Source organism: Staphylococcus sp. 11262D007BW (assembly GCF_053547815.1).
The window spans coordinates 2,018,505-2,076,175 of the sequence record NZ_JBPWPJ010000001.1 but is presented as its reverse complement, the minus strand read 5'-3'; the positions used below and the strand labels follow the sequence as shown (position 1 = coordinate 2,076,175).

The window sequence follows — 57,671 nt, the reverse complement described above, 5'->3', positions numbered from 1 at the left end:
TATTAGTGATTTTCACTCTTTTTTTGTATATTGTATTGTTTTCTGAACCTCACCTAAAATCAATCGCTTCTCGCTTCTATTTCTTATAGTATGAGTTGTAAATCAATGAATGGAGAGAAAAATATGAAAATCATATTCGTTATAGTGATTGGCATTGTTTTTGGACTAATCGATACATTTGTGAAATGGTTGGATGGTAAATACTTTCAGAAAAAAACTGGCAAAAGTGCTAGAGCGCTTAAAAATGATAAAAAACATCTTATTATCTCTTTTTGTTTATTTACGATACTTGGTTTAATAGTAGGATGGTTTAGTGTCTATTAAAGAGCCTGAATGAGTCTGTCGAAGTGATAACGAATGTGAGTATAATGGCACATATAAGACTAACGATGCGTCGAACCCACCAAAGTGTCAAAGAGATATCCTCAAAAAACGTAGTTGTCTTTTTGGTATTAAAAAATCGAACCTATGAGATGACATAAGTTCGATTAAGGCGTGCTTTGTATTTTCTAAGTTATACAATGCTTAGCATACGCTCTAAGCTTTGTTTGGCGTAGTATGTCGTTTCTTCATCTGAATGATATTATCATGTTGACCCTCTAATATTTTATCTAGACACCATGCTAAATGAGGTAAGTCAATTCGATTCATGGTTAAACAAGAACACATTAAAGGGTTTAAGGATTCAATTTCAATATCCGTGTACGTGTGTTTTAGTCGATTGACTAAATTCATTTCCGTACCAATACGCCACTTTGAACCTTTTGGCGCATTTTGAATGGTATCAATAATATAACGCGTTGAACCAGCATAGTCGGCTGTTTGAACGACTTCAAAAGGACATTCAGGGTGTACGATAATGTTTACATCAGAATTGTGTTGTCGTGCTTGATCGATATGAACTTTATGAAATTTTTCGTGAACAGAACAATGGCCTTTCCATAAGATGATACGTAAATCCGCCAAGTCTCCGTCATATTCCAAGCGTTTATGAATCGGATCCCACACGGCCATTTGTTCAAGAGGTACACCTAATTTGTAAGCTGTATTCCGTCCTAAATGTTGGTCGGGTAAGAATAATATAGTTTTGTGCTGATCTAGTGCCCATTGAACGACTGCAGTGGCATTACCACTCGTTAAACAAGTGCCATCATGCTGGCCAACATATTTTTTAATAGCGGCCGTTGAATTGACATACGTTAATGGAAGCACATCAAATTGATAAGATTCAGTAAGCACCTCGTGACAGTGCAACACTTGGTTGATGTTAGCCATATCTGCCATAGAACATCCTGCTGTTAAATCTGGTAAGTAAATGGATTGATGGTCATCTGTTAAAATATCTGCAGTTTCTGCCATAAAGTGAACCCCGTTAAATACAAAATAGTCCGCTTCACGATTTTCTTTACATAATCTTGCAAGTTCTAATGAATCTCCAGTAATATCTGCAAATTGAACAACTTCATCTTTTTGATAGTGATGTGTTGGCATAAATAGACGTTCGCCTAGTTCGTCTTTAATATTTTGAATATGTGCCTCTAGTGCTTCTGTCGACATATTAAGATAACGTTCCGGAATGGATTGAATTGTCGTTTGTATTGGGTTAAACATTTAAATCACAACCTTTGCAGAAATATCGAGAGCTTGTTGTCTATAAAATAGAGCTCCCATAGAAATAAAATCGACGCCTGTCTTAGCATATGCTTCTATTGTGGCTTCAGTAATATTACCGGATGCTTCAGTTTGAATATGTTCTGGTACAAGATGAATGTGGTCTTGAATCCACTCTGGCGTTTGATTATCGAACATAATAAGATCGACTTGTTTTTCAATGGCTACTTTCAATATCTCTTCGTTTTCAATTTCAACTTCCAGTTTATCCATAGGCCCTAATAGCGCTCGTGCGTTATCAATGGCTGCTTTCATAGATTGACTGTAAGCGATGTGATTGTCTTTAAGCATCAGCCCATCATTAAGCGAGCGACGATGGTTACGACCTCCACCGACTCTTACCGCATATTTTTCAAATAACGCAAGCCCAGGTGTCGTTTTACGAGTGTCTACGAGATGGGTGTGAGTGTCTTGAATCATCGACGTTAAACGATGGGTAGTACTAGCGATACCGGACATACGTTGAATCAAGTTTAAGACGATGCGTTCCATTGTTAATAATACATAAACGGGACCTGTGACCGTCCCAATAACGGTACCTGGCTGCACACTCTCTCCTTCTTTCACCTGCATTGAAATCGACATCGTAGCATCTAATAAACGAAACCCTTTTTCAATTACTGTTGTACCGCAAAAAATACCATTGTCTTTTGATAATAAGGTGAGTGTCCCTTGCTGTGAATGATCAAAAATACTTGTAGCAAGGTCGCCTTGTTGATTATCTTCTATGTAAAATTGTTGAAGTTTCTCTTTGACGAGTAAGCGATTTAACATGATTATCCCCTCCGTTAGTTATTTCTGTAATTGTTGCATGCCCCTGTTGTGTTGGTGTCGGTGCATCTTTACGAAAATGAACACCACATGATTCAGGGCGTTCTAAAGCGGCTGTGGCTACAATTTGTAAGAGTTTGACCGTACTATAATTTTGCCAAGCTTGTGATGTGATATGAGTGGTTACTTGCGCTGTGGTTAAAACTTGAGTCAATTGCTCAAGGTAACGCGTCATCTGTTGTCCATCTCTTTCAACACCTAACACATCAAAGCTTTGTTGTTGTAAAGCTTGAGCGATATCTGTGCCTACTTGTGGAATAGCAAGTTGTTCAGTCGATGAAGGTTGAGTTAAAGGTGTTAAGTGATTTTGAATATAGTTGGCACATTCTACGCCCATCACCAATCCTTCAAGTAAGGAGTTACTCGCTAAACGGTTAGCCCCATGAAAGTGTGTACAAGCCGCTTCTCCAATAGCCAAAAAGCGCGATAATCGTGTTTGTCCGTTGATACTTGCTTCAATCCCGCCGATAGTGTAGTGCGCACCAGGTGTTACCGGAATATAGTGTGTATGTAATAAGTTAGAATCATAATGGTTAATCGCCTTTGTAATGGTAGGGAAGCGCTGTTTAAAATGTTCAATCGGACGGATGTCTAAATAACATTGATGACCTAATTGTTGTTGATGAAAAATAGCGCGACTTGTAATATCCCTTGGTGCTAAGCTTTTTAGAGGGTGAATCGTATCCATAAATGCTTCATGTTGTTCATTAATTAAGACTGCCCCAGCCCCACGGACGGCTTCTGATATTAAGCTACTTGCCTGCTTAGGTGTGCCAAGTAGAGTGGGATGAAATTGAATCATCTCCATATTATGAAGCGGTACACCATGATGAAAGGCAAGGAGTGCACCAGTAGATAGTGAAGGTGCTTGGTTTGAACTAGGATTAAATAAATTGCTAATACCTCCTGTGTCACATACCACAGCATCCGCTTCAATAAGGTGTGTAGCACCTTGTTGATCAACGAGACGGACCCCCGTCACTTCATGTTGATAATTTTTTAACAGGTCAAATACTTCCATATTTTCAAGTGAAGTGACGTTACGTTGATTAAGATGTTGTGCTAAATGTTTAGAAATCAGCTGTCCTGTTTGATCGCCACCTGCATGCAGAATCCTTGCTTGACTATGGGCTCCTTCTACACCATATGACAACGCGCCAGTGGATGTTCGATCAAATGGTGCCCCTTCATCAATCAGTTCTTGAATGACCGCGTGGCTACGTGTAATCAATCTTTCAATGATAGAATAATCGCCCATTTTTGCACCTGCTTGATAGGTATCCTTGATATGACTCTGGCCGCCATCTCGCTCATATTTAGAAAAGCAAATGCCACCCTGAGCAGCGTAACTATTATTTTGATGATGTTGATTATGCGTAATACATGTGATTTGAATGTCTGAATCAAGTTGTCTAATGAGCGATAAAGCAGCAATACCACTTCCAATAACAATGACATGCATTGTTTACACCTCTATTTACATTAATTTTTACAATTGTGTTAACATTAATAATACACAATGATTTTGACACATATATTTAGTAAAAGCAAGGGGATAAGAGGAATATGATTTATTTAGATAATGCAGCGACAACACAGCCTACAAAGGCAGTATTAGAGGTTTATCAACAAGCACAGCAACAGTTATTTTTTAATAGCGAAAGTTTACATATTGGCGGCGAACAAGTGAGAGCTGCCTTAGATCATTCACGTTCATACCTTCAACGCTATTTTCAAACGAATAAAGAAGTGTTATTTAGTACCAGTGGGTCTCATGCGAATGCGATAGCGATTAATTTGTATTTAAGTCACTTTACATCTGGGACAGTATGGGTGTCACCATATGAACATCCTTCCATCCATGCTGCGTTAGATCCATATAAAGCGCAGTTTGATATTAAACGTTTGCCATTAACAGTAAATGGAGAGATTGATGTGACGCAGTTTGAGGCAGCAATGACAACAGACGTCGTGCTAATTATCATGCAACATGTTAATTCTGAAACGGGCTACATTTTACCGATTCAAGCGATTGGGCGTATTGCGAAGAATTGGGAAGTGCCTTTACATGTTGACGGGGTACAAGCGGTGCATAAAATGCCTCACTACACCATCGAAGGATGTACTTCTTACAGTTGTGCTGGACATAAATTTCATGGTGTAAAAGGGACGGGGATGTTATTTGTCGATTATGCATGGGTTCATCCGTATAATGACCATTATTTTCATGAAGAAGGCGTTAGAAATGGCACGCTTGATGTACCAGGGATTCTTGCAAGTGTGCAAGCCCTAACAGCCACACCGCCACATACAGAGTTGCAGGAGTGTCATCAACATGCAGTACGTCGGGCTAAAGCTTTAGATTTTGATCTTTTACTTTATGATCATCAAGCACCTCATATTCTTGGTCTACTCACACCTAAATATGAGGGACAGTATTTAATGCAAACATTATCAAATCGTAATATTTGTATCTCTACAGGGACAGCCTGTGGTCATGGTATACTAGTGAGTGATGGTGCTAAACAAAAAATTGAGTCGTTAAATGGAGAAGTTTACCAATATATGCGACTATCTTTTTCTGCATTGACGACAATTGAAGAGATTGACCGTTGCTTTGATACGCTCGCAACAGTCTTAAAGGAAGGAGGAAACCAATGAACTCAGCCGATACACGTAGAATGAAAATTGTTGAACGTCTTGAAACGACAGAGCAACCGATCAAAGGATATGAACTTAGCGAACAATTTGGAGTATCGAGGCAAGTGATTGTCAAAGATATTTCTTATTTAAAAACGCAAAATTATGATATTTTGTCCTCGAGTAAAGGCTATTATATGAATATTAAACCTCAAGGAAAACCTTATAAACGGGTTATTATGTGCCAACATGAAAGAGATGAGATTGAAGCGGAGTTAACACTCATCATTGAAAATGGCGCAATGATTGATGATGTGTCGATAGAACATCCTGTCTATGGAACCTTGCGTGCGGAGTTGATGATTGAGACGATGGCACATGTTCATACGTTTGTTGAAAATATGACTAAATATCAAGGCACAATGCTCGCAAAATTAACGGATATGATTCATTTACATACAATCTCAGCAGATTCAGAAAAGATATTAGATAATGCAGTAAAAGACCTTGAAGCACAAGGATTTTTAGTCGATATCGAAGACTCAAAAAGCCGTTAAAATAATTTATTTTTAACCTTAAAAGTTATGTATATATACTTTTATAGTGTAATAGTTAAATGATAGAATTTCTTCAAATTTAATGATACATTATAGGGTATAGGAATATGCCAATTTGGCAACGTAATTTGTATTTTTAGAAATGAGGTCATAATCAATGGCAAGAAAAATTGTTGTAGTTGATGATGAAAAACCAATTGCAGATATATTAGAATTTAATTTGAAAAAAGAAGGCTACGAAGTGTTTGTAGCCTATGATGGTAACGATGCGGTGGAATTAATTTATGAAAAAGAACCAGACATCGTATTATTAGATATTATGTTACCAGGCCAAGACGGTATGGAAGTCTGCCGAGAGGTGCGTAAAAAATACGACATGCCGATTATTATGTTAACTGCTAAAGATTCTGAGATTGATAAAGTATTGGGCCTTGAGTTAGGTGCAGACGATTATGTGACTAAGCCGTTTAGTACACGTGAGCTGATTGCACGTGTGAAAGCTAACTTACGTCGTCATTATGCACAACCGGTACAAGAACAATCCACAGAATCCAATGAGATTAAAATTAAGGATATTGTGATCTATCCAGATGCGTATTCAATTAAAAAACGTGGTGAGGATATCGACTTAACACATCGTGAGTTTGAGTTATTCCATTATTTATCACGTCATATGGGTCAAGTGATGACACGTGAACATTTGTTACAAACTGTTTGGGGCTATGATTATTTTGGAGACGTTCGAACAGTTGATGTGACGATTCGTCGTTTACGCGAAAAAATAGAAGACGATCCATCACATCCGGATTATATTGTTACTCGCCGTGGTGTGGGTTACTTTCTTCAACAGCATGATTAGAGGTAGTATGACATGAAGTGGTTAAAACAGTTTCAATCATTACACACGAAACTTGTCATCGTTTATGTGCTGCTCATTATTATTGGCATGCAAATCATTGGTTTGTATTTTACAAACAGCCTCGAAAAAGAAATGACAAATACGTTCAAAACGAACATTTCTCAAAATGCTAAACAAATTGAACTCGGTATCGAAAAAATTTATTTAGAAGATAATGATTCGGTTAATGCGACGAAAGATGTGCAAAATTTATTAAATGAATATGCCAATCGTAACGAAATGATAGAAATTCGTTTTATCGATGCAGATCAAATCATTTTAGCCACATCAAAACAATCCAATCGCCACCTTATTAATCAAAAAGCAAATGAAAGTTCAATTCAAAAAGCATTATCGCTTCAACAAGAAAATTCGGATACCGTACTAAAAGATTATGGTAATGGTAAACAACGTGTGTGGATTAAAAATATGCCAGTGTCAACGAATGAAGGGCTCATTGGGAATATTTATATTGAATCCGATATTAATCAAGTTTACGATCAATTAAATGATATTAACCAAATCTTCATCGTAGGTACAGCCATTTCTTTATTTATTACTGTTATTCTCGGTTTCTTCATCGCTCGAACAATTACCAAACCGATTACAGATATGCGTAATCAAACAGTAGAGATGTCAAAAGGGAACTATAATCAACGTGTTAAAATTTACGGTAATGACGAAATTGGTGAACTTGCGCTAGCATTCAACAATTTATCCAAACGTGTTCAAGAGGCGCAAGCGAATACAGAAAGTGAAAAACGTCGATTAGACTCTGTGATCACCCATATGAGTGATGGCGTTATAGCGACTGACCGACGTGGTCGAGTGCGTATTATTAACGACATGGCTTTAAAAATGCTAGGTCGAGCGAAAGAAGACGTTATCGGTCAACACATTTTTGAAATTGTCGATATGCATGAAGAATTTACGCTTGAAGAGCTCAACGAAAATAATGATAGCTTCTTACTCGATATTAATGAAGAAGAGGGCATCATTGCGCGTGTTAACTTTAGTACGATTGTACAAAATACAGGTTTTGTAACAGGGTATATTGCTGTGTTACATGACGTTACAGAACAACAACAAATCGAACGAGAACGTAGAGAATTCGTCGCAAATGTATCACATGAGTTACGGACGCCATTAACGTCTATGAATAGTTACATCGAAGCTCTGGAAGAAGGAGCTTGGCGTGATGAATCTATAGCACCACAATTTTTATCTGTCACACGAGAAGAGACAGAACGTATGATTCGCCTAGTTAATGATTTATTACATCTATCTAAAATGGATAATGAATCAGAACAAATTACGAAAGAGATTGTCGATTTTAATATGTTTATTCATAAAATCATTAATCGACATGAAATGGCTACAAAAGATACGACATTCGTACGTGATATTCCACAACAATCTATTTTCACAGAGATTGATCCTGATAAAATGACACAAGTGTTTGATAATGTCATTACGAATGCGATTAAGTACTCAAGAGGGGACAAACAAGTGGAGTTCCACGTGAAACAGAATACAGTGCATAACCGCATGACGATTCGTATTAAAGATAATGGGATTGGTATCCCAATTAATAAAGTCGACAAAATCTTTGATCGTTTCTTCCGTGTGGATAAAGCACGTACACGTAAAATGGGCGGTACAGGTCTAGGACTTGCGATTTCAAAAGAAATTGTGGAAGCGCATAATGGTCGTATTTGGGCAAATAGTGTAGAAGGCCAAGGCACGTCAGTCTACATTACATTGCCATGTGAAGTCATTGATGAAGGTGATTGGGATGAGGACTAAAGACATTATTAAATCCATCATTCTCGCGTGTCTCGTATTGTCGAGTATTATACTGACGGTGATGATATGGAATTTTTCGCCAGATTTAACGGATGCGGATAATACGCAGCAGAGTCGTTCTACTACGACCATCGGGACACAAAATAATCATCCTATTGACGAAACGATTACGCCACTGCAATTAGTTCATATTAGTGGTTCTGATGTAGAAGGATCTCCCGCGACAGATCAAGTACAACAATTACTCGAACTATTGAGGGATGATCGTATTCAAAAAGTGGAAGATATTCAAAATGAAGAAGCGGTATTACTGCAAGATATAAGTGACGATATCGTCGTTTTAGACTACCCTACAGACATCCCGCTGTCTGTTTATTTGAGTGATGCGTTTGATTTATCAGCTAAAGTGCCAGAACAATTTCAATTCGACCGCCTTGTATTGGATTTACATGATGGTAAGAATGTAAAAGTGTATGCGTTACAACATGATCGACAACGCGCGATTAAATTGACCACTTCTTTAACGGCTGATAAGGTTCAATCCTCACTCAAACAGATGGATAATCAAATGGAGGCATACTCAAATATCAGCACAGATCGTACCACAATTAATAAAGCAACCTTTATGTATGTCCAAAAAGAACCGAAAGAAATGCGCTCTTATCGTACGATTTTTAATCAAATTAACGTCGAAGATTTAAATGCTATTTTATTTGATAATACACCGATTGTTAGAACGGGTAATCGTGGTAATATGACTTATAACAATAATACCGGTGTGGTCAATTACGACAGTGAAAAGCAAACGTATGCTTATACAAACTTATCAGAAGATGATATGCGTACACGTGATATGACGGTAAGTATCCCAAGAACAATCGATTATATTAATAAACATGGTGGGTTTACGGATGATTTTCGTTTATTTGATGTAAATGATCAAAATGGGGAGATTACTTACCAAATGTTCCAAGATGGGCGCCCGATTTTTTATCCAAATCAACTGAATCAAATAAGAATGATTTGGGGAGAGCGTGGCATTTTTGAATATAGTCGCGGATTATTAAAAACAAATGTGTCTGTGGATAACGGTGAAAAACCAAAAGATATGGAAGATGCAGATACTGTACGCACTAAGTTAGCAAGTAATAGTGCCATCGATTTCTCAAGTGTAGAACAAATGATTGTTGGTTATCATATGGACACAGAATCCAGTCCGGAAAGTGCTGAAGATGTACAAAACAGTAGCCAGTTTATACCAACATGGTTTATAAAATATGACGGCAATTGGTATGAATATGATGACGGGGAGTTGAATGAAACATGAACTGGAAACGTGCAATTACGTTATTTATCATCGTCTTTCTCCTCGTCAACATTTGCTTAGTATTTGTATATATTGATAAAATAAATAAATCTAAAGTAGATGACGCTGAAAATGATAATGCGGTTAATTTTGAACAAGAAAATATCAAATTACCGAAAAATATTCCCACTACGGACGGCATCCAAATGCAACTCATTACAGCGCGCTCAAAATCCTTTGAAGAAGAGGCCAATGAGGAAGATGCGACACGTAACGAAAGTGGTCAAATTTTAACGAAAAACATTGAACAGTCCGTTAATGTTCGACAAGATCCTATTACGGAACTGAAACCTTATATTGATGATAATGTGTATAAAGGAACGTCTTATCAATATCATGAAACAGACGGTAACCAAATTCGTTATGAACAAACGTATAAAGGTTTTCCAATTATGAACAATAATCGCGCAGAGTTAAAGTTTGATATAGAAGATGATCAAGCTAAAAGCTATACACAGTCTGCAATGGAAGACATCCGACCGTCTAAAGGGGCGAATAACCAGCCAAAAGATGTCATTTCGGCACGTGATGCGATTGAAGCTTTATATTATAATCAATACTTACAGGCAAATGATGAAGTAACAAGTTTGCGTTTGGGTTATTACACAGTCGTTAAAGAAACGAACGTGCAAGTGCTCCAAGCAAACTGGGAAGTTAAAGTTAAAGATGGTGATGACACGAAAACGTATTACGTTGAAGCAGTGTCATCGAACCCACAAATTATAGAATCTTAGAAAGGGTGGTCTCTTGATACGAATGAGTGTACTCGCAAGTGGCAGTACTGGTAATGCAACCTATGTTGAAAACGAAAATGGTAGCTTACTCGTCGATGTTGGACTCACAGGTAAAAAGATGGAAACACTTTTCGATCAAATCGACCGAAAAATTTCAGATTTAAACGGTATCCTCGTCACACATGAACATATCGACCATATTAAAGGATTAGGTGTACTCGCTCGAAAATATAACCTTCCTATTTATGCGAACGAAAAGACATGGTCATGTATTGAGAAGAAGGATTCCAAAATTCCAATGGATCAGAAATTCATTTTCAATCCATATGAGACAAAATCAATCGCAGGCTTTGATATAGAGTCGTTTAATGTGTCACATGATGCGATAGATCCACAGTTTTATATCTTTCACAATGATTATAAAAAATTGACGATGATTACGGATACGGGTTATGTATCAGATCGTATGAAAGGTATGATTCATGGTAGCGATGCCTTTGTTTTTGAAAGCAATCACGATGTGGATATGTTACGTATGTGTCGTTATCCATGGAAAACAAAGCAACGTATTTTAAGCGATATGGGCCATGTGTCTAATGAAGATGCAGCTCATGCGATGGCAGACGTCATCACGGGTCATACGAAACGTATTTATTTATCACATTTATCTCAAGATAATAATATGAAAGAGCTCGCACGCATGAGTGTCGGCCAAGTATTACAAGAACATGATATCGATCCAGTGAATGAAGTGAAGCTGTGCGATACAGATAAAGCACAAGCAACACCCATTTATACATTATAAAAAGAAGTAGGATGAAGGTGCACATGCGCCTTTGTCCTATTTTTTTATTTCAACAGTAAAATATATACATAACTGACAATTCTGACGCCCGGTAATAATAGATTATGATAAAATGGGATGTATAAAAGTGCAAAATCGGCAAAAGTTATCCCCATTTATGTGCACAAAAATTAACGTTTGCTCACAATCCACATGTTAATAACGATATTACACACAGAGTTATCCACATATCAACAGACTTATTCACATATTTTTGTGTTAAACCGTGTATAAGTCATTATTTTGAAAATGTATATTCATAATAAATGGGGATATATCTGTGTATAAGTGAATAACTTGTGGATAAGTAGCAGTTTATACACACTATGGAGGTTTAAATGAAAATAACAGTCATTGCAGTCGGAAAATTAAAAGAGAAATACTGGAAACAAGCCATTGCAGAATATGAAAAACGTTTAGGTGCTTATACGAAAATAGACATTGTGGAAGTAGCAGACGAAAAAGCACCAGAAAATATGAGTGAGAAAGAAGTTGAACAAGTTAAGGCTAAAGAAGGCGAACGCATCCTCGCAAAAATCAAACCACAATCCACAGTCATTACTTTAGAAATACAAGGTAAAATGCTGTCTTCAGAAGGTTTGGCGAAAGAACTTGATCAACGTATGGTTCAAGGCACTAGTGATTTTACATTTATCATTGGTGGTTCAAATGGATTGCATGAAGACGTCCTAAAACGCAGCAATCTTGCGTTATCCTTCAGTAAGATGACGTTTCCACATCAAATGATGCGCGTGGTGTTATTAGAACAAATCTATCGTGCATTTAAAATTAATAGAGGAGAAGCGTATCACAAATAAAACTAAAAAATAGGTGTTGAACGATAATATTTATTATAAATTTTTTGAATATTCGAAGGAGTAACCAAATTGATTAAATTTAAAAAAGTAGTTCTATTTTTAAAACCATGGCTTTTTGCAGTTATATTTGTTGTTTTTATACTTTTTCAGGTAGCAGGATATACAGGTTTTAGTGAAGATTTTTTTGGATTATTTCATATTGGAATTGGACAATTAGGTTTACTTTTACGATACAGCTTGGCATTTTTATTGTCTGGTCTTGTTACCTTTATTTACTTGCACTATTATAAAAAATTGATGGGAAAAAATAAGAATGATTATATAAAGAAAGTGAAGTCTGTTGTTATATTTGTAACATTTTTTATAGGAGGATTTATTTTATATAAAGATATATACCTATCAGACATAATGCAAAATGCTTTTTTATGGCAAAAGTTTGAATATATGAGTTTATTAGCTTCTACATTTTTAATATATTGGTGTGAAAAATTAACTGATAAATAGTAGTATTATACAAAAGGAGTTTTGCTATAATGACAATAATAATTCACCCGCTACAACATATTGAATCTGCAAACATGAATGATTTGCATGATCAGCTCCCGTTTAATTATTCTGTATTAGAAAATTTATTCTTTGATTTTGATAAAACTGATTCATTTTTTGATTTAACAAAAAGTCAAGAAATTGAGTATTGGCAAAGTATGTTATTTAATCGCATGAATCTTCTAATTCGAAATTATACATACACGATGTTCTACTATAATCAAGGTATACCTGATGAAGTTTGGTATAAGTCACCTGGTTCAAAAGAACAATCAGTTGAATTTTTTCCTGATTTTAAAGAAGAAGACTACACTAAACAATTTAATTTTAATTATTTTTCTGAATATTATTTCTTACAAGGTTTTAGCATTTTTGAGTTACTGGGACATATTATAGTAAATATTTATGACATACAATTAAAAAAGAATAAAATAAGTTTTCATAAAGCAATAAATAAACTTAAAGAAAAAGATTTAATGAAATTTTATGCACTGGATAAAGTCCGTAATTCCAATGAATTTGAAAATGCAGCTAAGCATAGACATGACATTACTCATAACCAACATCCACAATATATATCTTCAGGTATAACTAACTATGAAAACGGTATGGTTACTGCTAGTATTGGTGATTTCACTACATCTCAAAAAGTTAAGGAAATAATGGATGGTATGCTAAAGTGTTTAGAACAGTCGATAGAAATTTTAAATGGAAAGTAAATATTAATTTTTCTTGTTTAAAGATAAATAATATTAGTAAGGCGTTTAATATAAACAAAGTAAAAGGAAAGATGAGATTATGACGAAAAATACTTTTAGAGAAAGAATTCAAAAAACATATACAAAAAAAGATCTTGAGAAAGCTTTAGGTCTTAAAAATAAAGCTCAATTACAGAAAAGAATTGATAAATTAGTTGATATTTATAAGGTTGATATGAAGAAATTCCAAAAAAATTCTGGCGAGAGCGAAAGAGCTGCATATAGTTTCAACGGTGTTGCTTTTGATATATTATGTGTCTTATTAAATAATATGACAGATGATAATATACCGAAAGCAATTACGGATGAAGATGTAAGGTTGAGAAAAGAAGCGATAGGGCATATTGATATTAACCAATATGCAAATTTTATTAAAAACATTAAGAAAGATATAGATAAAATTGAATTTAAACCATTAAGGTTACATATACATGCACAAAAAGCATATCAAGATGTAAAAAAGGTGTTTGATTCAGGCAGTAAAATAAACGATAAGTTACAATTAGCTTCTGAAGTAATGAGTCAATTACCAATAGATAAACAAGTGGAATTAAGTGATAAAATTGCTTTTGCTATACATGAAGTTGTATACTCAACATTTTCAGAAAGTAAATATAATGAACGAATTGATGAACATAATCAAACGAGTGAAAAGTCAAGTCAAAATGACTTTAGATATAATTATTTTGTAAATCAATTAATAGATAATGTAATAACAGAAGATATAGATGAAGAGAAAGCATTTATATATGATAGAAATGAACAATTAGATTGGTTATTAGTTAAGATACTAAATAAAGTTCAAAGAGCTGCGGATGGATGGGGAATGAGAAATGCTAAACCTCATCATAGAACACAAACATTTAGAGATATGGAGCATTATTTCCTTAGAGATGTATCGAAAATGATAGATAAAGAGCTTAACAAAAAGGAAAACTTAAATAAACAATCTAAAAAATATGACTTCGATAATAAGATAAAGGTCATTAATGACAATATTGAGTTTTTTAATGAGGATGAACAAATTAGAAAGCATTTACTAGAGTTACGTAAACGATTAGACTTTCATTCTGCAGCAGTATTAAATCAGAAAAATCATTCACACATAGGCAATGAAATGTTCCAATATTTTATGGATGATATGCAGCAAGTTGTAACATTGATAGACCGATACATTAATAAGACTGAACATTATAATGATATGAAAAATGGCTATATTAATGAATATAAATCATTTTATAATGCTTATAATAATGAAATTGAAGTGACTAAGACGCACGAAAATAACATCCCAATGGCAATGTTAATGAAGCAATTTAAGAATCAACTGTTAAAAAGAAGGAATAACCGAAAAAGCTCTAATTGAAGTTAAGTAGAAAATTAATAAATAATTGGTAAGCTCAATCCCTCATATAAAGGGATTGAGCTTATTTGCTTGGTGGGAATTTTTTTGAATTTTTTTGCCACTTCATCAACGACCTCTATTTAGTATTAAGATTGTCTTGTCAAAACGTTTTGAACAAATTTTAAGTTGAAAGTGAGCGCGCCACTTTCAACCATAAAGGAGAAGATTTACATGGAGACAAGAGACAAACTGATGTCGTTGACTCAGAGTAACAAAATACAGCAATGGTTAATGGACAAATCATCTAACCAAGATGACGTTCAACAATTACAACAACAATTCAGTCAGCAGTTAGATCAAAAATATAATGCACTTTTAGCTGGTGAACAAGCTAAATTAGACCAATACGTGGGAGTACATCAAGGGTTGGAAGCATTAAAGGAAGAGATTGAATCAGAACCTATTACGCTTAATATCGATAAATTACCGGATATCAAAGCAACAATGCTTGAAAGAGCCAAGAATGATGAACATTCTGATAAGATCGAAAAGCTATTTGAAAGGTTAGAACAGGCATTAAGTGGTACGAATCGATTATATACGCAATTATCGTTGATTGGTACACGAACACATCGAATTACAACTAAAAATTTTAATCTTCAAGGCTTACCTAAAGCAGTTCAACATACGATTTTACCTTCAAAATTTAAGAAGGTGTATACAATCGATTTCAACTCATTTGAACCTTCGGTTGTTGCGTACATGACTCAAGATTCAAAACTGATTGACTTTTTAAATCAGAAAGACGGACTGTATGACGCATTGCTAAGTGAATTAGGCTTATCAGATGAGCTACTAGTATTTGTTAAACGTGCATTTATTGGTTCGTTTCTATTTGGTGGCAACTTCAATAGTCCTAAATTCAAGCTGAATCAATATGTAAGTGAAGTGCAATGGTTGGATGCAGTCAGCAAATTTACAAAAGTCAATGAACTTAAGAAGCACCTCGAAAAGAGTAACTCCATGCCTATGCCGTATGGTATTGAGCATGATATGAGCGCATTTCAAGGTAGCAGTATCATGGCAATATACGTACAAACGGTAGCGAGTTATGTTTTCAAGCACATTTTGTTGGAAGTGTACAAAGCACAGTGCGAACAAAAAAAGTTCAAGATTATAGTACCGATACACGATGCGATTATGATTGAATGTGAAGATGAAGAAATTGCACAAAATGTGGGTCAGTTAATGAAAGATACGGCTAACCAGTTGTTCAATGGTGAATTTGCACATGTGACAGTGGAAGAAATAGGAGGCGTAGACCATGAATAATGATAGAGGACAAAGCCTACAAATTCCAAGTAGTACACCACTCAAAGAAAATAATATATATGTAGCTACGTTACATTCTGTGAGCCAAACAGATTTCTCAGGTGAAGTAAAACACCAATTCACGTATGAAATTGAAGTGAACAATCAGATTGTATACGTGAATCGTAATATTTCAACACATGCGACAGCTAAACAGGTGTCAATAAATGATTGGCTAAAGAATCATAGCAACTATAGCGTGGGTCATGACACGTATGAACCATACATTGATAGAATGAATTTAATCCATATTGGTCAATATAACGGTAATTATTATGTACACGATGTAGCACCATTAAATGAAACTGGAGGAATATTATAATGAGCAGTATATTCGAAATGTTAACAAAAATAATAAGTGAGGCTAAGGAGGCAATCGACCGTCAAGGTCTGATTGCTATCCTAACTATTCCTGTTAATAATGACAATGAAATAGAAGAAACGGCTCAAGGTGAAACCGTGTATAACGAACTTATCGATCAGTTACGACTTAATATCTCAAAAGATACGGACTATCGACCTAACATCTATAGCTATTTTGGTATTAAGAAGAATCCCAATGACACCGTACTCATGGAAATGATGATAAAGGTTTTTCATATCAAACGTTTTAATTCAGAATTGTTTGTTTTCAAAGATAACGGGTGGCAAAAGATAAATGGAGATGAATTACAAGACTTGATATCTAAAATGATACAAGTATTGCTTGTAGATTATAAGCCTTCACTAAGCACTCTAAGAAATGTCGTAGATGGGTTGCAAAAATCAACAGATGTAGAAGAACTTGTTGAGAATGAGCACTATATTGGTTGTGGTGAAAATATGTTCGATCTTAATACGTTTCAAGTCGTTAAAAATTCAATCGATATTTTCCCAAAAACACGATTGAATTTATCATTAAGTACAAATGATGTAATTACTGATAAGATACCGCCTTATTTTAACCAATATATGTTACAACTTGCGAATTATGACCATGATTTACAATATTTTCTTTTCCAACATACAGCAGTATTACTTACAGCTAATACTAAATACCGTAGGGGTCTCATATTATACGGTGGAGCTAAGAATGGTAAATCTGTATATATTGAACTAGTTAAATCATTTTTCTATAGTAAAGATATTGTGTCTAAGGCACTTAATGAGCTTGAAGGTCGCTTTGACAAAGAAAGTTTAATTGACAAAAGTCTAATGGCAAGTCATGAAATTGGAAAATCTAGGATTCAAGAAAAGACTGTAAATGACTTCAAAAAGTTATTATCTGTAGAATCAATGCATGTTGATCGTAAAGGAAAAACTCAAGTGGAGGTCACTTTGGATTTGAAACTTGTTTTTGGTACAAATGCGGTACTTTATTTTCCTGCTGAACATGCGAAAGCTTTGGAGCGTCGAATTAATGTTATTCCATGTGAATATTATGTTGAAAAAGCGGATACTTCACTAATTGATAAACTCATGAGTGAGAAGAAAGAAATCTTTCTTTACTTGATGTATGTGTATCAAAAAATTGTAGAAGCAGATATCGAATATCTTGAAAATAGTCGTGTCACTGAAATTACTCACGACTGGTTAAATTTTGGATATGAATTTGTTTCTAACAAATCAGTCAGTATTGCAAATCAGAAAGCATGTATTAATTTACTACGAAAACTTATAGCAATTAAACCAGGATCACGTATCAAAGTGTCTAAGCTAAATGAGGTTATTAGAGACGAAATTAAAGTAAGCTCTCAAGTTATTAATGATTTGGTACAAGCTAACTTTAATGTACAAAGTAGACTAAATAATGGTTATAAGTATTGGGTCGATTTAGGATGGAAAGAAACTGATAAAAAAGATGACATGATTTCATTCGATAAAAATGAGAATGTAACAGATGATGAGTTCTTATACGAAGATGATTTGAACATAGGTTGGGAGGACTTTGACGATGAATAATGAACAAATTGAAGCATTTGTAGAAGTGCTTGTACCTATTATAGAAGAACGTGTGAATAAAGGTAAGTAAGACTAATTATGTACTACAGGCAAGTGCCTGTAGTACTCATATTATTAAGTAGTAAAAGTGATAAAAATGAAACGAAGTTATAAATATATATTATCCATATGATGTTACAAGACCGATAGTCTGTAGCAATAATCTAATAAAAGGAGCGGTACGTTATGAGTAAGAAAATTGCACTGTATTCACGTGTAAGTACATCTGAGCAATCTGAACGTGGATATTCAATCCATGAACAAGAACAAGTGCTCATCAAAGAAGTTGTGAAAAATTTCCCGGGTTATGACTATGAGACATATACTGACTCAGGCATTTCAGGTAAAAATATTGAAGGTCGTCCGGCAATGAAACGTCTATTACAAGATGTTAAGGATAATAAAATTGAAATGGTATTAAGTTGGAAATTGAATCGTATTTCTCGCTCAATGAGAGACGTGTTTAATATTATTCATGAATTCAAAGAGCATGACGTAGGTTATAAATCAATTTCTGAGAATATTGATACATCCAATGCTTCTGGAGAAGTACTCGTTACAATGTTTGGGTTGATAGGGTCAATAGAACGTTCAACACTGATCAGTAATGTCAAAATGTCGATGAATGCTAAAGCACGTAGTGGAGAGGCTATTACAGGTAGAGTGCTCGGTTACAAGTTGAAACTCAATCCACTTACACAGAAAAATGATTTGGTTATCGATGAAAATGAAGCTAATATCGTACGTGAAATTTTCGATTTATACTTGAATCATAATAAAGGCCTCAAAGCCATTACATCAGTACTGAATCAAAAGGGGTATCGTACTATTAATCAAAAGCCATTTTCAGTTTGTGGTGTTAAATATATTTTGAATAATCCAGTCTATAAAGGTTATGTCAGATTCAATAACCATCAAAACTGGGCTGTACAGCGCAGAAGTGGCAAAAGTGATAAAAGTGATGTGATATTGGTCAAAGGTAAACATGAAGCCATTATAAGTGAAGAGGTATTTGACCAAGTTCATGAAAAATTAGCTTCTAAAAGTTTTAAACCGGGCAGACCTATTGGTGGAGATTTCTACCTTCGTGGGCTCATTAAATGTCCAGAGTGTGGCAATAATATGGTATGTCGTCGGACTTATTATAAAACGAAAAAGTCGAAAGAACGGACAATCAAACGCTATTACATTTGTTCATTATTCAACCGCTCAGGAAGTTCTGCCTGTCATAGTAATGCGATTAATGCTGAAGTCGTCGAACGCGTAATCAATGTTCATTTGAATCGTATTCTTTCACAACCTGATGTTATTAAGCAGATTGCATCAAATGTGATAGAAGAACTGAAACAAAAGCATAGTAACCAAACAGAAATTAAATATGACATTGATAGTTTAGAAAAACAAAAAGCTAAGCTTAAAACACAACAAGAACGATTGTTAGAATTGTTCTTAGATGATCAAATGGATAGCGAAATGTTAAAAGCAAAACAAAGTCAGATAAATGAACAACTAGAGATGTTAGATAAGCAAATTAAAGAAACGCAACAAGCTAGGGAATCACATGCTGAAGTACCTGATTTTGATAAACTTAAAAGCCGTTTAACCATGATGATTAGCCGATTTAGTATCTACTTGAGAGAAGCTACACCAGAAGCAAAAAATCAACTTATGAAGATGTTGATTGACTCTATTGAAATTACGACAGATAAACAAGTAAAACTTGTAAGGTATAAAATTGACGAAAGTCTTATCCCTCAATCTTTGAAAAAAGATTGGGGGTCTTTTTTTATGCCCAAATTCCAATTCGAGATAGACGGTCGAAAGAATTATTTCATCGACCAAATCACCACTTTTACCACTTAGTTATTAGTGAAAAAAGTGAGAGAAATGAAATAAAAATCAAATATATATTATCTAAATGATGTATCACATGACTACATCAAACCAATACATTAGGAGGTCATAATTATGACACTGGAACAACAACTCAAGCACTATATAACCAACTTATTCAAGCTGCCAAAGGAAGAAAAGTGGGAATGTGAATCCATCGAGGAAGTCGCTGATGATATTCTACCTGATCAATACGTAAGACTTGGCCCACTCAGTAATAAAATACTTCAAACCTATACCTACTACTCTGATACACTTCATGAAAGTAATATCTACCCGTTCATCCTCTACCATCAGAAACAACTCATAGCCATTGGTTATATCGATGAAAATCACGATATGGATTTCTTATACCTACACAACACTATCATGCCCCTTTTGGATCAACGATACTTACTAACAGGAGGACAATAATATGCATAAATACATCAAAATCACACAACTAGTCATTACAGTTCTAAGTGAAATAATAACTTGGATGAAAGAATCAGAAAGAAGGGAAAACGCTTATGAATAGATATATTACACGTGGTATTGCCAATAACTTATCCCCCACCTTACAACATCAAATATGGGACCTCGTCCTACAAAAAGATACCAACCAATCGAACGAACAAGAACCCTTGGACTATTTTCATATCTTTCAGTTTATTATGCATCAACAAAAGCTTTTTATAAGACATACTCAAGAAAATCCCGAATACTTTCAATATACAAAAGCAAATGACAATCATCAGGTAAACATTAGTAAAGTCTACGTCATCCGAGAGGACGATGTAGACTTTTCTTATTATGTAATGTTACTACCCGAAGAATACTAAGGAGATAAAATCAATGGAAAATATCACAAATACACTTGTCACCACTGCAATATTTGACGAAAAGAGAACTCACCGCTACTTACTAACAAAGACATGGAACGATAGTAAGAAGACTGCTACAGTCATCACAATGTATCCAAACTACGATGGTATTATAAACATCGATCTCACTACACAACTCATTATCAATCAACTATCACAACAAGATATTGGTACGGTACACTTTGTTAATCTTTATTCAAATATTACTACTCCTAAAAACCTAAAACACTTAAAAGAGGCTTATGATAAACACAGCGACATTCATATTATGAAAGCTGCTTCTGATAGCGATATCGTAATACTTGCTTGGGGTTCATATGCCAAAAAGCCGAATGTTCAAGCAAGGGTCGGGCAAGTATTTGAATTGCTTAAAGAGCATAAGAAGAAGGTTAAGAAACTTATTAATCCTGAAACAAATGAAATCATGCATCCACTCAATCCTAAAGCACGTCAAAAATGGACATTGAAATAAAAGGAGGATTATCTATGAACCATGATACTACACAATCAGACTGGCGAACAGTTACTAATTGTTTAGCATCACATGATTACGTTTCAATAGTAAAAGGACTAGTACATCATTTCGCAGCAATTGAAGATGAAGAAATATTGGATAATATCTATGATGATTTTATGAATGACGATTTAAATCAACTCGTCCAAAGATATATCGATAAAATGTCATAGTTAGGAATGATTATTCACTAATAAAAACACAGATAAAGACATATTTTGGCAACTTCACATTTCAAAAAAACACCTCTTTTTTAAAAGGCCTCTAAAATAAAGAGAACTCAACCTCAAATAAAACTTTTAAATAATTAACGCTTTCTATAGAGAGTGACATATTTCGACAAACCTATTGTATAAAATGTAATTCAAAGGGGGTGTCATATTGGATCGTGCTTTTCGTATACTTACGATTTACCATCGTTTGTTACAAAATAAAAAAGTGAATAAGAAGTCATTAGCATTAATGTTAAACACGAGTACACGAACGATTCAAAGAGATATCGATGATATAAGAAATTTCTTATATGAATCAGAACACTGGCTGGATACTCAATATGAAGTGAAATATGATTATGATTTTGAAAGTTACACGATAAATCATGATAAAAATGAAAATCTGTATTATATGTATGATATTTTGACAAAATTATACGTCACCATGCCCACTATTAGCTATCCATTCTACCGATATTTAAAGGAGCTCATCAATAAACACCATTCAAACCATCAAAATGAATTATATCAGTATCTTGATAAATTTATAGTTGATAGCGATATACCTTCGGTAAGTAATCTAGCTATAACTACACAGGCAATTAATACAAAAAATTATTTATTGAAAGATAACGAAAACATACTCCCTATTACATTAAACTATAACAACTATGGCTTTTATTTAACCTACTTGATGGAAGGGCATTTACTAAGAACAAATGTTGGTCATTTAAACATTCAAACCTCAAATAAATCCTTTAAAGAAGAAGATATTACTGATGAACGTACGCAAGTTACGTTAGAAATGACTAAAGACATTTGGAAAGATATTCATTTATATTATGAAAACTATATTATTGAGAAGTACTTCAAAAATTTAATAGTAGTTACAATTGAAGATATGTTGCCTTATGAAGCGATCCAACTTTGTTTTAATTATCGGTCTCAAGTTCGTATTATATCTCCACTAGATTTAAGAGAAATAGTGATTGATGAACTGCTACTTCTTCAATCAATATATCTAAAGCAACGTATTCAAAAATAAACAATGATGAAGGGAATAAAAATTATGAATAAAATTATAAAAACTATTGGCAAGGGAATCGGAAAAGGAATAGGAGGCGCTGCATATGTAACACTGACTACCGTTGGTGCGGCAGTTAGTGCAATTTGGGAAACAACAGGAGATAGAGGTATGATGAGAGATATGTTGGAAGATAGTTCTGATCAAGAATTAATAGAATTGTATGAAAAACACAAAGACGATGGAGTTTATGACATCTATGTTGCGACTAAATCCTTATTAGAAGAAAGAAAGTATACTTACAATAACGAAACTAACAAGTGGGAAAAATAATGAGGGGTATAATAAATGGAATTTACTTATTATAAAAATAAAGATTTAAATGCTTTTGAAAATGACTTAAAAGATCTCTCTTTGAATAATAACTATAACTTTAGTAAAGAAGTAGAAGTGCTTGATGAAAATGATATTCTTAAAAATGCCAATAAAACTAAACCTGGATTGCTAAAAAGATTTAATGGTCAAGCAAAAATTATATCTTATTACCTTACAAGTCATAAAGGTAACTATTTAGTCATCATTGAAGAAACAAGTTACCAAGATTATATAGGACTGACCATTATATTTAACAAAAACACATTTAAACTAAGTAATAAGGGATTAATGGGAGTATTAGTAGGTTTGTCTGCGATGAGGGGTGGAAGTCTGTTGCTAAGCCTTCTAGGAATTGAGTTTATGAATTTTAAATATAAACGTTTTATGGCTATTAAAGGTCCTTTAGGGAAAGAGCTAGAAGAAACTATAAAAATGACTTTAGGAGGGCCAGTTATCATAAAGGTGTAACCACCAAAGGACGTTTACTCTTAACTACAATAACTAATAACTTAAGTATAGTTTACTATTATTTAGATTGATTTTTTAACAATAGTGGAATGGTTGAATCACTTATAAATTAAACACACTAAAAAATAATATAAAGGGGTTAAATAAAATTGGAACAAAAAAATGATGAAAGTAAAGCCTTACAAGTTATCGAACAAGCAGTAAAATTACCATTTGTTAAAGTAAAACGAAAGGAATTTTTACTAAAAGCGTTTTCGGATTATAACATTGATATGAATGAATTAATTGAAAACGGACCAGTAAAACTTGTATCAAAAAAAGATTTGGATAAAGTAGCTAATAGAGCTATCAACGATGCATTAATTAAATCTACAAGCGCCTCATTTATGACTGGTTTACCTGGAGGCATTGCTTTAGCTGCAACTATACCTGCAGATATGGTACAGTTTTATGGTTTTGCATTAAAACTAGCGCAAGAACTGTCTTATATTTATGGGCTTGATGATTTGTTTAACGATAGTGGTGAGCTTAGTGAGGAATCTAAAAATATGTTAATTATTTATTTAGGGGTAATGCTAGGTGTAACTGCTGCTGGTTCTACTGTTAGATTATTATCGAAACAAGCTTCTACTCAAGCTCTCAAATCCATTCCTGGAAAAGCATTGACTAAGACAGTATACTACCCGATTTTAAAAAAGGTTCTAAAGACATTTGGTATTAAACTAACAAAGGATACCTTTGCCAAAGGTGTTTCTAAGGCAATTCCAATTGTAGGTGGCGTTGTATCTGGAGGCATGAATTTTGCTTCTCTTAAACCGATGGGTAAAAAATTAAAAAATGAATTGAGCAATTCTATCAACTATTCTACTAAGGAACAAGCTAGGGATATTAAAATTATTGAAGGTGAAGGCGTTGTAATAGATCAACAATTATAATAATTAACATTTAATATTTAATATCTATTTCGAAAGTCTATATCATTCAAAAAATAATGTAGGTCCTTTTTATATAAAATCATAGCATCCCTCACTTTGCGGTGAAGGATGCTATGGTTAATTTATTTTTATTGTTGGCTAGCCATTAGTTCTGCTTGTTCTACAACTTGTTCTACAGCCATTTTTTGAAGATCAGGTGGGTACCCATATTTCTTTAATAGTCGTCTTACTTGGACTCTCATTTTAGCCTTTGCACTCTCACGTTTTGACCAGTCTACACTCATATTATTCTTGACCGTTTTTGTTAATTCATGTGCAATAGCCCTTAATTCTTTATCACCCATGGCTTCTTTTGCAGTTTCATGAGAGGCTAATGCATCATAAAAAGCAATTTCCTCCGTGCTTAGACCTAAGTCTTTTCCTCTTTGTTTTTCTTGATTTATTTCTTTCGCCATTTGAATCAATTCTTCTATGACTTTTGAAGCTTCAATAGAACGGTTATTGTATTTTTGTATTGATTTACTTAGCATCTCAGAAAATCTCTTAGACACTGTAGCATTTGTTTTCATTAATGACTTAACTTGTCCTTTAAGTAATTTGTTTAACAACTCAACTGCAACATTTTTTTGCTGTAGTCCTTCTACATCTTTTAAGAAATCATCTGACAATATTGAGATATCTGGGTTTTCAATTCCGAGTGTCTGATATACATCTACAACTTCTTCAGTCACCACTGATTTTGAAATTAATTGATTTATTTCTGCTTCTATTTCTGCAGGAGTCTTTTTACGCTCACTTCCATTACTAGGTGGTGCTAATAATTTAACAAGTCCAGATTTTACTGCTTTTAAAAATGCAATTTCACTGTTCAGTTCTTGAGCAGCTTCCTCTGTTGCACATAATGCAAATGCCTTAGAAAGCTCTGTCACAGTTTTTATAAATCGCTCTCTTTCTTTCTCACCTAAACCAATGATATAGTCCATCGTATTTGAGATAGCATTATATCGATTTAATTGATCTTCTGACTCAAAATCAGAATAGTCGTGATTATACAGCATATCTTGAATGATATCGTATTTCATTAACATAACTTCAAGTGCTTTTTCTGTATCTATACCTGTTTGTTCTCTATCAGAGTCCGTATATTCTTTTAGCGCTTCCTTCAAACTTTCAGCAATACCTACATAGTCAACAATTAAGCCGCCTGGTTTATCTTTAAATACTCTATTAACACGTGCAATAGCTTGCATTAAATTGTGACCTTTCATCGGTTTATCTATGTACATTGTATGCATTGAAGGTACATCAAATCCTGTTAACCACATGTCTCGTACAATTACGAGTTGCAATTCATCATTAACATCTTTCATGCGATTCTCTAGAAGGTTTCTTCTCTTTTTCGGACCTATATGTTTTTGGAAGTTTTGAGGATCGCTTGATGAACCTGTCATAACCACTTTGATAACACCTTTGTCATCATCGTCTGAATGCCATTCTGGTTTTAGCCTTACAATTTCATCATATAAATCGACTGCAATACGACGACTCATTGTGACAATCATACCTTTACCTTTCATTGCCTTCTGCCTTGTTTCAAAGTGATTAATAATGTCAGTTGCTAAAGCATGTATACGTTGCTCTGCACCAGATAGTGCTTCTATACGTGACCATTTAGATTTCAATCGAGATTTAGTATCTTCTTCTTGGCCAGAGGTAATGACATTATATGCTTCATCAATATCTAAATCGCTTGGTAAATTTAATGGGATAATACGACTTTCATAATAAATTTTAACCGTACTTCCATCTTCAACAGCCTGAGTCATATCATATACATCAATATAATTACCAAATACCATTTGTGTATTTTTATCTGTTGAAGATACAGGTGTTCCAGTAAAGCCAACAAATGAAGCGTTAGGTAAAGCATCTCTTAAATATTTTGCATAACCATATTTAATACCTTCACCTTTTTCATCGTAAGTTGCTTTGAAACCATATTGTGTGCGGTGTGCTTCGTCTGCCATAACAACTACATTTTTACGGTCTGTTAAAGCATCCATTGTCGCTTGTCCTTCTTCAGGTTCGAATTTCTGCATAGTTGTAAATACGATACCACCTGATTCTACTGATAATAGTTCTTTTAATTCTTTTCGTGATTCAGCTTGTTTAGGTGTCTGTCTTAATAATCCTTTACCTGAGCGTCCTTTGGACTTAACAAAAGTACCATACAATTGATTGTCTAAGTCATTACGGTCTGTTACGACCACTAATGTTGGATTATTTAATTTTTGAATTAACTTTCCTGAGAAGAAGACCATTGTCAAACTCTTACCAGAACCTTGTGTGTGCCAAATAACGCCACCCTTGCCGTCTCCATGTTCAGATGTTGCTTCCATAGCACGATCAACAGCTTTATTCACTGCATAGTATTGATGGTATGCAGCTAATATTTTAACTATATGTCCTTTACCGTCATCTTGGAACAAAACAAAATGACGAATTAAATCTAATAGTACTTCCTTATTTAGCATACCATGAATCAATATATCTAAACTGCGAAACGTTGATGAATCTTCAGTTTTTCCATCTTTAGTACGCCAAGTCATAAAACGATCATAATCAGCAGTTAAAGAACCAGCTTTTGTATTAACACCATCACTCGTCACTAATACTGCATTATGATTAAATAATTGTGGAATTCTCATTTTATAAGTTTCTAACTGATGATACCCGTCTTCAATACCAACAGATTCATTTGTAGAATTTTTCAGTTCAATGACCACTACTGGTAATCCATTTATGAATAACACAATATCAGGTCGCTTTTTATAATCTCCGTTTACAACAGTTAACTGATTAACCGCTAAAAAATCATTATTTCCTGGGTTATCAAAGTCGAATACATATACCAAATCATTAATCGTCTCACCGTCATTATTATAGTGTTCAACCTCAATACCATTTGTAATCATTTCATGGAAAGAACGGTTATTCTCTAATAAACTAGGAGACTTCTCAATAGAAATTTCACGTATAGCCTGTTCAATAGCACTATTATTGAGTTCAGGATTAATACGTCTTAAAGCTGCTTCCAAACGATCATCAAGCACAACATCTTTGTCGCTCTCCCGTTCATTAATAATCCCATTTTCACCACTATCTCGACCATTCTTAACAGAATAACCAAGACCCTCAAACCACTTCAATGCAACCTGTTCTAAATCATCTTCACTAAATTGAAAGCTCATCTTCATTCACCTCGATGTCATCAGGTATCTCAATTTCACCTGACATTAATTTAGGTAGTAATGTGTCACGGAGTTGGGTTAAATATTTATTTTCATCATGAACTTCGCGAATTTTTTTATAATAAGTGTTTATATACTGATCAAACTTTCCATATATAAGTTTACTACCTACTACTATTTTAATGCTATTTAAATTTTTTTTGCTTATCTTAGGCTGAACAGCACCAGTAATATAAGGTTGAATATCAATGTTATTTAATATTAGCATTAACACTTCATCTGATAAATTTTTCCCTTTCAAAATATGAGCATGATTACTAACCCAAAATTGTCCCCAAACATACTGCACAAAAGGATGACCTTCTTCTGTTTGAACAGTACCATCTTCACCAACAAGTATGAATTTACCATCAAATAAATAGTCATCTACATAATCAATTATTTTAGTCGCACCATAATAAGGATAAATTGATGCAACTTTTTCTCGTTCTAACTTTGATAATGGTTTCCTTTTAGTATTATAACTTTCAGATATATCATTTAAAGTTTGTATACTCCAATCCTTAGGTATCACACCTAATTCACTCTCAACCATGTCTCCACCGCTTGATTTGTATGGATTTCCATTTTCATCTGGGAATTCAAAATCAACAAACCAACGTTTGAATAGTGTTTGTGAAAGTTCTTCAAGATTTTCAATTATTTGCTTATTGTTATCTATTTTTTTATCAATATCTACTAATAACTTTATTTGTTTTAATTGTTTGAATGTGTCATGAATACTTATTTCTATATTATTCAAATGATTTCTATTTAAAGTTGGAACACTACTACCTGTTGAAAAATTTTTTAGATTCATATTTTTAAGAAAATAATAAACATACTCGGGACTATTACCTTTAAAATCTTTAACATAAAGAGTAGTGTTCAGTGGCCAAAAATCTGCACTTTCATAATGAACAGCTCCTATTAAACCACTTCGACCAGTTATAACACCTGGTCCTTTTACTTTTGCAATATTATGATTACCACTCTTACCTGATGAACTAATTATTGGTATACATCCTTTATTTCTATCATTTGAAGGTAAATCATATCCTCTTTTCAATTCAATAAAATCTGCAAATTTCAATTTAACCTTTTTAAACTCCATAACCTAATCCCTCCAATGATTTTCGGATTTGGTCTTCGAGTTCTTTTGATTTCGCAAATTGTTCACTTAAATCTGCTGTGATTCTTTCCATTTTTTGTTCGAATGGCTCTGAATCTTCTTCTACTTCTGCTAATCCTACATAACGTCCTGGTGTTAAGATATATTCGTTATCTTTTATTTCTTCTGTCTTTGCTACTTTACAGAAACCTGCTTTATCTTCATATTTATTATGGCTTGTACCACGCCATGAGTGATAGACATTTGCTATATCTTTTATTTCATCATCTGAGAATTCTTTTAATGTTCTTGATACCATACTTCCAATATTTCTAGCGTCTATAAATAGTACTTCTCCACGTCGTTCATTCTTACCGTTTTTAGCTTTATTTTTTGTCACGAACCACAAACATACTGGAATTTGAGTTGAATAGAATAGTTGGCCTGGTAATGTAACTATACATTCAACTAAGTCTTGTTCAATTAAGTTTTTACGTATTTCTAATTCATCTTTACCACTTGTAGACATTGAACCATTCGCTAAAACAAATCCTGCTGTACCACTTGGGGCAAGTTTAGAAATCATATGTTCAATCCATGCATAGTTGGCATTGCCTTTAGGTGGAATACCAAATTTCCAGCGGTAATCATCTAATAATTTTTCTTGTCCCCAATCACTTGCATTGAATGGTGGATTAGCCAATATAAAATCAGCTTTCAAATCTTTATGTAAATCATTATGAAATGTGTCTGCATGATGATCACCTAAATCATTATCTATACCTCGAATAGCCAAATTCATTTTCGCTAATTTCCAAGTAGTTGGATTAGATTCTTGACCATAAACAGCAATATCATCTATACGGCCTTGATGTCGTTCGATAAAATGTTCACTTTGTACAAACATTCCGCCCGACCCACAACAAGGGTCATAAATTCTACCTTGATAAGGTTCAATCATTTCAACAAGTAATTTAACTATTGAAGCAGGTGTGTAGAATTCCCCAGCATTTTTACCCTCAGCGCTCGCAAATTTTGCGATAAAGTATTCATAAACACGACCTAAAACATCTTGTTTTTTACTTTCAGAATCCCCAACTTTGAATGTAAATAGATCAATAATATCGCCTAATTTTTCTTTATCTAATGCAGGTCTTGCGTAATCTTTAGGTAACACGCCTTTTAAAGACTCATTTTCTCTTTCAATTGCTATCATCGCTTTGTCAATAATTTGACCGATTTCTGGTTTCTTTGAATTATCGTTAATATATTGCCAACGTGCTTCTTTAGGAACCCAGAAAATATTCTCTGCTAAATACTCATCTTTATCTTCTTCGTCTGCATATTCATCATTTTTCAATTCTTCATACTTTTCTTCAAAAGAATCAGACACATATTTCAAAAATATAATACCTAACGCTACATTCTTGTATTCTGCAGCATCCATACTCCCACGTAATTTATCTGCAGCTTGCCATAACTTTTCTTCAAATCCTATAGTTGCCATTTATATTCCACCTCTATATTATCCTTTATACAAATATAGCAAATATTAAGTCTTTATGTGACTTTTCTTGTGATTTTCTTTGTGAAAAATATTGTTTGTTGTATTATTTAAGTAATATTAAGTAGCTAATTATAAAAGTATAGATTATTATGTAGTTAAACTGAGTACGAATGGGGGAGCAAATTTGTTATTTACTGAAGAACAGTTAAAATTATATTCTAAACCATTGTCAGAATCTGAAAAAGAAAAGTGTGAAAATGCAATAAGAATTATCCAAGAATCTCTGGAATCATTAGGGTATGAAACAAAAATGGGTATACGTAGAAACAATGAAGATACGCTATCATATCAAATTAAAATGACTAATCCATCGAAAGATTATGAACTAAGTATATTTGTGAAAGGTTCGTATGCAACAAATACCAATGTAAGACAAAATAGTGACGTTGATATTGCAGTGGTAAAAGAAAGTGAGTTTTTTGATAAATATAGGGAAGGTAAAACTAGAGAAAATTATAAATTTGTTTCTAGTAATAATCCTCCGTATCATTTTAAAGATGAAGTAGAAGAAGCTTTGATTGAAAGATTTGGAAGAAGTGAGGTAAGAAGAGGTAATAAAGCAATTAGAATCAATGGCAATACTTACCGTAAAGAAACAGATTGTGTACCTTGTTTTAGATATAGAGATTATAGTAATGATTATATGGATGATCCAAATAATTTCATTGAAGGAATCACAATTTATTCAGATAAAGGTGAACGAATTATAAATTATCCGGAACAGCATATAAATAATAGTGTTATAAAAAATAACAATACAAATTATAAATATAAAAAGATGGTTAGAATAATAAAGGAAATAAGATATCAATTAATAGATAGTAAAAATGGAAACGCGAAACAAACTTCTTCATTTGGAGTTGAAGGTTTGTTTTGGAACATACCGGATTACAAATATAGCAATGATGAAAAGTTAGGTGATACATTTAATACATTAATTGCATTTTTAATAGATAATATAGATAAATTAAGTGAATTTAAAGAACCTAATGACATTCTATGTTTATGCGATTCTCAAGAAAAAAATAATGTTTATAAAAATTTTATTCTAGATGTAAAGAATTATTTTGAATATAGTGGTGAGGAAAAATATGAATGACAAAATAAATCATTTGATTAAAATAACAGGATGGTTTACAGGAATCTTTTTCTTGTTACTAATTATAGTATCATGTACGGTATGGCAAATAGGATGGATACATATCATAAGTTATGCTGTAACAATATCAGCATTTATTACTATAGGGTATGAAAGGTTTATGTGGAAGTGGAAATTGTTTCGTATATTTAATAAGCAGGCTGATATATCAGGAGATTATGAGGCAACACTCAGATATTTTTATGAAGAAGGTGGAATTAAAAAGGTAAGTGTGGAAATAAAACAAACTTTTTTAACAGTAAATATTGAATTAAGAAGCGATGAAATTACTAGTAATAGTATTACAGCAGATATTATTGAAGAACATGGTAAAAATATATTGTACTATACTTATATAACAAATCCAAAAGCCGAATTCGAAAAGAAAAATCCTATTAATCGAGGAACAACAAGATTAATAGTTGGAGAAAATGAATTGACTGGAAAGTATTGGACTGGAGCCGAAACCACAGGTGATCTAAGACTCAAAAAACTAAAATAAAGTATTGATACCAAAATAAATTCAATTTTATTTTGGTATTTTTAGCAATATCACTAATAAGGAGAAGCATATCATAAATGATGCGGTTTTTTTAGCCGCTTCGTAAAGGGATTTTGAACGTATCGGAACGTATGAGGTTTATGAGAATTGCTGTTATGTTTTTGTGAAAGTTATCATAAGTAGGTGGGGGAAAGGAGAGGTTAAATATGAAAGAAAGATTGTTTAATTGTCCTGTAGAAGCGATTATAAGTTTAATAGGAGGTAAATATAAACCGATTATTCTATGGTATTTGTTGGATGGTAAATTAAGATTTAATGAATTACAAAAGCGATTACCTCAAGCTACAGCTAAGATGTTAAGCCAACAATTGAAAGAGTTACAACAAGATGGATTTATTGAAAAAGTGATTTATCCAGAAGTGCCTCCTAAGACAGAATATTACATCACAGAGTATGGTAAGACTTTAGAAACTATTTTAAATGAAATGTGTAACTGGGGAGAAGAATATATGGGAGATTCTATTATTCAACATAGCAATTATTAAACGGGTATAGTTACTTTTTGGGTACTAACTTACAAAAAAGTGCAGTCTTCTCAAGGAAATTAAACGGTGATATATTTATCTCTACTTTAATAAATAGGAGAGATAATATGTTAAATGAAATTATTTGGCCACAAAAATGGTTACCAGGTACTACTGATAATTTTGCTTCTAATGAAATAATAGTAAGAGATTTAAGTTTTGAAACTGTTATAGAAAATCTTATCGATACTTCAAAATGGGAACAATATTATAAAAATAGTAGTGATATTCATATGTATCATCAAACATCGTCTAAATTACAACAAGATACACGTTTCAAATTTAAAACATTTGGATTTGATATAGAAGCGAAAGTTGAAGAACTCATCATCAATGAAAATGTTGCGCGTATCGCTTGGCATGGTTGGAACAATTCTACAGGAGATGACTTCTTAGACGTCTATCACGCATGGCTAATCGAAAAATTACCACAAAATAGATTAAGAATTTTAACGCAAGAATCACAAATTGGCATACCAGCACAACAAATGGCACAAGACGAGAAGCATCCTATGATTAATGGGCATCAAGACTGGTTAGACTGCCTCGCAAAATTTTCACAATAACAAAAACGCCCGATCCTGTAGTTCACTACTACGAATCGGGCGATTATTTTTTATACGTAATTTAAATATTCCACTAAGTAACTGTCTTCGGCGCGTTTGATTACTATAGTTAATCTTTTTTAATGATTAATAAAATGTATTGTGAAATATTTATGCTTGATCAATAGTTTATTATATTTGAATTAAAAAATATTATGTAGAAAAAGAAGGCCGAGATGAATACTTAGCAAAGAGTATTTTTAAAAGCAAGGGAGATGATTTTATGGGCATTAATATTCAACATTTTGAAGAAAAGGATGCTGAGGAAATTGTTAAGTTGATTCATCGAGCAATGTTTGAAACGAACATCTCCGATTATTCTAAAGAAGATTTGGTAAAAGATGTTGAGAATATAACTGTGTCGTCAATCATCGAAAGAGCTTCTTGGACTCACTTTTATGTATTTAGAGATGAGGAGACTATCATTGCCACAGGTGCAATTGGTCCTTATTGGGATAGTCCAACAGAGAGCAGTTTTTTCACTATTTTTGTTTTACCTGAATACCAAGGTAAAGGGGTTGGAAAACTTATTATTAATACATTGGAAGACGATGAGTTTTATAAGAGAGCTAGCCGGATAGAGATACCAGCCTCAATTACTGCAGTTCCTTTTTATCAGAAGTTTGGCTATAACTTCAAGGATGGAGTTAGTATTGCTGATGAGGAAGGTATAGTAAGAATGGAGAAAAAACTTTACGACTTAAATTAACGTTACAAGTTAAGTGATTTTTAGTAAAATTATTAGTCGGATTTACAGATAAAAAGTAATAAATATACTATGTTAAAAAAAAGTTCGTTATTTATCTAGTATAAAATAACGCGTCCAATATTAATTATTACTAAATTTTGATATATTTAAAGAAAGATTAAGTTTTAGGATGGATAAATGAATGGCTTATCAAAATGAATATGTAATAAAACATGAAGTAATACAACAACTTGAGAGCTTAGACTATGAACGAGCAAACATACATAATGTAAAATCAGAAATCAATATATGCCTCAATAAAAAACTAGGAGTGTTAAAATATGATTGAACAAACTAATACTCCAAAACTCAGGTTTCCAGAATTTAAAAATGAATGGTCTTATGATTTATTGAGTGATGTTGTAACTAACAAAAGTAAAAAACTTGATCCTAAAAAAGAAGAAGCTACAAAAGATATTGAATTAGACAGTATCGAGCAAAATACTGGTCGATTACTTGATACATATATATCTAATGACTTTACAAGTCAAAAGAATAAATTTAAAAAGGGTAATGTCTTATATAGCAAGCTAAGACCTTATTTAAATAAATACTACTATGCCACAATAGATGGTGTATGTTCATCGGAAATATGGGTGTTAAACACACTAAATAAAGATGTCCTAGTTAACAAGTTTCTTTATTATTTTATACAAACCAATAGATTTAGCAGTGTGACTAACAAATCCGCAGGTTCAAAAATGCCACGTGCTGATTGGGAGTTAGTAAAAAATATTAGATTATACAAAGGATCAATTAAAGAACAAGAAAAGATTGGGTATTTTTTTAGCAAACTCGACCAACATATTGAATTAGAAGAGAAAAAATTAAAATTATTAGAACAACAAAAGAAAGGCTATATACAAAAGATTTTTTCTCAAGAGTTAAGATTTAAAGATGAAAATGGAAATAATTATCCCAATTGGGAAATGAAGAAGTTAGGTAATATCGCCAACATTGTAGGTGGAGGAACACCGAGTACGAAAAAAAGTGAATATTGGGATGGCGATATAAATTGGTTTTCACCAGTTGAAATAGGAGATAAGGAATTTGTGAGTACTAGTCAAAGAAGAATAACTGAAAAAGGACTAGAAAAAAGTTCAGCAAAGATGCTTCCAATAGGCACAGTGTTATTTACTTCAAGAGCAGGCATAGGAAAAACAGCTATACTCTCTAAAGAAGCGACTACTAATCAAGGATTTCAATCAATAGTGCCAAAAGAGAACGATTTAGATTCATATTTTTTATATTCAATGACGAGTATTTTAAAAAGAAATGCTGAAAAAGTAGGAGCAGGATCAACATTTTCTGAAGTGTCAAGAAAACAGATGGAACAAATAAAGTTGCTAATTCCAATATTAAAGGAACAAAAACAAATAGCACGATTGTTTCAGATAATTAATAGAAAGATTAATAAGCAGATACATAAAATTGAGTTATTAAAACAACGAAAAAAGGATTACTACAAAAGATGTTCGTTTGATACTGATAAAGACCTATTATGTTAATTGAAAATACCAAAAAAATAAGTTGAGAGCATCCCTCACCGTAAAGTGAAGGATGCTCTAGTTTTATTGAAATATACATTTCATTTTGTTAAATAGCGATTGATAATATCTTGAAAATCATTGTTAAGTACCGTTGTTATAGAGTCATCATTCATAAAATCGTTATATATTTTATCAAGTATTTCCTCATCTTCAATCGCTGTAAATTGGTGTACTAACCCTTTTACTATTGAAACGTAATCATGTGATGCTAAACAACTAGCAACCGTTCGCCAGTCTGACTGTGTGGTTTCATAGTTCATAGATAATCCTCCTTTTATTTCAATGTCCATTTTTGACGTGCTTTAGGATTGAGTGGATGCATGATTTCATTTGTTACTGGATTGATGAGTTTCTTTACTTTCTTCTTATGAGGTTTTAACATTTCCATCACTTGCTCAACACGTTCGACAACAACTGGTCGCTTCGCATAAGCACCATAGGCTAGAATGATTGTTTCACTTTCACTTATCGCTTTCATTAAATGTATGTCTGTGTTTATCATAAGGTTCTTTGATATGTTTAAGATTTTCAGGTGTTTTGATATTAGAGAATAGATTCACTAGATATACAGCACCATATTGTTCAGTATTAGCTAATTGATTGAGGATAAGAACAGTTGTGAGATCGAGTGATAATACACCATCTAAATGAGGGTACATCGTTATCACAGTACAAGCCGGTTTCTTGTTATCCCATGTCTTTTTGAGTAAGTAGCGGTGTTGTTCATCATCGCTAAAAACCGCTTCTGTGTGTATCGTACTTTTGATTGTATTCATCATCGTCACTCCTTTAGTATTCTTCTGGCAAAAGCATCACATAATAAAAAGTGTCTACGTCATCTTCACGAATAACGTAGACTTTCTTAGGTAATGCGTTTTGATTTTTTATATAGTTTGTATAATGATATTTCAATTTGTATGCGGGTTGTTCTTGTTCATGTGTGATTGAGAGTATATTTTCATCTTCTTGCAGTCTAAAAATGTGTAGGTAATCTGGATGAGGTTGATTATCTCTTTCTTTTACCATCTTCCAAAGTAAGATTTGAAGATCTAGAGATAGTTGTTCACCAATGCCTTTTGTGATGTATCGATTGATTTTCATACTATTTCCCTCCATTTTGTTTTTCTTTCATGATGTCAATCACTTCGTTAATGACTGTAACAGATAGTTGAGCGACCTTAATCCAGTTCATATTATTCTCCTCCTTTTTGTAATAGATGACGTTCATCGATAAGTATATTTTTAGTATCTGTAAGGTACAGAAAGTCCATATCAAAATGATCCAGATAACCAATGCTGATGAGTTGTTTATTTGCGTACATTAGAAATGGATAGATACTTAGCTCATGTAGTTCATCATTGTAGTAGGTATAGGTTTCAAGTGTAAGGTGAGCAAGTGGAGAATGGTCTACAAAGCGAGTAGGAAGTATATTTTTTGCTGCTTCTTCTAACGCTTCACATTCCCATGTTTCATTGTTAGATAGTTGGAAAAGACGAGTTATATATTGTTTGAGTTCTTGAGTGATTGTTTTCATATCATTGCCTCCTAGATAGTGTGATAGTGATGTAGTTGATGTACATCATTGAGATAATATATATTTGATTTGTCATTTATTACGGATCCCGGTGAGAATAAGAGAAAATTCCATATAAAAACCCGTGATAAACGTTGGTGTAACAAGGAAATCCCAGAATCCCACTCATTTTGACGAACAATCAACTCATTATTTATAAGTATTGATGATAGAGTTGGGTCTCTGCTTCCTTATATATTATTTATTTATAAAGAATAATGGGATTTTGGGATTGTGCTTGCACAATCCTTCTGCTTCTTCGAATCTGCAAATCCCATTCTTTTCCCGGTAAAAAATCATCGTGGGATGTTCTTTAGCAATTTCAATATAAGCATCGTGTAGTTATGAAAATAATGACGACAATGGCTGTTTCATTAGATAAGTGTTATTGAAATTGATAAAGAGAATTCTAAAAATGGTTAGATAAAATAAGTGAAAGAATAGCAGTGTAGTTATTGTTTATTCAATAGTTATATATAAAGTTTGTGACAAAAATAAAGACGAAGTGCTAAGGAGCACTTCGTCGAGTGGATGGTTATTAAATAGTTGTTTGATAATATCATTATTCAATTTGAGTGTGACATAAAATTGTTTCTTATGATGTTCATGTTTTCGGATATCAATACGATCGATGACCGTCAGATAGAGTGATTTCAACTGAGATTTCTCTAATTTGTCTAGATCTTTGAATATTACTCGTAGTACATTCGCAATCATATCTGCATCATAATGTGGAGCTTCCGCTTGTTTATCTTGTTCTAGTTGATGGATTTGATTATTTATTTGATTCAATTCATCTTGGTAGCTAAGTATTGTTGGTTTCAATACGCTATCTAAGTCAGGTGAGTCTTCAATCGTTTTCGTTAGTGTATGCATTTTGGCTTTTATTTCTTCACATTGTGACTGTTTATAAGCAATATCATGATTCAAAGAAGAGACGTCTATTTGACTTCTTTCATTTACTTTTTCAACCAATTGTTTCAATACCTTTTTACTTTTGATAATCTCCAATATTTGGTTCATAACATATTTTTCCAATACATCTGCTCTAACACTATTGGCTGAACAAACTTTAGAACCTTTGTTTCTAAAATTACTACATGAGTAATATCTGATTCGTTTCTTAGTGCCATCTTTTAATGTATTGGTTGTATTACTTGCCGCCATTGCTGCGCCACATTTCGGGCATTTTACAATGCCAGTCAGTAGGTTTGTCCCTTTACCATGAACTTGTGGTTTCTTGCGACTCTCTTGGCGTTTAAACTGTACTTTATCCCATAAAGCTTTATCAATAATAGGCGCATGCTTACCATCTGCAATGATCGGTTCTTCATTGAGTCCTTTTCGTCTTTTATCGCTCCAGTGTCTATACTTCGCAAACTGTATCTTTCCAATGTAAAAAGGGTTTGAGATGATGTAAGTAATGGACGAAATGCTAAAAGGTTTCCCTTTCTTAGTCACATAACCTTTATGATTCAATGCGTTCGCTATCTTACGATAACCATGACCTTTAGCGTATGACTCAAAATATATTTAACAATATTCGCTTCATGTTGATTAATCATCAGTTCTTTTTTACTATCAGGTACTTTATCATAGCCTAAAGGCAAATTACCTTGGTAATAACCTTCAATCGCTCGTTGTCTTTGGCCATTGTAGACATTCTCTACAATCGTATTTCTTTCAAATTCTGCAAAGCTGGCTAAAATTTGGAGCATCAATTTACCTGTTGAGCTGGCAATTTCTATTTTTTCAGTTAGACTAAAAAATTCGACATTAATCTTATACAATTCCTCGACAATATTTAATAAGTCTGAGGTATTTCTAGCCAAACGATTGGTTTTGTAGACCATAATACAATCTAATTTACCTTCGTTGGCATCTTTTAACATACGTTGTAATTCTGGACGTTGCATTGTTTTACCCGATATACCTCGATCTGTGTATTCATTGACGACTTCATAACCTTGAAATTGACAATACTCTGTAAGTTGATTCAATTGACCTTGAATACTGTAACCATCCGTTTGCATTTCAGTTGATACACGTGCGTATAATCCAATACGTTTCTTTTTGAGTTGTTTCATATGACTTCATTCCTTTCAGGAGTTATTAAATGCGATTGTTCAACGATATTGAGTGGACTGTTTTTAAAGTAGATTCCTTGTAATTGTTTTGTTTGCGTTATTATGATGTTATCAATCAAAGGGACTATGGTTTCTAATGTCAATTTATCTTTAGTTATATGACGGATTGTTTCAGCAATTTGACTAGATGAATAATTAGAGGAACGTTCTTCACTTTCAGAGTCAGCAGATAAGCGTTTAAACGTTTCGATATCAATTTGATTTTGTGCCAGTTTTTCGATGAGTTGTTCTTGTGTTAGATGTGATTGTCTGTGTTTCATTTGTTGGTGTTTTAGAGCTTTTAGTATTGTCTCATTTAATTTGTCATGAAATGATTGATTGCCACAATATGCTTTACAAGTGTTGAGGACCTCTGTTTCAATCATTTGCGCATTGATACCTTTAAATGGACACGTATGATAGGCTTCATTCATATTTTTAGGACAAACATAGTAACGTAGAGAGTGTTTCTCTTTTTTTATCGTTAAGTTTGTTAATGTTGATTGACAGTAAGGACATTTGATTCGTCGCTTTAGCTTATTTCTAGAATTGGATCGATTGTGTTGTTTATGAATACGACGCTCTTGTGCTTCTTCAAACATATCAACATCTATAATAGGCGGAACGATATCATTAAACGTGCCATACTTATTGATGACACGACCGCAATAGTTAGGGTTCAAGAGAATATTTCGAACTTGATAGGGCTTACGAGGAATAAGCTTAGGATGGTTATCTAAATGTTGGGAAATCTTTTTGTAGCCTAGCCCTTGTAAGTACCAGCAATAGACCACTTTGACTGTATACGCTTCTTCTTCTTGTACAACAAAATGACCTTTTCTATAACGATAGCCAAACGGTGCATGAGTTGTGATTAGCTTGCCTTGTTTGGCTTTTTCTCTTATCCCATTCTGTGTCTGTTCACTGATATTATTAGACTCCATTTCAGCTAGACTCATAAGTATGTTTAGGCGAAAACGATCAAATTCTTTAGATAAGTCAAAATAGCCATCATTCACACTGATGATTGTGACGTGATGCTTTTTACAAATCTCAAAGAATTGTATAGCGTTTTTCAAATTACGATGGAGTCGATTCAGACGATAGCAACACAATACTTTACATTTTCCAGATGTAATCATTTCTACCATTTTTTGATAACCCGACCGTTTCGTATGTCGACCGCTTTTCTTATCATCATAAAACGTTATATTAGGCCATCCATATTGCTTAGCAGTATTCAAAATAAGAGATTTCTGAGTCGCTAAGCTTTGTTGTTTGATTGTACTTTGACGTACATAAGCAATCGCTTCTTCCATGTTATACACCTCCAAAAAGATAATATATATTTGTGAGTAAATTAGAATGAAAGGTCCAACGTGCTTTTAACACGTTGGACCGCAATGATTAGTTATCGTTCTGTAACTCTTCAACGATTAAATCAGCTAGTAATTCAATCAATTCATCCATTTTATCTACTCCTGTACGATTTCATCTTTAGTTATTAAAAATCAATTAAATCATCATTCTGTTTTTTCCATGATTGAAGCATCTTTTTGTTATCCAAGTTAATTTTAGCTTTAATAGGTTCGGCATCTTTAGTTAGACCAAAAATAGACGCATATTCTGAATCTAGCTTTAAATGGTAAAAGACAAGTGACTGTTTTTTGCCATTGTCATCTTTGACTGTTCGTTTTGTTGTAATTCGATCATGGTCAGATTCGATAAATCCTTTATCCCTTAGTGCATTCACGACATTGTTGACATCTTGGAAGTGATTCTCTATCAACATATTTTTAAATACAGATGCAATGATTTTTACTTCGATATAATCATCTTTTAAGGCAATTAGTCCATTGTTCTCAAACATATTCTTTAACGCTTTGTCATCAGAAAACTTACCACGGTTTTGTGCTACAAATTGCGTAATGACTTCGATTGCTTTATCTGCCAGTGAGCGTTCAGAGACTGTATGATCATGATAATCAATAAAGTAGTCTCTTATTTTAGCGATATCAATATCTGTAGCTAAAACACGACCTAATATTTTCGCAGATGTTGTAATGACTGCATAACGTTTAAACATACGAATACCTGTATTATTTGTTTCATTTTTCAATGCTTCATTAAACCAGTGATGCTCTTCTTGAAACCATTTAATGACTTCATTTTCACGGTTGATAAGGTATTTAGCTACTAACGGTAAAACATGACCATAGTTTAGTGCCACAGTTTTTTTAATATTATCTGAATTTGTTGCATCTTTAGTAAACCGTTCATTAATTTCAATAGTTCTCACTCGTAAACCATCATTTTGAGCAGAATCAGTAAAGATACTGTATTCAGAGGTTGAAATCACAGACGTGCCCCAATTCTTAGGCGTTTTAACTTCTCCGTGTACATTGGAACGTTGACGCCCTTGACCTTCAGCGATAGAGTACAATAACCCCGTTGTATCTTTAAAAGTTGCTGATGAGAGTTCATCAAATACAATAGGTATACCAAAATTGTTACTCAAGTAACCTTCAAGTGCATTACGTGTACCATTCCAACTTCGAAAAAGTGTTTGATTACCTTTGGTTGGATTTCCAGCGACGGATACCGCTAAAGCTGCTGCTGTTGATTTACCAGTTGATGACTGGCCTGTAAAACTAAAGATAATTCCTGCAAATTCGATTTCACGTTTGTACTTCAGAAAGCTTGTCACTAAGGCAGAAATTCCAAATATGACCGCTAACTCTAGAAGAAGATGACCTTTGACTTCGTTAATATACATATTTAACCAATCTTTAAATGTTCCTTTAGGCTCTAATAGATAAGCACTATCTACAATAGGATCTAAAGATGATAATTGATCATATTGTTTAGATGTATAAATGGTATCTATCATTACAATATAACCGTGGGGTGTTTCTATGATGCCCGAGCCATCATATAAATCAGAAGTGGGCAGTTCATCGCGCATTAATTGTAGTGCATAGCTCAAATCTCTTATATAATTTTCATTGATACTGTGACCATATTTAATCAAGTAAGGTAACTTTCGAGCTGTTAAAATATCAGATTCAAATGTATGTTCCTTATCTTTACCGTTAGAAATAATTATCTTTTCTGTATTTTCTGAGGCATGCCAAAATTTAGCTTCAACAACGATACAACTAGACATAGTCACCACTTTTTTCTCATCTCCATCTTTTTTAGGTAGAATAGTTTTATGCCAACCCATTGTATCTAAATGGTATAGGCCTAGTCTAAAAATGTCATGATGACTCATTAGCGAACACCTCCTTTCGAAGGGTTGCTAATATTATTTGTACTGACCTTACGGTAAATTAAATTACGATTTGATTTACGGTTGATTATAATAACGTTTGCTTGAGGACATTTTTTTACCCATGAACTATAACGACGTCCAACCTCTCTTTGTTCATTAATTGAAAGATCCATATTATTAAATTGTGGCATTTTTATTGCCATATTTTTTAAATCATTAAAAGAATACTCTGTATTTGGAGATAACTTCTTAGTAACTATCTTTACACCCTCATATAGCAATTCTTGTTCGTAGCTTTTTTCTTGCATTGATTAAACATCCTTTCTTAATATGCCCTTTATTTCTATGACTAGTTCTTGTTGTTTATGTTAAGAGTATACGAAGCAAGTAATGATCTTCCTATTTAAACTCTCACATTTGAAATTTTAGTAAATAACCTAAAAAAATAGCACAAACACAGTATTGCAAGGGTGTTTGCGCTTTAGAATTACTAATAGATTAATGTGAAATTTTAATGAGTGTTTACTAATAAATCAATTATCAGCCTATTAATAAAAAATATATAAATTTTTTTATTTACGACTACTTATTAGTTTTGATTTATAGATGTTTAAAAAATTAACGTCATCAAATAATGAAAATGTGCTCTTAGAATGTATATGCTTTAAACTCGTAAATTGCTTATCCTGATTAATACTTAGAGATTGAGAAGTATTATCTTTACTACTATTAGACTTTATATCTTTGAAATTAAAGTTGTTAATTTTAGTATGTAAATAATCATTAAATTCAAATATATCAAAGCACTTGTTTCTAGTATAACTGTTGTACATTTCCTCTTTTATTAAAATTCGAGTGTAATTTGCTAATGTTCTTAAATCATTGAAACCTTTAAAGTAATAAATATAAAAATCTTTAAACACTTGATGTAAAGGGTAGTAAGATGGTCTCTTTTTAAAATGAAATATTAAATTATGATTATCGAGAAAATCCGCATCTAAAAGGTCCTCTAAACTATAAGTAGTGCTATTTCTCAAAATAATTAAATGCTTAGGTATTATATTTGAGAGTAGTTCAACTACTTTAGAAAAATCTTCATTGAGTAGTTCTTTAAAATTATTAGAAGTAAGTAATGTGTCAATAAATGTCTCTGATAAAGTATGAGTGAGTGTTGCTTTAGAATTTTCATACTTAGATAAAAGCTTTTTATTGTGATTTAATAATTGCCAATACATGTTAGACGGTAATAACCTATTGACCATACAATTGGTTATTATTAGTAAAGTATCATTAAATGTATAAAATGGTTTATTAAAGATATCATCTTTTTCTTTAGCAACATGCTTCATTAAATTATCAATATCCTTATCCAGGTCTTTCTTAGTAGGCATTTCTATTGATGAGGTTGAGCTAATATAACTTTTCATCGTCGCATAATAGCTTATTTGAATATCTTTTCTTTTAAACTGAATATCGCTATAGAAATGGCCATTTGGATTGAATTCACTGGTATCAGCTAAGCATTTAGTTAATTTGCTTAATCGAATATTTTCATATTGGCTGTAAGTTTTTGCATTCTTCATATTAGATTGGGGGAGTTGTTTTAATCTTGCAACAACAGATTCAATACTATTTACAATAGGCGTTAAATGAAATCGATGGTTTAAAGATTCCTTTGATCCACCGAAAGTAATGGCTATCTTTATATTTTTTATTTCTTTATCACTTAAATTAATTAAGTTATCTTGTAGTAAGCAATATTCTAAAAAACGAGTAACGCTTTCTTTATCAATAAAATAAGATATAATTTCTTCTTTTACTTGTTCGAATTGTTCATCTAGCATTTCTTGATCGTAATTATATTTCAAAAATTGATATAAAGCGTCGAATAATCGGTTAAGTATTAAGACAGAACCAGCGTGTGCGCCATATTGATTGATAACATGTTTGAAATCATCTTTTATTTCAATGCTTATTTTATTAGTGATAAATGGCTCACTTAGCATTTGGTTTGAGCTAATGAATACTTCTTCGTTAAATTCTAAATTTTCAGAAGCTATATTAAGTAATTGAACTACTGCTTTAACTAACTGCTTTTCATCTTTATTAACTTTAAACATTCTTAAGTTCCTTTCTATTTTTCTCTAAATATACAACAAACTCTAAGTAAATAGATAAGAAAAATGACTAATCTTGGAGATAAATCGAAACGCTTTATACCCTAGGGGGGTATATGTTATATTATAAGTAGCTTTACTATAACATTTTCATTAGGAGGGGTTAATTTGAATAATAATAGTGAAGAGCATAATCATCAAAATCACATGAATCATTCCAATCACATGCATCATGATAACCATGAATCACATAATCATCATAGTGGCCATGCACATCATCATGGAAATTTTAAAGTTAAGTTTTTTGTTTCATTAATTTTTGGAATACCTATCATTCTTTTATCGCCAATGATGGGTGTTAACTTACCTTTTCAATTCACATTTCCAGGTTCTGAATGGGTAGTGTTAATATTAAGTACAATTTTATTCTTTTATGGTGGTAAACCGTTCTTGTCTGGTGGTAAAGATGAAATTGCTGAAAAAAAACCAGGCATGATGACCTTAGTTGCCCTAGGTATTTCAGTAGCTTATATTTATAGCTTGTATGCTTTTTATATGAATAATTTTAGTAATGCAACTGGTCATACAATGGACTTTTTTTGGGAATTAGCAACCTTAATTTTAATTATGCTATTAGGACATTGGATAGAAATGAATGCTATCGGAAATGCTGGAGATGCTTTAAAGAAAATGGCAGAACTGTTACCTAATAGTGCGATTAAAGTTATGGATAATGGCCAACGCGAAGAAGTTAAAATATCAGACATCATGACTGATGATATCGTCGAAGTAAAAGCCGGAGAAAGCATTCCAACAGATGGTATTATCGTTCAAGGACAAACATCTATAGATGAATCCCTAGTCACTGGAGAATCTAAAAAAGTACAAAAAAATCAAAATGACAACGTCATCGGGGGTTCTATTAATGGGTCTGGAACAATACAAGTCAAGGTTACAGCTGTTGGAGAAGATGGATATCTTTCTCAAGTTATGGGACTTGTTAATCAAGCACAAAATGATAAATCTAGTGCTGAATTGTTATCTGATAAAGTAGCGGGTTATTTATTCTACTTTGCTGTAATTGTTGGCGTGATTTCTTTTATTGTCTGGATGCTCATTCAAAATGATGTTGATTTTGCACTCGAACGTCTTGTAACTGTGTTAGTCATTGCTTGTCCACATGCTTTAGGATTGGCAATACCTTTAGTCACTGCACGTTCGACTTCAATTGGTGCACATAATGGTTTAATTATTAAAAATAGAGAGTCTGTAGAAATAGCTCAACATATCGATTATGTAATGATGGATAAAACTGGTACTTTAACTGAGGGTAACTTTTCTGTGAATCATTATGAGAGCTTTAAAAATGATTTGAGTCATGATACAATATTAAGCCTTTTCGCCTCATTAGAAAGTCAATCTAATCACCCATTAGCTATAAGTATTGTTGATTTTGCGAAAAGTAAAAATATTTCATTTACTAATCCACAAGACGTGAATAATATTCCGGGTGTCGGATTAGAAGGTCTAGTTGATAATAAAACATATAAAATAACAAATGTCTCTTATCTTGATAACCATAAACTTAATTATGACGATGACTTGTTTACTAAATTAGCTCAACAAGGTAATTCAATCAGTTATTTAATCGAGGATCAACAAGTCATTGGTATGATTGCTCAAGGAGATCAAATTAAAGAAAGCTCAAAACAAATGGTAGCTGATTTACTATCAAGAAATATTACACCAGTCATGCTTACAGGTGACAATAATGAAGTGGCACACGCTGTCGCAAAAGAATTAGGTATTAGTGATGTCCACGCACAACTCATGCCAGAAGATAAGGAAAGCATTATAAAAGATTATCAAAGTGACGGTAATAAAGTCATGATGGTCGGAGACGGTATCAATGACGCGCCAAGTCTTATAAGAGCCGATATTGGTATAGCAATTGGTGCAGGCACAGATGTTGCAGTGGATTCAGGGGATATCATACTTGTTAAAAGTAATCCATCAGATATTATTCATTTCTTGACCCTTTCAAATAATACTATGAGAAAAATGGTGCAAAACTTATGGTGGGGTGCAGGTTATAATATTGTTGCTGTACCTTTAGCAGCTGGCGTATTAGCTTTTATCGGGTTAATATTATCACCAGCTGTAGGAGCAATATTAATGTCTTTAAGTACAGTTATAGTAGCGATTAATGCTTTTACATTAAAATTAAAATAAAAGAGGTAAACCTTATGTATAATAAAGTTTTTGCAATTTTAATTATAATTTTTTCCATAATAATTATTGCGTCTAATGATACTTTCGCAGAAAGTAAGAATGACATGATGAACATGAAAGAAGATAAGAAAAGTACAATGGACATGACAAATATGAAACATCATGACGAAAGAAAGAAATTAAATTCTTCACAAGGAAAAAATGAAATAATATTTCCTGAAGTTGCAGAGTCAAAAAAAGATAACAATGGTTATAAAAATTATACATTAAAAGCTCAGAAAGGAAAGACAGAGTTTTACAAAAATAATTTTTCTAATACTCTAGGCTACAATGGAAATTTACTTGGACCAACTTTAAAATTAAAAAAAGGAGATAAAGTTAAAATTAAGTTAATAAATAACTTAGATGAAAATACAACATTTCATTGGCATGGATTAGAAGTAAATGGAAAAGTGGATGGAGGGCCTTCTCAGGTTATAAAACCAGGAAAAGAAAAAACTATAAAATTTGAGGTTAATCAAGATTCTGCTACGTTATGGTATCACCCCCACCCCTCTCCAAATACAGCTAAACAAGTTTATAATGGCTTATCAGGATTATTATATATAGAAGATAGTAAAAAGAATAATTATCCTAGTAATTATGGAAAAAATGATTTGCCTATAATAATCCAAGATAAAACATTTGTATCTAAAAAATTAAATTATTCAAAAATGAAAGACGAAGATGGCACTCAAGGTGATACTGTTCTTGTGAACGGAATAGTAAACCCCAAACTGACAGCAAAAGAAGAGAAAATACGTTTGAGACTTTTAAATGGTTCTAATGCTCGAGATTTAAATCTTAAGCTAAGTAATAATCAAAGTTTTGAGTATATTGCTTCAGATGGCGGTCAATTAAAAAACGCTAAAAAATTAAAAGAAATTAATTTAGCTCCTTCAGAAAGAAAAGAAATAGTAATAGATTTATCTAAAATGAAAGGCGAGAAAATCAGTCTGGTTGATAATGATAAAACTGTAATTTTACCGATTAGTAACAAAGAGAAAAGTTCTAACAAAGGTAATATACCAAAAGTAAGTAAAAAAATAAAATTAGAAGGTATGAATGATCATGTTACCATTAATGGTAATAAATTCGATCCTAACAGAATAGATTTTACACAAAAGTTAAACCAGAAAGAAGTATGGGAAATTGAAAATGTCAAAGATAAAATGGGTGGTATGAAACATCCTTTCCACATCCATGGAACGCAATTTAAAGTTTTATCTGTGGATGGTGAGAAACCTCCAAAAGATATGAGGGGTAAAAAGGATGTTATATCTTTGGAACCTGGACAAAAAGCTAAAATAGAGGTTGTATTTAAAAATACTGGAACATACATGTTTCACTGTCATATACTTGAGCATGAAGATAATGGAATGATGGGTCAAATAAAAGTAACAAACTAATCAATAGGGAGATTTTAATATGATGAAAAAAGATAAAGACACTAATGACCAAAAAAGTGAGAGCCATATGAAGCATAATGATGAAAGTAAAGTTCCTGAAGATATGAAATCGACTAATGAGGGTGAATTTAAAGTGGGAGATAAAGTAACGATTACAGCAGGACATATGCCAGGGATGAAAGGTGCAGAAGCTACTGTAAAAGGGGCGTATAAAACATATGCCTATGTTGTAAGTTATAAACCCACAAATGGAAATGAAAAAGTAAACAATCATAAATGGGTCGTAAACGAAGAGATTAAAGATGCTCCTAAAGATGGATTTAGTAAGGGCGATACTGTTAAATTAGAAGCAAGTCATATGTCTGGTATGAAAGGTGCTACAGCCAATATAGATAACGTGAAAAAGACTACTGTTTACGTGGTTGATTACAAATCCAAAGATAATGGTAAAATCATTAAAAATCATAAATGGATGACAGGAAATGAGCTGAAAGCACGATAAAAATCTAGTTCTAGATTGAGAAATAAATAGATATAAAGATATCCTCCTTAATCAATAATTTAAATAACTTATTATTGTTAAGGAGGATATTTTTTAGTGTGTAAATTAAAAAGAATTTTAGAAGAATAACATTTATCAAAAAACTGTTCATTACCTTATTAATTGAAATTATATAATTAAAAACCGCATCATTAACTAATACGCAGAAATATCATAAGTGATGCGGTTTTTTTAGCCGCTGTATAAAAGATTTTGAATGTACCAGAACGTATGAGGTCTATGAGAATTACTGTTATGTTGTTGTGAAACATAGCAATAAATAAAAAAGGCATGTACTATGTAAAATGTTTGTTAAATTATATAAATTTATATATATAAATATTTTTTAAATAGATATTTATTCAATAATATAAAAAGGGACTATAAGCTATATCTAATTACTTATAGCCCTTTTTCATTAGCATAAATATATAATTATTAAGAAAGGTGTATATCTTTGTAACCTTCGTTTACATTAATAATGTTGTGATAACCTTTGTGTTCTAAAATACCAATAGCTATAGAACTTCTAATGCCAGATTGACAGTGGACATAAATAACATCTTTTTTATTGAAAGGTAAATCTGTTTCTAAAAGTTTGCCATGTGGTACATGAACCGCTTGAGATAAGTGGCCATTATTCCATTCATTATCATTACGTACATCCAATATATGTGATTCGTTACCTGTAATATCCTCGCTATGAATGGAACGTGTTTGAATCTTAGATTGAGGTAATTGATATCCAGCAACATCATCGTATCCAATGAGTTGTAAGGTGTGCGTTGCTTTTGAAACAAGATGATAGTCTCCAATCAAGTTAATTTCTTGATCATAGTTTAGATACCAGCCAATTTGATTGATGAAATTTTTATCATATGGAATATTGATTGTACCTTCAATATGTCCACCATGATAAGCCTCCTTACTGCGGAGATCAAAAGTTAATCTGTTTGTACTTGTAGCTGGATACACCGTATAAGGTTGGTATAAATCCATACCGAATTGATTAATTTTTTTCATTTGTGCAAAATGATGTGGTGGTGCAGGTTGGTCAGAAATTAGCTTATCGATAAAAGTAGCTTCATTATTTTCAGAAAAAGCCCAGTTAGTTTGTTTTTCATAGCCAAGAGTAGATATTGGAATAGCACCTAAAGATTTACCACAAGGACTACCAGCGCCATGGCCAGGCCAAATTTGAATATAGTCTGGCAAGTCTTTAATACTTTCAATAGATTTAAACATTTGTTTAGCGCCTATTTCAGATGATCCTTCTACTTTAACGGCTTTTTCTAGTAAATCAGGTCTACCGATATCTCCTACAAAAATAAAATCACCACTGAATAGTCCCATTGGAACTTGTGCTCCAGCACCTTCATCAGTAAGTAAAAAACTTATACTTTCTGGCGTGTGACCAGGTGTATGAAGAACTTTTAATTTTAAATTTCCTACATAAATATCATCATTATGTTGAACAAAATGAGTGTGGTTAGGCATGTTTTTGTAACCTAATGTGTCATCACTTTCACCCGATACATAAATATTAGCATTTAACTTTATAGCAACATCTCTAATTCCTGAAGCAAAATCTGCATGTATATGTGTTTCAGCTGCATGAGTAATGGTTAAACCTTCTTCATCAGCAACTCGAATATATGAAGATAAGTCCCGAATAGGATCAATAATCATGGCTTCTCCAGTTTTTTGACAACCGATTAAATAAGATGCTTGAGATAAATGTTTATCATAAAATTGTTTAAAAAACATAATATCATTCCTTTTTAATTATATAAATAAATTGTGATTAGCTTGTTCTGTATATCCAATATATGCACCTACGCCACCGTATTCTACATCATCGCGTAGTTCTTCTTTTGTAATGCCCATAACGTCCATGCTCATTGTACAAGCAATAAGTTTAACACCTTGTTCAACTGCTTGATTGATAAGAGAAGGTAAATCATCGACATTTTTCTTTTTCATGACATAACGCATCATTAAATTTCCTAAACCAAACATATTCATTTTTGAAATAGGCATTTTAATTGGTGAATTTGGAAGCATGAAGTCAAAAAGTTTTGCAATACCTTTTTTCTTAATGCGTTGACTTTGAGTTTTTTTAAGTGCATTTAAGCCCCAAAATGTGCAAAAAATGGTTACATCTCTACCTGCGGCTTTAGCACCATTGGCAATAATCATTGCTGCAACTGCTTTATCTAGCTCGCCACTAAATAAAACAATCGTTGTTCCATTTTTCGTGTGCGTCACTTCTATATTTTTATTTTCTTCTTTTTGAATAATAGCGCGAATTTCATTACCAGAATCATTGAGTCTAACAAGTGTGTGTCCAGTTTGTTTGACCCAACTTTTAATATCATTTAAAAATCCGCGATCAGTTACAACAACTTCTATTTGATCACCAATAGCGATGTTTTTGATTTCTTTACTAATATTAACAATAGGTCCTGGACATTGTAGATTACTATAATTAAACGTCTTACGATTGTCTTTGATTTGAATTTCTTTATCTTCTTTTAATTTAAATGATTCATTATTATGTTGTTGTTCGTATGCAGTATAGCCTCCATCTAAATTAACTACGTCGTATCCCCGTTGTGTAAGAAAGTGACTTGCTTTTCTACTTCTATTACCACTTTTGCAATAAATATAGTAAGTTTTATTGCGATCTTGTTCAAAATTTTCTATGTTTTCAACTGAATGTAATAATGCATTTTTAATGTGTCCTAATTCATATTCTTCAGGCTGTCGAACGTCAATTAGTTGACCATTAGAACCGAATTCTTCTAATTCTTTTTTAGTGAAATCATTAATGTGTTTCGTTTTATATTGTGACATAATAGCCTCCTTTTAAATACCTATGGGGGTATATTATAACGAATTAGATAGTTTGTCAAATACCTAGGGGGGTATTTGACAAAATAAAATTTACTTAATATGATGTAATTATTAAAAATGAATTTGGAGTGAAATATATTGGAATATAATAAAAAGATGATTAATCGTATTCATCGCATACAAGGACAGCTTAATGGAGTTATTAAAATGATGGAGGAAGAAAAAAATTGTAAAGACGTCATTAGTCAATTAAGTGCATCTAAAAGTTCTATTCAACGTTTAATGGGTATTATCATTAGCGAGAATTTAGTAGAATGCGTCAAAATGTCTGAAGAAAATAATGAAGATTCTCAGGCACTAATTAATGAAGCAGTTGAATTATTAATAAAAAGTAAATGATAAGTATAACAGCAATTATAGTAATGTTAGTTATTGGTATCTTTGGAGGATTTATTTCTGGATTAGTCGGTATAGGGGGAGCCATTGTTATTTACCCTGCTCTCTTATTATTACCACCTTTATTTGGTTTACCTACTTATAGTGCTTATATTGCTTCAGGATTAACTTCAAGTCAAGTGTTTTTTAGTACAATGAGTGGATCTTTAAAAGCATATAAAAATAAAAATTTTTCTAGAACACTTATACTTAATATGGGAAGTGGAATGGTAATAGGTAGTATTCTAGGTGCGTTATTAGCAACTGTATTTAATAGTCAGTTTGTTAATGTAATTTATATAATCATTGCTTTGTTAGCTCTTATTCTAATGTTTGTGAAAGTCGCACCATCTACTAGTCATATTAAGTTTAATCGCGTACTTTTAATTACAATAGGTAGTATCATCGGTTTGGTATCTGGTATTGTAGGTGCTGGTGGAGCATTTATTATTATTCCAGTACTACTTGTTATATTTAAATTACCGATGAACATGGTTGTTACAAATAGTATTGTAATTGCATTCATTTCTTCTATTGGAGCATTTATGATTAAATTATTACAGGGTTATATTCCTATTAATAGTGCAATACCGTTAATTTTAGGTAGTATACTATTTACGCCTCTAGGTATGAAAATAGGTCAAAAAATACCTGATTATATTCAAAAAGGGATTGTAAGTATTTTAATCGTCATTGCAATTATTAAGTTGATATTTTGAAGTTATTTTATAATAAAAAGTCTATTAAAAAGCGTCCCAATTATATTGAGACGCTTAAATTTTATCTAGTTTTAAATGATTCAATAGCGGTTTTAATTTCGTCTCTAACACGTTGGAATTCTGACCAAGGTTTGCCTGCTGGATCATCAAATCCCCAATGTTCTTTTTTTACACTCGGCGGCAATATAGGACAATTTTTGTCAGCATCACTACATAAAGTTACTACTAAATCGGATTGATGTAGTATATTTTCGTCAATTAAATTAGAAGTATGATTTGATATATCAATTCCAACTTCTTTCATCGCTTCGATTGCTTTTGGATTTACACCGTGTGCCTCAATACCTCCAGAATATACTTGCCATTCGTCACCTAAGATTTTTTTACCCCAACCTTCAGCCATTTGGCTACGGCATGAATTACCTGTACATATAAAATAAATTATTTTTTTTGTCATCATTGATACCTCTTTTTTAAAATATAATAAGTGTAACGTATAAACCGACTAATGTTATAAAAAGAACAGGAATAGTAATAACAATACCCGTTTTAAAATATGTGCCCCACGAAATTTTTACTCCCTTTTGTGTTAAAACGTGTAGCCATAGTAGTGTAGCTAAAGATCCTATAGGCGTAATTTTAGGTCCTAAATCTGCTCCAATGATATTGGCATAAATCATTCCTTCTTTGATTAAACCAGTAGTTGCAGATTGTCCAATAGCAATTGCATCAATTAATACGGTAGGCATATTATTCATAATTGCTGAAAGGAATGCGGATATGAAACCCATACCCATAACACTACTAAACAATCCATAGTTTGATATGCTTGATAGAATATTAGCTAATAGTGCAGTAATACCAACATTTTTTAGACCAAATACAACTAAATACATTCCTATAGAAAAGAGAACAATATTCCAAGGTGCGCCTTTGATAACTTGTTTCGTGTTTACTACTCTCGATTTATAGGCCAATACAGTAAATATAAATGCAATCAAACAAGCAATTAACGATACTGGAATTTGAATAAATTCACTAATTATATAACCAATGAGTAAGATTGACAAAACAATCCACGAAAACTTAAATAATTTTGGATCTTTAATTGCTTGATTAGGTGTTTTAAGATTTTTAATTTCAAAATTGTTAGGAATAACTTTTCTGAAATATAACCATAATACAACAATACTTGCTATTAAAGAGAATATATTTGGAATAATCATACGACTTACATATTCAATAAATCCAATATTGAAGTAGTCAGCAGAAACAATATTTACTAAATTACTTACAATTAATGGGAGAGATGTAGTATCTGCAATAAATCCACTTGCAATGATAAAAGGAAAAATGACTTTTTGATTAAATCCAAGATTTCTTACCATAGCAAGTACGATTGGAGTGAGAATTAAAGCAGCTCCATCGTTGGCAAAAAAAGCAGCTACAATCGCACCTAATAACATAATGTAGACAAACATTTTAAACCCATTACCATTTGAAGCTCTAACCATATGTATAGCTGCCCATTCGAAAAATCCAATTTCATCTAAAATTAGTGAAATGAGTATAACAGCGACGAAAGTTAAAGTAGCATTCCAAACAATACCTGTGACTTCAACAACATCCGAAAGACTAACAACGCCTGTAATAACAGCAATGATAGCTCCGATTAATGCTGTAATACCAATATCTAGCCCTTTAGGTTGCCAAATAACAAAAATGAGGGTTAAAAGAAAGATAATAATCGCTAAAATAGTCATTATTTACATTCACCTGTCTTTATCTTTTTACACATACATTGTTGAGTAGGAGAGCTAATATAAGTTAATTCATTGTTGATTGAATCTAAGAATTTATGATTAAGTCGGTACATGCGCTTAGTACCGTCTTTTCGTGTAGATACTAATTCATTATCCACTAAAATTTTCATATGATGGCTTAATGTAGGTTGTGAAAATTGAAAATACGCTAATAAATCACAAGCACATAGTTCACCACAAGATAATAAGTCTAATATTTCTAATCGACTTGGATCTGATAAAACTTTTAATATTGCTGATAATTCTTTATAAGACATAAATATACCTCCTAGTCATTACATAGATTAACATCTATATAGATTAGTGTCTATGTAGTTTTTGACTAATTTTAATATTAGATTAGATTGTGTTCTAAATAACTAGTTTTATTATCTTGCAAAAATTGAAATAATAATTTATATTTAATACATCAAAAAAAGTTGATGTATCATTTTAGTATTTTATAAAGGAGTTCGATTTTATGAAAATAAATCATGCAGGTACATTATCTGTTGATTATTTTGTTAGCTACTTAAATCTAATTATGATATCAAGAGAAGTTTCTTTAAAAGAAGCTGTATCATATATGAAAAATGAGTTCTTTAAAGGAAAAACTGACTTGTATGGTAAAGTAACAGAAACTCATTTTAATCAAGCAATACAAGAACTCAAACAAAAATAGAAATAACTATATATAAGAGAGGTGATTATTCAATGGAATTTATTAAGTCCAGCTCTAATGGAACAGAGGAAGAACAATTAGAATTTTATGAACAGATATTTAATGCGCTCGCTGATAAAATTAGACTTAAAATTCTACATTCAATACGTCAAAGCGATTCAAAATCTTTATGTGTTTGTGATCTAGAAGAATTATTAGCGTTAAAACAATCTAAGCTTTCCTATCATTTAAAAAAATTAGTAGATGCCAATATTCTTATTGCTGAAAAGCATGGCACATGGAATTATTATAAAATTAATGAGCAACAAATACAGGTTGTTTTAAACGAAGATACTTGTTGTAAGATACTTTAAGTATCTTTTTTAATGTAGTATTAATCAATTTTTTTGATTAATATATCAAGAAATATTGATTAATTAAATTTGGAGGCGTTATACTAATGTTAGATTCAATTATGGAATTTACAAAAACATTTGTGATGTTGTTTTTTGAATTATTAATACTATTTATCATCGTGAGCTTTATTGTAAGTATAATACAGCAGATAGTTTCAGAAGAAAAAATAAAACAATTTTTAAGTAAACCTAATCAAGCTATTAATTATATTTTGGGAATGGCTTTTGGTGCGATTACACCATTTTGTTCTTGTTCTACAATTCCTATACTTGCAGGTTTATTAAATTCTAAAGTTCCATTTGGTCCTGCAATGAGTTTTTTAATTGCGTCACCTTTAATGAATCCATTAATGATATTTATGTTATGGGCTTTATTAGGTTGGAAAGTTGCTGTTGTTTATTTTATTTTACTAGCAATCTTTAGTGTCTTAACTGGTCTAGTATTTTCAAAAATGAATTTATTTAAAAGTTATAAAGGTGTAACGGTAAAAGGAGATGGGTTTTTCGCTAATAAAAATGGATCTCGTTTTAAACAAGCATTAAATGATGCTTGGGCATTCTTATATCCAATGATTCCTTACTTATTTATCGGTGTATTTATTGGTGCTTTTATATATGGCTTTGTACCCGAAACATTTATTACTAAATATGCGAGTGGAGATGGCATTATATCAGTATTTATTGCCTCTATTGTAGGTATTCCTATGTATATCAGACCTGAAACAATGTTACCTATAGCTGAAGCATTAGCTTCAAAAGGAATGTCAATAGGGACAGTTGTTGCCTTGATAATTGGTGGTGCTGGCGCAAGTATTCCAGAAGTTGTATTACTATCTAAATTATTCAAAAGAAATTTTGTATTATCATTCGTTATTGCAATTTTAGTTGTAGCTATCGTTACAGGTTTGATTGTAAACATCATTATTTAAAGGGGGTGAGCTAATGGGAATTAAAGATGTATTAAATAAAATGAAACCTCAGGATCAATCATGCTGTTCAGTAGAAATTGAAGAAAAGAAAGAGAAAGATGAAAAAGAACAGCAAGACAATAATAATTGTTGTAACAATTAATTTAGAAGTATGTAGAATATATGCTTCTAATAAATAAATGAACGACAAATTCCAATGTAATAGTATGGAATTTGTCGTTCTTTCGTTTCAGTTAAGAAAAATTATTTTACTTGTTTAGTATTTCTTTAAGACTTATAACAAAAAGACGTTAATTAAAAACCGCATCATTAACTAATACGCAGAAGCGTATCATAAGTAATCTTACTAATTATTAAAGTATTCAATATAGAAAAGATTAGCATAAAAATAATAGCACATCACTTGTCTGAATGATATCGGTCACTAAGTGATGTGCTATTTGTATTTGAAGTTAAAGGGAAAAGGTTTATACCTAACAGGGGTATATGTTATGGTGTAAATGTAATAACTATAATATTTTTATACATAGGGGGGATTAATTTGAAGATTAATGGTGAAGATGATCATCACACTCATTCAACTCACATGAATCACCCTAATCCAATGAATTGTAGTGAGGTTGGGACGCCGTTAATCGGTTTTCCAGAGCATTAGCGCTTTATGTCTCAGCCTCATACCTTGAAATTAAATTAACAGAGAGGAGTTTTATGATGTTTAAAAAATTTATGTTTATTACTTTAGGATCCATGTTAGTATTATCTGCATGTTCAAGTGGAGATGAACAAAGCGAAGACACTAAAAACCAAGAGAATGAAAGCCATATGGAACATAATGATGACAGTAAGTCTCCTAAAGATATGGAATCAACGGATGAAGGTGAATTTCAATCTGGTGATAAAGTAACGATTACAGCAGGGCATATGCCTGGCATGAAAGGGGCAGAAGCTACAGTAAAAGATGCTTATAAAACCTATGCCTACGTTGTAAGTTATGAAC

57 protein-coding genes and 3 pseudogenes (1 of these 60 only partly in view) are annotated in these 57,671 nt (G+C 32.5%); 40 read left to right on the top strand and 20 right to left on the bottom strand.

The features are described 5' to 3' along the window. Positions 1 to 123 precede the first annotated feature (123 nt). Positions 124 to 324, top strand: a complete 201-nt coding sequence (locus ACEE93_RS10115; RefSeq protein ID WP_449154468.1) for a hypothetical protein — start codon at positions 124 to 126, stop codon at positions 322 to 324. A 190-nt stretch (positions 325 to 514) separates the two neighbouring features. On the opposite strand, the pseudogene nadA reads toward ACEE93_RS10115, so the two are convergent. From nadA to ACEE93_RS10100, 3 genes and pseudogenes are all read right to left on the bottom strand, one after another. Then, positions 515 to 1,611, bottom strand: a pseudogene (gene nadA / locus ACEE93_RS10110) (quinolinate synthase NadA). Continuing rightward, positions 1,612 to 2,445, bottom strand: a complete 834-nt coding sequence (gene nadC / locus ACEE93_RS10105) for a carboxylating nicotinate-nucleotide diphosphorylase (protein ID WP_449156552.1) — start codon at positions 2,443 to 2,445, stop codon at positions 1,612 to 1,614. Further along, the gene (locus tag ACEE93_RS10100; RefSeq protein ID WP_449154466.1) at positions 2,390 to 3,964 is read right to left on the bottom strand and encodes an L-aspartate oxidase; all 1,575 of its coding nucleotides are present in this window, start codon (positions 3,962 to 3,964) and stop codon (positions 2,390 to 2,392) included. The genes nadC and ACEE93_RS10100 overlap by 56 nt, the downstream gene beginning before the upstream one ends. Positions 3,965 to 4,068: 104 nt before the next feature. Between ACEE93_RS10100 and ACEE93_RS10095 the strand changes: the two genes are divergently transcribed. The 23 genes from ACEE93_RS10095 (at position 4,069) to ACEE93_RS09985 (ending at position 24,449) form a co-directional block, all read left to right on the top strand. Beyond that, entirely contained in the window at positions 4,069 to 5,163 is a 1,095-nt protein-coding gene (locus ACEE93_RS10095; protein WP_449154465.1) for a cysteine desulfurase family protein, read from the top strand. Beyond that, positions 5,160 to 5,699, top strand: coding sequence for a 3H domain-containing protein (locus ACEE93_RS10090; protein ID WP_449156551.1), 540 nt, complete (start codon positions 5,160 to 5,162; stop codon positions 5,697 to 5,699). Before ACEE93_RS10095 ends, ACEE93_RS10090 begins: the two co-directional genes overlap by 4 nt. A gap of 157 nt (positions 5,700 to 5,856) precedes the next feature. Then, positions 5,857 to 6,558: a response regulator YycF gene (gene yycF / locus ACEE93_RS10085; RefSeq protein ID WP_449154463.1), complete on the top strand. Its 702-nt coding sequence runs from the start codon at positions 5,857 to 5,859 to the stop codon at positions 6,556 to 6,558. Positions 6,559 to 6,570: 12 nt separating this feature from the next. Beyond that, positions 6,571 to 8,403 (top strand): cell wall metabolism sensor histidine kinase WalK, encoded by a 1,833-nt coding sequence (gene walK, locus ACEE93_RS10080; protein WP_449154462.1) that lies wholly within the window; start codon positions 6,571 to 6,573, stop codon positions 8,401 to 8,403. After that, positions 8,378 to 9,730, top strand: coding sequence for a YycH family regulatory protein (locus tag ACEE93_RS10075; protein WP_449156550.1), 1,353 nt, complete (start codon positions 8,378 to 8,380; stop codon positions 9,728 to 9,730). The genes walK and ACEE93_RS10075 overlap by 26 nt, the downstream gene beginning before the upstream one ends. Further along, positions 9,727 to 10,503: a two-component system regulatory protein YycI gene (locus tag ACEE93_RS10070; RefSeq protein ID WP_449154460.1), complete on the top strand. Its 777-nt coding sequence runs from the start codon at positions 9,727 to 9,729 to the stop codon at positions 10,501 to 10,503. The genes ACEE93_RS10075 and ACEE93_RS10070 overlap by 4 nt, the downstream gene beginning before the upstream one ends. A 22-nt stretch (positions 10,504 to 10,525) precedes the next feature. After that, positions 10,526 to 11,308 carry an MBL fold metallo-hydrolase gene (locus ACEE93_RS10065; RefSeq protein ID WP_449154599.1) on the top strand — a complete coding sequence of 261 codons (783 nt, stop codon included), beginning with the start codon at positions 10,526 to 10,528 and terminating at the stop codon, positions 11,306 to 11,308. A 377-nt stretch (positions 11,309 to 11,685) separates the two neighbouring features. After that, complete coding sequence (gene rlmH, locus ACEE93_RS10060; RefSeq protein ID WP_449154459.1) at positions 11,686 to 12,165, top strand: 23S rRNA (pseudouridine(1915)-N(3))-methyltransferase RlmH; 480 nt, start codon at positions 11,686 to 11,688, stop codon at positions 12,163 to 12,165. A 69-nt stretch (positions 12,166 to 12,234) separates the two neighbouring features. Further along, the gene (locus tag ACEE93_RS10055) at positions 12,235 to 12,669 is read left to right on the top strand and encodes a hypothetical protein (RefSeq protein WP_449156549.1); all 435 of its coding nucleotides are present in this window, start codon (positions 12,235 to 12,237) and stop codon (positions 12,667 to 12,669) included. 29 nt (positions 12,670 to 12,698) lie between these two features. Then, positions 12,699 to 13,430, top strand: coding sequence for a Cthe_2314 family HEPN domain-containing protein (locus ACEE93_RS10050; protein WP_449156548.1), 732 nt, complete (start codon positions 12,699 to 12,701; stop codon positions 13,428 to 13,430). 79 nt (positions 13,431 to 13,509) lie between these two features. Further along, on the top strand, positions 13,510 to 14,835 hold the full coding sequence (locus ACEE93_RS10045; RefSeq protein WP_449156547.1) for a DUF6038 family protein: 1,326 nt from the start codon (positions 13,510 to 13,512) through the stop codon (positions 14,833 to 14,835). Between the two features lie 210 nt (positions 14,836 to 15,045). Continuing rightward, on the top strand, positions 15,046 to 16,146 hold the full coding sequence (locus ACEE93_RS10040; protein WP_449156546.1) for a hypothetical protein: 1,101 nt from the start codon (positions 15,046 to 15,048) through the stop codon (positions 16,144 to 16,146). Next, a complete protein-coding gene (locus tag ACEE93_RS10035; RefSeq protein WP_449156545.1) occupies positions 16,139 to 16,507 on the top strand; it encodes a hypothetical protein in 369 nt (122 codons plus the stop codon). The genes ACEE93_RS10040 and ACEE93_RS10035 overlap by 8 nt, the downstream gene beginning before the upstream one ends. Further along, the gene (locus ACEE93_RS10030) at positions 16,507 to 18,126 is read left to right on the top strand and encodes a DUF5906 domain-containing protein (protein WP_449156544.1); all 1,620 of its coding nucleotides are present in this window, start codon (positions 16,507 to 16,509) and stop codon (positions 18,124 to 18,126) included. The genes ACEE93_RS10035 and ACEE93_RS10030 overlap by 1 nt, the downstream gene beginning before the upstream one ends. Before the next feature lie 225 nt (positions 18,127 to 18,351). Continuing rightward, a complete protein-coding gene (ccrC, locus tag ACEE93_RS10025) occupies positions 18,352 to 20,028 on the top strand; it encodes a cassette chromosome recombinase CcrC (protein ID WP_449156543.1) in 1,677 nt (558 codons plus the stop codon). Between the two features lie 105 nt (positions 20,029 to 20,133). Further along, on the top strand, positions 20,134 to 20,472 hold the full coding sequence (locus ACEE93_RS10020; RefSeq protein WP_037576898.1) for an SAUGI family uracil-DNA glycosylase inhibitor: 339 nt from the start codon (positions 20,134 to 20,136) through the stop codon (positions 20,470 to 20,472). A gap of 95 nt (positions 20,473 to 20,567) precedes the next feature. Continuing rightward, entirely contained in the window at positions 20,568 to 20,879 is a 312-nt protein-coding gene (locus ACEE93_RS10015; RefSeq protein ID WP_105966009.1) for a DUF960 family protein, read from the top strand. A 13-nt stretch (positions 20,880 to 20,892) separates the two neighbouring features. After that, positions 20,893 to 21,393: a DUF1643 domain-containing protein gene (locus ACEE93_RS10010; protein ID WP_449156542.1), complete on the top strand. Its 501-nt coding sequence runs from the start codon at positions 20,893 to 20,895 to the stop codon at positions 21,391 to 21,393. 14 nt (positions 21,394 to 21,407) lie between these two features. Continuing rightward, positions 21,408 to 21,608 carry a hypothetical protein gene (locus ACEE93_RS10005; protein WP_107639744.1) on the top strand — a complete coding sequence of 67 codons (201 nt, stop codon included), beginning with the start codon at positions 21,408 to 21,410 and terminating at the stop codon, positions 21,606 to 21,608. A gap of 208 nt (positions 21,609 to 21,816) precedes the next feature. Continuing rightward, positions 21,817 to 22,692, top strand: a complete 876-nt coding sequence (locus tag ACEE93_RS10000) for a helix-turn-helix transcriptional regulator (RefSeq protein WP_105966006.1) — start codon at positions 21,817 to 21,819, stop codon at positions 22,690 to 22,692. A 24-nt stretch (positions 22,693 to 22,716) separates the two neighbouring features. Continuing rightward, a complete protein-coding gene (locus ACEE93_RS09995; RefSeq protein ID WP_105966005.1) occupies positions 22,717 to 23,004 on the top strand; it encodes a hypothetical protein in 288 nt (95 codons plus the stop codon). 15 nt (positions 23,005 to 23,019) lie between these two features. After that, the gene (locus ACEE93_RS09990; RefSeq protein ID WP_449156541.1) at positions 23,020 to 23,514 is read left to right on the top strand and encodes a hypothetical protein; all 495 of its coding nucleotides are present in this window, start codon (positions 23,020 to 23,022) and stop codon (positions 23,512 to 23,514) included. A gap of 149 nt (positions 23,515 to 23,663) precedes the next feature. Beyond that, the gene (locus tag ACEE93_RS09985; RefSeq protein WP_316053039.1) at positions 23,664 to 24,449 is read left to right on the top strand and encodes an EcsC family protein; all 786 of its coding nucleotides are present in this window, start codon (positions 23,664 to 23,666) and stop codon (positions 24,447 to 24,449) included. A gap of 128 nt (positions 24,450 to 24,577) precedes the next feature. Here ACEE93_RS09985 and ACEE93_RS09980 read toward each other — a convergent pair whose 3' ends face one another. The 3 genes from ACEE93_RS09980 to ACEE93_RS09970 are packed head-to-tail and all read right to left on the bottom strand — an operon-like array spanning position 24,578 to position 30,357. Further along, a complete protein-coding gene (locus ACEE93_RS09980) occupies positions 24,578 to 27,700 on the bottom strand; it encodes a type I restriction endonuclease subunit R (RefSeq protein ID WP_449156540.1) in 3,123 nt (1,040 codons plus the stop codon). After that, positions 27,684 to 28,853, bottom strand: coding sequence for a restriction endonuclease subunit S (locus ACEE93_RS09975; RefSeq protein ID WP_449156539.1), 1,170 nt, complete (start codon positions 28,851 to 28,853; stop codon positions 27,684 to 27,686). Before ACEE93_RS09975 ends, ACEE93_RS09980 begins: the two co-directional genes overlap by 17 nt. Next, positions 28,843 to 30,357 carry a class I SAM-dependent DNA methyltransferase gene (locus ACEE93_RS09970; RefSeq protein WP_449156538.1) on the bottom strand — a complete coding sequence of 505 codons (1,515 nt, stop codon included), beginning with the start codon at positions 30,355 to 30,357 and terminating at the stop codon, positions 28,843 to 28,845. The genes ACEE93_RS09975 and ACEE93_RS09970 overlap by 11 nt, the downstream gene beginning before the upstream one ends. Positions 30,358 to 30,541: 184 nt before the next feature. Between ACEE93_RS09970 and ACEE93_RS09965 the strand changes: the two genes are divergently transcribed. From ACEE93_RS09965 to ACEE93_RS09940, 6 genes are all read left to right on the top strand, one after another. Then, positions 30,542 to 31,516: a nucleotidyltransferase domain-containing protein gene (locus ACEE93_RS09965; protein WP_449156537.1), complete on the top strand. Its 975-nt coding sequence runs from the start codon at positions 30,542 to 30,544 to the stop codon at positions 31,514 to 31,516. After that, a complete protein-coding gene (locus tag ACEE93_RS09960; protein WP_449156536.1) occupies positions 31,509 to 32,057 on the top strand; it encodes a Cap15 family cyclic dinucleotide receptor domain-containing protein in 549 nt (182 codons plus the stop codon). The genes ACEE93_RS09965 and ACEE93_RS09960 overlap by 8 nt, the downstream gene beginning before the upstream one ends. 206 nt (positions 32,058 to 32,263) lie before the next feature. Next, entirely contained in the window at positions 32,264 to 32,602 is a 339-nt protein-coding gene (locus ACEE93_RS09955) for a winged helix-turn-helix transcriptional regulator (RefSeq protein ID WP_196307551.1), read from the top strand. A 107-nt stretch (positions 32,603 to 32,709) separates the two neighbouring features. Next, positions 32,710 to 33,207, top strand: a complete 498-nt coding sequence (locus ACEE93_RS09950; RefSeq protein ID WP_449154448.1) for an SRPBCC domain-containing protein — start codon at positions 32,710 to 32,712, stop codon at positions 33,205 to 33,207. A gap of 262 nt (positions 33,208 to 33,469) precedes the next feature. Then, a complete protein-coding gene (locus ACEE93_RS09945; protein WP_278198203.1) occupies positions 33,470 to 33,955 on the top strand; it encodes a GNAT family N-acetyltransferase in 486 nt (161 codons plus the stop codon). Between the two features lie 320 nt (positions 33,956 to 34,275). Next, positions 34,276 to 35,502 carry a restriction endonuclease subunit S gene (locus tag ACEE93_RS09940; RefSeq protein WP_449154447.1) on the top strand — a complete coding sequence of 409 codons (1,227 nt, stop codon included), beginning with the start codon at positions 34,276 to 34,278 and terminating at the stop codon, positions 35,500 to 35,502. Between the two features lie 80 nt (positions 35,503 to 35,582). Here the strand turns inward: ACEE93_RS09940 and ACEE93_RS09935 are convergent, their stop codons facing one another. The 9 genes and pseudogenes from ACEE93_RS09935 to ACEE93_RS09895 all read right to left on the bottom strand — a co-directional run bounded on the left by ACEE93_RS09935 (position 35,583) and on the right by ACEE93_RS09895 (position 44,638). Continuing rightward, positions 35,583 to 35,804 (bottom strand): hypothetical protein, encoded by a 222-nt coding sequence (locus tag ACEE93_RS09935; protein WP_449154446.1) that lies wholly within the window; start codon positions 35,802 to 35,804, stop codon positions 35,583 to 35,585. 14 nt (positions 35,805 to 35,818) lie between these two features. After that, positions 35,819 to 36,320, bottom strand: a pseudogene (locus ACEE93_RS09930) (DUF1643 domain-containing protein). 13 nt (positions 36,321 to 36,333) lie between these two features. Next, a complete protein-coding gene (locus ACEE93_RS09925) occupies positions 36,334 to 36,645 on the bottom strand; it encodes a DUF960 family protein (RefSeq protein WP_449154445.1) in 312 nt (103 codons plus the stop codon). Positions 36,646 to 36,737: 92 nt separating this feature from the next. Then, a complete protein-coding gene (locus tag ACEE93_RS09920; RefSeq protein WP_449154444.1) occupies positions 36,738 to 37,079 on the bottom strand; it encodes an SAUGI family uracil-DNA glycosylase inhibitor in 342 nt (113 codons plus the stop codon). A 498-nt stretch (positions 37,080 to 37,577) separates the two neighbouring features. Continuing rightward, positions 37,578 to 39,205: pseudogene (gene ccrB / locus ACEE93_RS09915) on the bottom strand (cassette chromosome recombinase CcrB). Continuing rightward, positions 39,202 to 40,563 carry a cassette chromosome recombinase CcrA gene (gene ccrA, locus ACEE93_RS09910; protein WP_449154443.1) on the bottom strand — a complete coding sequence of 454 codons (1,362 nt, stop codon included), beginning with the start codon at positions 40,561 to 40,563 and terminating at the stop codon, positions 39,202 to 39,204. Before ccrA ends, ccrB begins: the two are co-directional and overlap by 4 nt. A 185-nt stretch (positions 40,564 to 40,748) precedes the next feature. Further along, complete coding sequence (gene cch1, locus ACEE93_RS09905) at positions 40,749 to 42,518, bottom strand: cassette chromosome replicative helicase (RefSeq protein WP_449154442.1); 1,770 nt, start codon at positions 42,516 to 42,518, stop codon at positions 40,749 to 40,751. Beyond that, on the bottom strand, positions 42,518 to 42,826 hold the full coding sequence (gene ssb, locus ACEE93_RS09900; RefSeq protein ID WP_449154441.1) for a cassette chromosome ssDNA-binding protein: 309 nt from the start codon (positions 42,824 to 42,826) through the stop codon (positions 42,518 to 42,520). The genes cch1 and ssb overlap by 1 nt, the downstream gene beginning before the upstream one ends. A 264-nt stretch (positions 42,827 to 43,090) precedes the next feature. Then, on the bottom strand, positions 43,091 to 44,638 hold the full coding sequence (locus ACEE93_RS09895; protein ID WP_449154440.1) for a hypothetical protein: 1,548 nt from the start codon (positions 44,636 to 44,638) through the stop codon (positions 43,091 to 43,093). Between the two features lie 165 nt (positions 44,639 to 44,803). Between ACEE93_RS09895 and ACEE93_RS09890 the strand changes: the two genes are divergently transcribed. From ACEE93_RS09890 to ACEE93_RS09880, 3 genes are read left to right on the top strand one after another with little or no spacing between them, the layout of a single operon-like run. Beyond that, positions 44,804 to 46,867 carry a heavy metal translocating P-type ATPase gene (locus ACEE93_RS09890; protein WP_449154439.1) on the top strand — a complete coding sequence of 688 codons (2,064 nt, stop codon included), beginning with the start codon at positions 44,804 to 44,806 and terminating at the stop codon, positions 46,865 to 46,867. Positions 46,868 to 46,881: 14 nt separating this feature from the next. Further along, positions 46,882 to 48,315, top strand: coding sequence for a multicopper oxidase family protein (locus tag ACEE93_RS09885; protein WP_449154438.1), 1,434 nt, complete (start codon positions 46,882 to 46,884; stop codon positions 48,313 to 48,315). A gap of 19 nt (positions 48,316 to 48,334) precedes the next feature. Continuing rightward, entirely contained in the window at positions 48,335 to 48,817 is a 483-nt protein-coding gene (locus ACEE93_RS09880) for a YdhK family protein (protein ID WP_145443543.1), read from the top strand. Positions 48,818 to 49,294: 477 nt separating this feature from the next. Here the strand turns inward: ACEE93_RS09880 and cstB are convergent, their stop codons facing one another. After that, positions 49,295 to 50,623, bottom strand: coding sequence for a persulfide dioxygenase-sulfurtransferase CstB (cstB, locus tag ACEE93_RS09875; RefSeq protein WP_449154437.1), 1,329 nt, complete (start codon positions 50,621 to 50,623; stop codon positions 49,295 to 49,297). Positions 50,624 to 50,641: 18 nt separating this feature from the next. Then, the gene (locus ACEE93_RS09870; protein ID WP_449154436.1) at positions 50,642 to 51,712 is read right to left on the bottom strand and encodes a DsrE/DsrF/DrsH-like family protein; all 1,071 of its coding nucleotides are present in this window, start codon (positions 51,710 to 51,712) and stop codon (positions 50,642 to 50,644) included. 138 nt (positions 51,713 to 51,850) lie between these two features. On the opposite strand from ACEE93_RS09870, the gene cstR reads away from it, so the two are divergent. Both cstR and ACEE93_RS09860 read left to right on the top strand, forming a co-directional pair. Further along, the gene (gene cstR, locus ACEE93_RS09865) at positions 51,851 to 52,111 is read left to right on the top strand and encodes a persulfide-sensing transcriptional repressor CstR (RefSeq protein WP_449154435.1); all 261 of its coding nucleotides are present in this window, start codon (positions 51,851 to 51,853) and stop codon (positions 52,109 to 52,111) included. Then, on the top strand, positions 52,108 to 52,866 hold the full coding sequence (locus ACEE93_RS09860) for a sulfite exporter TauE/SafE family protein (protein WP_449154434.1): 759 nt from the start codon (positions 52,108 to 52,110) through the stop codon (positions 52,864 to 52,866). Before cstR ends, ACEE93_RS09860 begins: the two co-directional genes overlap by 4 nt. Before the next feature lie 61 nt (positions 52,867 to 52,927). Here the strand turns inward: ACEE93_RS09860 and arsC are convergent, their stop codons facing one another. The 3 genes from arsC to ACEE93_RS09845 are packed head-to-tail and all read right to left on the bottom strand — an operon-like array spanning position 52,928 to position 54,946. Continuing rightward, entirely contained in the window at positions 52,928 to 53,323 is a 396-nt protein-coding gene (gene arsC / locus ACEE93_RS09855) for an arsenate reductase (thioredoxin) (RefSeq protein ID WP_449154433.1), read from the bottom strand. A gap of 16 nt (positions 53,324 to 53,339) precedes the next feature. After that, positions 53,340 to 54,632: an arsenite efflux transporter membrane subunit ArsB gene (gene arsB / locus ACEE93_RS09850; RefSeq protein ID WP_449154598.1), complete on the bottom strand. Its 1,293-nt coding sequence runs from the start codon at positions 54,630 to 54,632 to the stop codon at positions 53,340 to 53,342. Continuing rightward, positions 54,629 to 54,946, bottom strand: coding sequence for an ArsR/SmtB family transcription factor (locus ACEE93_RS09845; protein ID WP_119651792.1), 318 nt, complete (start codon positions 54,944 to 54,946; stop codon positions 54,629 to 54,631). Before ACEE93_RS09845 ends, arsB begins: the two co-directional genes overlap by 4 nt. 203 nt (positions 54,947 to 55,149) lie before the next feature. Here ACEE93_RS09845 and ACEE93_RS09840 point away from each other — a divergent pair, with 203 nt between their 5' ends. The 5 genes from ACEE93_RS09840 to ACEE93_RS09820 form a co-directional block, all read left to right on the top strand. Next, positions 55,150 to 55,350 carry a hypothetical protein gene (locus tag ACEE93_RS09840; protein WP_002477372.1) on the top strand — a complete coding sequence of 67 codons (201 nt, stop codon included), beginning with the start codon at positions 55,150 to 55,152 and terminating at the stop codon, positions 55,348 to 55,350. A 32-nt stretch (positions 55,351 to 55,382) separates the two neighbouring features. Further along, entirely contained in the window at positions 55,383 to 55,703 is a 321-nt protein-coding gene (locus ACEE93_RS09835; protein ID WP_227532425.1) for an ArsR/SmtB family transcription factor, read from the top strand. An 86-nt stretch (positions 55,704 to 55,789) separates the two neighbouring features. Next, positions 55,790 to 56,674 (top strand): permease, encoded by an 885-nt coding sequence (locus ACEE93_RS09830; protein WP_449154432.1) that lies wholly within the window; start codon positions 55,790 to 55,792, stop codon positions 56,672 to 56,674. Positions 56,675 to 56,687: 13 nt separating this feature from the next. Further along, entirely contained in the window at positions 56,688 to 56,816 is a 129-nt protein-coding gene (locus ACEE93_RS09825; RefSeq protein ID WP_002473436.1) for a hypothetical protein, read from the top strand. A gap of 569 nt (positions 56,817 to 57,385) precedes the next feature. Further along, positions 57,386 to 57,671: the 5' portion of a YdhK family protein gene (locus tag ACEE93_RS09820; RefSeq protein ID WP_449154431.1), read on the top strand. The gene runs 263 nt beyond the window's last position; only the first 286 of its 549 coding nucleotides appear in the window; the start codon lies at positions 57,386 to 57,388; its stop codon lies off the right edge, out of view.

Bases quoted from the DNA above. Each gene is read 5' to 3' on its own strand.
- ACEE93_RS10115 (WP_449154468.1), top strand. From the start codon at position 124: ATGAAAATCATATTCGTTATAGTGATTGGCATTGTTTTTGGACTAATC.
- nadC (WP_449156552.1), bottom strand. From the start codon at position 2,445: ATGTTAAATCGCTTACTCGTCAAAGAGAAACTTCAACAATTTTACATA.
- ACEE93_RS10100 (WP_449154466.1), bottom strand. From the start codon at position 3,964: ATGCATGTCATTGTTATTGGAAGTGGTATTGCTGCTTTATCGCTCATT.
- ACEE93_RS10095 (WP_449154465.1), top strand. From the start codon at position 4,069: ATGATTTATTTAGATAATGCAGCGACAACACAGCCTACAAAGGCAGTA.
- ACEE93_RS10090 (WP_449156551.1), top strand. From the start codon at position 5,160: ATGAACTCAGCCGATACACGTAGAATGAAAATTGTTGAACGTCTTGAA.
- yycF (WP_449154463.1), top strand. From the start codon at position 5,857: ATGGCAAGAAAAATTGTTGTAGTTGATGATGAAAAACCAATTGCAGAT.
- walK (WP_449154462.1), top strand. From the start codon at position 6,571: ATGAAGTGGTTAAAACAGTTTCAATCATTACACACGAAACTTGTCATC.
- ACEE93_RS10075 (WP_449156550.1), top strand. From the start codon at position 8,378: ATGAAGGTGATTGGGATGAGGACTAAAGACATTATTAAATCCATCATT.
- ACEE93_RS10070 (WP_449154460.1), top strand. From the start codon at position 9,727: ATGAACTGGAAACGTGCAATTACGTTATTTATCATCGTCTTTCTCCTC.
- ACEE93_RS10065 (WP_449154599.1), top strand. From the start codon at position 10,526: ATGAGTGTACTCGCAAGTGGCAGTACTGGTAATGCAACCTATGTTGAA.
- rlmH (WP_449154459.1), top strand. From the start codon at position 11,686: ATGAAAATAACAGTCATTGCAGTCGGAAAATTAAAAGAGAAATACTGG.
- ACEE93_RS10050 (WP_449156548.1), top strand. From the start codon at position 12,699: ATGACAATAATAATTCACCCGCTACAACATATTGAATCTGCAAACATG.
- ACEE93_RS10045 (WP_449156547.1), top strand. From the start codon at position 13,510: ATGACGAAAAATACTTTTAGAGAAAGAATTCAAAAAACATATACAAAA.
- ACEE93_RS10040 (WP_449156546.1), top strand. From the start codon at position 15,046: ATGGAGACAAGAGACAAACTGATGTCGTTGACTCAGAGTAACAAAATA.
- ACEE93_RS10035 (WP_449156545.1), top strand. From the start codon at position 16,139: ATGAATAATGATAGAGGACAAAGCCTACAAATTCCAAGTAGTACACCA.
- ACEE93_RS10030 (WP_449156544.1), top strand. From the start codon at position 16,507: ATGAGCAGTATATTCGAAATGTTAACAAAAATAATAAGTGAGGCTAAG.
- ccrC (WP_449156543.1), top strand. From the start codon at position 18,352: ATGAGTAAGAAAATTGCACTGTATTCACGTGTAAGTACATCTGAGCAA.
- ACEE93_RS10020 (WP_037576898.1), top strand. From the start codon at position 20,134: ATGACACTGGAACAACAACTCAAGCACTATATAACCAACTTATTCAAG.
- ACEE93_RS10015 (WP_105966009.1), top strand. From the start codon at position 20,568: ATGAATAGATATATTACACGTGGTATTGCCAATAACTTATCCCCCACC.
- ACEE93_RS10010 (WP_449156542.1), top strand. From the start codon at position 20,893: ATGGAAAATATCACAAATACACTTGTCACCACTGCAATATTTGACGAA.
- ACEE93_RS10005 (WP_107639744.1), top strand. From the start codon at position 21,408: ATGAACCATGATACTACACAATCAGACTGGCGAACAGTTACTAATTGT.
- ACEE93_RS09995 (WP_105966005.1), top strand. From the start codon at position 22,717: ATGAATAAAATTATAAAAACTATTGGCAAGGGAATCGGAAAAGGAATA.
- ACEE93_RS09990 (WP_449156541.1), top strand. From the start codon at position 23,020: ATGGAATTTACTTATTATAAAAATAAAGATTTAAATGCTTTTGAAAAT.
- ACEE93_RS09980 (WP_449156540.1), bottom strand. From the start codon at position 27,700: ATGAGCTTTCAATTTAGTGAAGATGATTTAGAACAGGTTGCATTGAAG.
- ACEE93_RS09975 (WP_449156539.1), bottom strand. From the start codon at position 28,853: ATGGAGTTTAAAAAGGTTAAATTGAAATTTGCAGATTTTATTGAATTG.
- ACEE93_RS09970 (WP_449156538.1), bottom strand. From the start codon at position 30,357: ATGGCAACTATAGGATTTGAAGAAAAGTTATGGCAAGCTGCAGATAAA.
- ACEE93_RS09960 (WP_449156536.1), top strand. From the start codon at position 31,509: ATGAATGACAAAATAAATCATTTGATTAAAATAACAGGATGGTTTACA.
- ACEE93_RS09955 (WP_196307551.1), top strand. From the start codon at position 32,264: ATGAAAGAAAGATTGTTTAATTGTCCTGTAGAAGCGATTATAAGTTTA.
- ACEE93_RS09950 (WP_449154448.1), top strand. From the start codon at position 32,710: ATGTTAAATGAAATTATTTGGCCACAAAAATGGTTACCAGGTACTACT.
- ACEE93_RS09945 (WP_278198203.1), top strand. From the start codon at position 33,470: ATGGGCATTAATATTCAACATTTTGAAGAAAAGGATGCTGAGGAAATT.
- ACEE93_RS09940 (WP_449154447.1), top strand. From the start codon at position 34,276: ATGATTGAACAAACTAATACTCCAAAACTCAGGTTTCCAGAATTTAAA.
- ACEE93_RS09935 (WP_449154446.1), bottom strand. From the start codon at position 35,804: ATGAACTATGAAACCACACAGTCAGACTGGCGAACGGTTGCTAGTTGT.
- ACEE93_RS09925 (WP_449154445.1), bottom strand. From the start codon at position 36,645: ATGAAAATCAATCGATACATCACAAAAGGCATTGGTGAACAACTATCT.
- ACEE93_RS09920 (WP_449154444.1), bottom strand. From the start codon at position 37,079: ATGAAAACAATCACTCAAGAACTCAAACAATATATAACTCGTCTTTTC.
- ccrA (WP_449154443.1), bottom strand. From the start codon at position 40,563: ATGGAAGAAGCGATTGCTTATGTACGTCAAAGTACAATCAAACAACAA.
- cch1 (WP_449154442.1), bottom strand. From the start codon at position 42,518: ATGAGTCATCATGACATTTTTAGACTAGGCCTATACCATTTAGATACA.
- ssb (WP_449154441.1), bottom strand. From the start codon at position 42,826: ATGCAAGAAAAAAGCTACGAACAAGAATTGCTATATGAGGGTGTAAAG.
- ACEE93_RS09895 (WP_449154440.1), bottom strand. From the start codon at position 44,638: ATGTTTAAAGTTAATAAAGATGAAAAGCAGTTAGTTAAAGCAGTAGTT.
- ACEE93_RS09885 (WP_449154438.1), top strand. From the start codon at position 46,882: ATGTATAATAAAGTTTTTGCAATTTTAATTATAATTTTTTCCATAATA.
- ACEE93_RS09880 (WP_145443543.1), top strand. From the start codon at position 48,335: ATGATGAAAAAAGATAAAGACACTAATGACCAAAAAAGTGAGAGCCAT.
- cstB (WP_449154437.1), bottom strand. From the start codon at position 50,623: ATGTTTTTTAAACAATTTTATGATAAACATTTATCTCAAGCATCTTAT.
- ACEE93_RS09870 (WP_449154436.1), bottom strand. From the start codon at position 51,712: ATGTCACAATATAAAACGAAACACATTAATGATTTCACTAAAAAAGAA.
- ACEE93_RS09860 (WP_449154434.1), top strand. From the start codon at position 52,108: ATGATAAGTATAACAGCAATTATAGTAATGTTAGTTATTGGTATCTTT.
- arsC (WP_449154433.1), bottom strand. From the start codon at position 53,323: ATGACAAAAAAAATAATTTATTTTATATGTACAGGTAATTCATGCCGT.
- ACEE93_RS09845 (WP_119651792.1), bottom strand. From the start codon at position 54,946: ATGTCTTATAAAGAATTATCAGCAATATTAAAAGTTTTATCAGATCCA.
- ACEE93_RS09840 (WP_002477372.1), top strand. From the start codon at position 55,150: ATGAAAATAAATCATGCAGGTACATTATCTGTTGATTATTTTGTTAGC.
- ACEE93_RS09835 (WP_227532425.1), top strand. From the start codon at position 55,383: ATGGAATTTATTAAGTCCAGCTCTAATGGAACAGAGGAAGAACAATTA.
- ACEE93_RS09830 (WP_449154432.1), top strand. From the start codon at position 55,790: ATGTTAGATTCAATTATGGAATTTACAAAAACATTTGTGATGTTGTTT.
- ACEE93_RS09825 (WP_002473436.1), top strand. From the start codon at position 56,688: ATGGGAATTAAAGATGTATTAAATAAAATGAAACCTCAGGATCAATCA.